The following is a 55,507-nucleotide window of genomic DNA, read 5'->3' on the forward strand; positions in this document are numbered from 1 at the left end:
GCGGCAGGATAGGAGACCAACGAGGCACCTGGGCTGATGAGTTGAGACTTCGAACACCTCCCTCAACGGCGCGGGTGCCTCGTGCGTTGTGCCCTCGCCGCTGTCACCCCATCGGTGGCCACTCTGAAAACGCTCAGTGGAGAAGGCCAGGGCCTCGCTGGGGCGCTGGCCGGTACCCGATTGAAGGTAGACCGCGAGCCGGTACTGCGGGGCGATGTGCTCCGCGATCAGATCGACCTCGCCCAGCGTGGGAATCTCGTCCTCGTCCACCACGCACGGGGCCGCCCGGGATATCCGGACGCCGCGCGCGGGATTGTCCGGGATGCGTCTGTCAACGACGGCCGCCTCCAGCATGGCGGCCACCATCACCATCCGGTCATTGACCGTGGAGGCCGCCAACCCCGCACCGGAGGCATGCACGTCCTTGGCGAACTCCTCGAAGTCGCGCCGCGCCAACCCGGCCAGCGTCTTCCGCCCCAGGCGCGGCACGAGGTGGTTGCGGATGAACCCTTCGTAGTTGCGGCGCGTCGACTCACCGATGACCCGTCGCTCCAGCCACTCCTGGGCCCAGGCCCGCAACGGCACAAGCCCTCGCGCAGGATCGAAGCGAACGTCGGCCTTCTTGTCGTTCTCGACCTTGTCGGCGAAAGCGTCCGCACCACCCGAGCCCACCCGACGGGGAAACGACCTCTCCCGCTGACGCCCGCGCCTACCACCCGGTTCCCGGTACCGCACCGTCCACCCATGCCGACACCGTGGACGATCACAGGGAAAATCCCGGTTCCGGACATCCCTCTTGCACCTCTGAAAAACGCTCGCCACCCAAGCCCCGATCCGTCGCCTGGCCCGTGCTCGAAACCGTGCACCGTCACCCCACAGCCGAGCAAGATATTCATCACCAATCCGCCCTTTCCAGCGAATGTGGACCAGTCCCACCCGCAGCCCCGCGGGCCATCGAGTCGGCGAGGCCCTCCTCGCCGGATGCGCTCGCACCTTCCTCGCCGGATGCGCTCGCACCTTCCGCGCTCGTCAGCACGTGATCCGTGCATCAGCACCGAAGGCCATACCGCGCTATGGTTGATATATGGCTACCAAGAAGGTGACTATCACTCTCGACGAAGCCCTGGTCGAAGCCCTGGCCGGAGCCGCCGAGGAAGAAGGCATCCCACTCTCCCGCCTCGTCGCCGGAGCAGCCGAACGCGAGCTGCGCTTGCGGGCTGGCCGGGCCGTCATCCAGGAGTGGCAGGCGGAACACGGCGCCTTCACCCCGGAAGAGCTCGCCGCCGCCCGCGCGGACCTGGCCGCCGCCGACGCCGAGTACCTCAGCAGCTCGGGAGCCTCGGCCGCGTGAACATCCCCTACCTGTACGACGCCGGGGTACTCATCGCCATCGATAACGACGACCGACGCATGTGGGCCCGCCACAGTCTGGCCCTGGACGACGGCCGGGACATCCACGTCCCGTCCGTCGTCGTCAGCCAGGCATGGCGGGACTCCCGCCGCCAGGTCAGACTCGGCAAGTTCCTCGCCGGGTGCCACGTCGTACCCGTCGGCCTCGAAGCCGCCAAGACCGCAGGCATTCTCTGTGGCAAGGCCGGCACCTCCGACATCGTCGACGCCACCGTCGTGACCATGGCAGCCAGCCTCGGGGCCATCATCTGGACTTCGGACCCGGACGACATCCGCACCCTCATCGACGCCCAGGACATCAAACCCGCCCCCGTCATCCGCATCGTCTAGCCACCCCGTGATCTGACGGCGCCGTCCAACCTTCCGGGACTGGAGCGACATCTCAGGAGACATCGAGTTCTCTCGTTCCTCGGTACGGTACGCACAGCGAAGTATCACGGCCATCCTGGAGGAGTTTGCCGCGAAGGGGCTTGCTCTCTACTCCGCGACGAGGGACGACTATCCCCCTACCGGCGGCCCGTCGCCGTTCTTGGGGACTGTGGCCCTCTTCAAGATCGCTCGGGTAGATCCCGCCGCACCTACGAGCAGCTGACGGGCGACCGGCCTCCCAGAGTTTGAACGGCACGATCAACGCTGCGCTGGCCAAAGGTCGTGGAGCTTCGAGACCTTCGGTGCCTGCGGCCTCGACCGAGAACAGGGCGATCCAACGGTATGTCGGCGCAGGCTTCTGCCCCGGCAGACCAAAGCGCTCTGCCGCCCCATTGAGCGGCAGAGCGCCTCAGGATCGAGGAAGCCGCTACTCGCCCAGTGCCAGGTCCTCGCCGTGCTGGTGCCGAAGCTGGGTAAGAATCAGGCTTCCGACGCCGAGGACCCCGAACGCGTAGCGCTTGGCATCCGCGCGCTTCTGGATGTTGTGGCGATCAACGTTCCCGAGCGCTTGCGTGAAGCCCATCCCGATGCCTCGCCAGCCCTCCCACTCCCCGGCTTCCTTCCCAAGGCGGAACTTCCCGTCGTTGGCAAGGACCTTCGCAAACAGCCCCTTACCAACGAGCGTCTTGCCGTCTCGGTCCTTCGGGTCACCGCACCACTGACGAACTCGGTCCTCGACAAAGATTGCGGTCTGGCTCGCGACAGCTTGCCAGTCCTCGTTCTGTACGTGGGTCTGGACATGCGCCCACAGGTCCGGGTCAAAGGCGGTTTCGTCCACGGCGTCGTCACTCGTGCCTGCCAGCTCCAACTCAAATAGCGCAGCATCGATGATTCCGGTGGCACGCTTCACGCCGTTGAGAAATGCTTCGTTCCAGGCACTATCAGGCGTGCTAGACGTGAAGATCGAGAGACCATATTCATTCTCAGTGAACGACCGCGTCAGATGATGATCTACCCCGAGAGCCCGAGTAAGGACGGACTGTACACGCCCCTTCCAGGAAGAAAACTTGTCGTCCGCCTGGAGGTGCAGCCCCTCTTCCTGGGCCTCATCCTTCAGTTGCTTCAGGCTCTGGATAGCTTGTCGCGTCTGCATCGCCGGATCATACCAAGATAGCCACGAGGCCAACACTGATTTCCGTAGCGACGAGTAGATCTTCGACTGTGCGGCGACACTTGGCTGTTGGGCGTACATCCCTAGCCCTGTGACTACGCCAACTCGCTATCGTGGCTGCTTCTGCGGACCCCACAGAAGTTGGGGCAGGATTAGTTTTCTTGCTTTTCGAGCCATGGCAATCTTTCCCCTTTACCCCTCACTTCTATTATAAAATATCCACCCCCTGTTCTCCTATGTTTCGACCCCCTGTTAGCGCCGCACTATCGACAACGCCCAAGAGAAATATAAACTCGGATATGAGTTCACAATCAAGAAGACCCGCATCATCTGAAAGAACTCATCCGTACTAGCCTCAAACCGACCGCCAATATCTCGTCACATTCTCGCGGATACGGGCGGATTGTTCCGTGCCCAGGTCGATCTCTAGGTAAGCTGCTCTGCTGCTGCGGATACTCGGCGGCCGCGAACAAGTCCGCTCGCACGCACGGCGGAACAGATAGTTTCACTGACCATTATTTGAGGTTGCGCACCCCCAGTTTTCCGCCCGCAGCGATTCAAGGTGCGGGTCCACAGCTCTGTCAGGTGGTTGAAGCGAGCTGGGAGAAGGTGTGGGCGAGCGCGAGTACGTCGTAGTCGCGTCAGAGCAACTTTCCGTACTGGGGTAGACCTACGGCTGGCCTACCCCTGGCCTACGGGGTTACCTACGCCGGGTACTTCATCATGAACGCCTGCACACCATCGATGAACTGCCGTACCTCGTCCTTGTCGTAGTCGCCATAGTTCCCGTGTGCCGCCTTGTTCCGCAGGTCCATCCAGGCGGTGATCTGCTTCTGTCGGAGTCCGTCGTACACGCCGGCCTTCTTTAGGTCGGCGTTCATGGTGTCGGCCTTCTTCGGCTTGCCCGCCACCGCGATGGTCACGCCGTTCTTCACGCAGAGGGCCCGCACGTGGACTTCGAGGGATGTGCCCGTGATGACCGCCGCCGCATCCTTGTACCCCTTGGACAGAAGAGCGTCTGCCATCTCCAGGAAGTCGCTATAGGTATCGGCATGCACCAGCTCGACAACAGTTTCCGTCCACCCGCTGTTGAGGTCGTCCCGCAAGGAGATAGCGACCTGCATGTTGTGTCGCAGCCGAGATTCAATGTTGTGTCCCCTGGCACGCTGAACCAGCTGGACATACACAGATCCCTTCATCGTGAGGCGTGTCACCGCAGCCTCAAGGCGGTTGGCCACAATTTCCGCCTCAGCTTCCTCCCCCACGCGGTAGAGCGAACTCAGTGAAAGAGGTTCCGCCTTTGCGATCAGCTCATCGAGCTGCTTCACCATGTCCTCGATTGCCAACGTCACTCCTCCGTAGGCCAGATGTCGATTGATTCACTACGCCGGGTACTTCAAGGCGAAGTCCCGCACCCCAACGATGAAGAGTCGAACCTGAGAGGCATCGTAGTCGGTGTAGTTCCCGTGGGCTGCCTTGTTCCACAGGTCCATCCAGGCCGTGATCTGTTTCTGCTGCAACCCGCCGTATACACCGGCCTTCTTGAGGTCGGCGTTCATGGTATCGGCCTTCTTAGGCACCCCTGATACTTCGATGTCAACCGAGTACTTCACGCAAAGCGCGCGCACATGAATTTCGAGAGTTGTTCCCGTGATGACGGCTGCGGGGTCCTTATACCCCTTATTCAGCAACTCTTCGGCCATGTCCAAGTAGTCGCCATGCGTGTCGGCATGCACCAGCTCGACGACAGATTCAGTCCAACCCGCCTTGAGGTCATCTCGCAGAGCGGCCGCTATACCGACGAACTCCGCAATTTTGAAGCTATTGCCGAGGTCAGCGTGAACCTCAAGCTGCCGCCTATGAACACTGCCCGGTACCGTGATGCGCTCGATCGCGGACTCCAGACGATTCATGAGAACCCGAATCTCGGCGGGGAAATCAGAGGCGTCGTCGTACTTGCTCTTCTGTACGAGGGCGGCGTACTCCTCGACTAGCCCATCCAGCTGCTCCACCATCTTGTCGATACTCGTCAACAATCCGTCCTCGTCCATGAGTTGACCACAACAGAACAGATCAGGATACAACCCTGGTCCGTCACGGGCTACTTGGTTCCCTCCGCACACCAAACCGCCCCGCCGGCCCCTCGGTGGGGGTGCTGGCTGACCAGAGTCAGCAGGTCCAACCCGTCCGTTCCGGCGCCGACGAATCTCCGCTTCGACCTCGGCGGCCGGTCGCCCTCGAAAGCCGCCGTGTACCTCATCTGCGGGCCCGGTCGGATCACCAGGGGGTAGCGTCACGTCAGTATCCGGCGAACTCACCCCGTCCTCGGTGGCCAGCCGCGTGAGAATCTCGTAGCAGCTCAGGTGGAGGAAGTCATCCGCACTCAGGCTGGGGCCCAGCTGCCGAGCAGGACGCCGCCGCCACCGCAAGGTACACCTCGTTGTCGACCGGGACGCGGCCCACCGCCCGAAGACCGTCAGGACCTGGCTTGCCGAGCACGAGGACCAGATCCAGCTTCACTCCCTGTCGTCGTACTCACCCGAACTCAACCGCGACGAAATGACCAACGCCGGCCTCAAACGCAGGACCGCCCAACAAACACAAAAACCAGGCCGAACTCGCCACCGAAACCCGCCGGTTCTTCCACCGCCGACAACGCAAACCACACATAGTGCGCGGATACCTCGGCGGCTCACACGTCCGCTACATCCTCAACGAGTGAACCCAATGAGTTTCTGATCAATACAGCTACAGCAGTAGGGGTTGTCGGTGCTGCGGCGGAAAGGGATCGCCGACCCCAAACAGCTCCTCAATGACTCGCTCGCACAGGAAGGCAGGCACAAAAGGCACCGCCTCACCCCATTCCAGGAGCGTTTTACGAAGCACCGGCTTCGTATGCTCGAACTCCTGGATCCCGAGGGGCCAGTGACCCGCCTACCAACATGACAAGATTTCATCAAGGGCCTCGACGAGGCATTCGAAATTCTCAGTTATGGTGATTTGCCGCCAGCGTGCAATGCAGTCCTGGAGATCCAGCACGGTACGGAACTCCAGAGGTGACAAGAGGTGCCAATGGGCGGCCACCAAGCACACTTCCAAGTCAACGCTCAAAGCTTCATTTCACCTAAGCACCTTCCGGCCATCAGAAAAGGGGTCCACCCTAAAGGCGAACCCCTTCTGAACTGCAGTTTCCGAAACCTAAGAAAGTGGTTTAACTTTCAATTAAACATTGAAGCGGAACTCCACCACGTCCCCGTCCTGCATGACGTAGTCCTTGCCCTCCACACGGGCCTTGCCCTTCGCGCGGGCCTCGGCGACCGAGCCGGCCTCGACGAGGTCGGCGAAGGAGATGACCTCGGCCTTGATGAAGCCCTTCTGGAAGTCGGTGTGGATGACGCCGGCGGCCTCGGGGGCGGTGGCGCCGCGCCTGATGGTCCAGGCGCGGGACTCCTTGGGGCCGGCGGTGAGGTAGGTCTGCAGGCCGAGGGTGTTGAAGCCGACGCGGGCGAGGGTGGCGAGGCCGGGCTCATGGGCACCGACGGACTCGAGGAGTTCCATGGCGTCCTCCTCGTCCAGCTCGGCGAGGTCGGCCTCCAGCTTGGCGTTGAGGAAGATCGCCTCGGCCGGGGCGACCAGGGCGCGCTGCTCGTTCTTGAAGTCCTCGTCGGTCAGCTCGTCCTCATCGACGTTGAAGACGTAGAGGAAGGGCTTGGTGGTGAGCAGGTGCAGGTCGTGGAGGAGCTCGGCGCGCTCGCTGCCCTGGACGATGCCGTGGGCGAAGAGGGTGTCGCCCTTCTCCAGGATCTCCTTGGCCTCCTCGACGGCCTTGACCTTGGGCGCGATGTCCTTCTTGATCCGCGACTCCTTCTGGAGGCGGGGCAGGACCTTCTCGATGGTCTGGAGGTCGGCGAGGATCAGCTCGGTGTTGATCGTCTCGATGTCGTCCTTGGGCGAGACCTTGCCGTCGACGTGGACGACGTTCTCGTCCTTGAAGGCGCGGATGACCTGGCAGATCGCGTCGGACTCGCGGATGTTCGCGAGGAACTTGTTGCCCAGGCCCTCGCCTTCGGAAGCGCCGCGCACGATGCCGGCGATGTCGACGAAGTCGACGGTGGCGGGGAGGATCTTCTGGGAGCCGAAGATCTCCGCCAGCTTGGCCAGGCGCGCGTCGGGGACGCCGACGACTCCGACGTTGGGCTCGATCGTGGCGAACGGGTAGTTGGCCGCCAGCACGTCGTTCTTGGTCAGGGCGTTGAACAGGGTCGACTTGCCGACATTCGGCAGACCGACGATTCCGATCGTGAGCGACACGTTGCGACTTCCCGTTACGTGAGGATGAGGGTGGCGAGGACCCGGCGGCGGCTGGGCTGCGTGGGCCGATCCACCAGTCTACGGCGTGCCCACCCGGCGCCCGGCGGTACGTCGAACGCCTGGACAGTGACGGCTTCCGGCGTGTCGAACGGGCTATTCGGCACATAAACCGACCAAAGTTGGTCCGGTGGAGCAACACAGGACGCGATCCCCGCAGCCCGCACCGCGACGCGACAAGCCGCCCCGGCCACCGGTCCCCCCGCAGGCGGGGCGGGCGGCGGCGGGCGGCGTGGTGCGTTCTGCGAGGCCCGAGCGCATCCCGCAGCGCCGGAAGGGGCCGCAGGCCCGCCCGCATCCGCAGGGCCGGCCGGGTCCGCAGGGGCGGAGCAGGCCGGTGCCGGAGCGGCGGCCGGGACCGGGGCGGTCCGCCGCGCAGGTGGTCCGGCGCATGCCCAATCCGCGGCTGACCGGGCTCGGCGGCGGACTGTTCTGCGCCCTGGTGATGCTCACCCTGGGCCTTCTCGACGCGGCGCTGTTCGACTCGCAGACCGCCTACGGGGTGCTGTTCCTGCCGGTGGCCGCGCTGACCGCGGTGTGGGTGCGCCGGGTGGACCTGCTGACCGCGCCGGTGGTGGTGCCGATCGCGTTCGCCGTGGGCCTGGTCCCGCTCGTGGACGGCGACGGCACCGGCGGGCAGCTCATGGGCATGGTGACGGGGCTGGCCACCCAGGCCGGGTGGCTGTACGGGGGGACCCTGATCGCCGGGGTGATCGTGCTCGTCCGCCGGGTCCGGATGATCCGGCGGCGGAACGCGCGCAACCGCTCCCAGGGCTGAACAGCCCCCGCGCCGGAACGGGGGGCGGGCCGCACACCGGCGCGGAGGCAGGGCCGCACGCCGGCGCGGAGACAGGGCCGCACGCCGGCGCGGAGACAGGTCCGCACACCGGCGCGGAGGCAGGGCCGCACGCCGGCACGGAGACAGGGCCGCACACCGGCGCGGAGGCAGGGCCGCCGGGCTCAGGTGCCCGTGGCCGCACGCAGGGCCGCGCCCACGATGCCGGCGTTGTTCTGCAGGGCCGCCGGGACGACATCGGCCTTGATCCCCTTGATGTGGTGCAGGAACTTGTCCGCCTTGCGGCTGACGCCGCCGCCGATGACGAACAGCTCCGGGGAGAACAGCATCTCCACGTGGGCCAGGTACTTCTGCACCCGGTGCGCCCACTTCTCCCACGACAGGTCGTGGTCCTCCTTGGCCTTGCTGGAGGCCCGCTTCTCGGCCTCGTGGCCGTGCAGCTCCAGGTGGCCCAGCTCGGTGTTGGGGACCAGGACGCCGTCCACGAAGACGGCGCTGCCGATGCCGGTGCCGAGGGTCAGCAGGATGACGGTGCCCCGGCGGTGGCGGCCGGCGCCGAAGTGCATCTCGGCGAGCCCGGCCGCGTCCGCGTCGTTGACCAGGGTCACCGGCAGGCCGCCGAGGCGGTTGCCGAGCAGCACCCGGGCGTCGGTGTCGACCCAGCCCTTGTCGACGTTGGCCGCCGAGCGCACCGTGGTGCCGCCCTCCACCACGCCGGGGAAGGTGATCCCGACCGGCCCGGTCCAGCCGAAGTGGTCGACGACCTGTTTGACGCCGTCGGCCACCGCGTCCGGGGTGGCCGGGTGCGGGGTCAGGACCTTGTGGCGCTCCTGCGCGAGGTCCCCCTTGTCGAGGTCGACCGGGGCGCCCTTGATCCCGGATCCGCCGATGTCCACGCCGAAGATCTCCATGGCACCACGGTACTCATCGTGGCCCGTGGTGCCCTGTCACGCGTCGCGGCCGGCGGCGGACCCGTCACCCGCCCGCGCCGGCGGCGGACCCGTCACTCGGCCGCTTCGGAGGCGGCGCCGGTGCCGCGCCGTTCGGCCACCAGCGCGGCGGCCTCCTCACGCAGGTCGCGGCGGAGTTCCTTGGGCAGGGAGAAGACGATGGACTCCTCGGCGGCCCGGACGATCTCGACGTCCTCGAAGCCGCGCTGCGCCAGCCACTCCAGGACCTCCTCGACCAGCACCTCCGGGACGGAGGCGCCCGAGGTGAGGCCGACCGTGGTGACGCCCTCCAGCCAGCTCTCGTCGATCTCGGCGGCGAAGTCCACCAGGTGGGCGTCGCGGGCGCCCGCCTGCAGGGCGACCTCGACGAGACGCTTGGAGTTGGAGGAGTTGCGGGAGCCGACGACGATCACCAGGTCGGCGTCCGCACCCATCTGCTTGACGGCGAGCTGGCGGTTCTGGGTGGCGTAGCAGATGTCGTCGCTGGGCGGGGAGATGAGCTGCGGGAACTTGTCCTTGAGGGCGTCGACGGTCTCCATCGTCTCGTCGACGGACAGCGTGGTCTGGGAGAGCCAGACGACCTTGGAGGGGTCGCGGACCTCGACCTTGGCGACGTCCTCGGGGCCGTCGACCAGCTGGATGTGGTCGGGGGCCTCGCCGGAGGTGCCGATGACCTCCTCGTGGCCCTCGTGCCCGATCAGGAGGATGTCGTAGTCCTCCTGGGCGAAGCGGACCGCTTCCTTGTGGACCTTGGTGACCAGCGGGCAGGTGGCGTCGATGGTGGCGAGGCGGCCGCGCTCGGCCTCCTCGTGGACGACGGGCGCCACACCGTGGGCGGAGAACATCACGATGTTGCCCGGCGGGACCTCCTCCGTCTGTTCGACGAAGACGGCGCCCTTCTTCTCCAGGGTCTGCACGACGTACTTGTTGTGCACGATCTCGTGCCGGACGTAGACGGGGGCCCCGTACTGCTCCAGGGCCTTCTCGACGGCGATCACGGCGCGGTCCACTCCCGCGCAGTAGCCACGGGGGGCGGCGAGCAGGACACGGCGGCCAGGCGAAGCGGTCATGTGTCCCATCGTAAGGGCCCGGCTCAAGGCCCCACGGTCACGGTGTGTTGTCGGTGGCGCGCACTACTCTCGCGGGCATGGCTGTCAACACGTCTGCGGAAGCTCCCATCCCGGTCGGGGAGGTGTCGCGGCTCATCGGGGGGTGGATCGACCGGCTGGGCGCGGTGTGGGTGGAGGGGCAGATCACCCAGCTGTCGCGGCGGCCCGGCGCGGGGGTGGTGTTCCTGACGCTGCGGGATCCGTCGTACGACATCTCGGTGGGGGTGACCTGCTACCGGCAGGTGTTCGACGCGGTCGCCGACGTGGTGAGCGAGGGCGCGCGGGTGGTGGTGCACTGCAAGCCGGAGTGGTACGCCCCGCGCGGCCAGCTGTCGCTGCGCGCCGCCGAGATCCGGCCGGTGGGGGTCGGGGAGCTGCTGGCGCGGCTGGAGCAGCTGAAGAAGTCGCTGGCGCGCGAGGGGCTGTTCGCGCCGGAGCGGAAGAAGCCGTTGCCGTTCCTGCCGCAGCTGATCGGGCTGGTGTGCGGGCGGGCGTCGGCGGCCGAGCGGGACGTGCTGGAGAACGCCCGGCACCGCTGGCCGGCCGTGCGCTTCGAGGTGCGCAATGTGCCCGTGCAGGGGGTGCACGCGGTGCCGCAGGTCGTGCAGGCGGTGAAGGAGCTCGACGCGGCCGAGGACGTCGACGTGATCATCGTGGCGCGGGGCGGGGGCAGTGTGGAGGACCTGCTGCCGTTCTCCGACGAGCAGCTGGTGCGCGCGGTGGCGGCCTGCCGTACGCCGGTGGTGTCGGCGATCGGCCACGAGCCGGACAACCCGCTCCTGGACCATGTCGCGGACCTGCGGGCCTCCACGCCGACCGACGCGGCGAAGAAGGTCGTGCCGGACGTGGGTGAGGAGTACGAGCGGGTGCGGCAGCTGCGGGACCGGGCGCGGCGGTGCGTGCACGCGCTGCTGGAGCGGGAGGAGCGGGGGCTGGCGCACGCGCTGGCCCGGCCGTCGATACAGGATCCGCACCGCATGGTGGACGCGCGGGAGGACGAGGTGTCGGCGCTGCTGGACCGGGCCCGGCGCTCGCTGCGGCACCAGCTGGACCGGGCGGACTCCGAGCTGACGCACACGCACGCGCGGGTGGTGGCCCTGTCCCCGGCCGCGACCTTGCGGCGGGGTTACGCGGTGCTCCAGCGCTCGGACGGGCACGCGGTGCGCGCTCCGGACGAGGTGGCGCCGGGCGACGAGCTGCGGGCGCGGGTGTCGGAGGGCGAGTTCACGGTTCGAGTCGATACGTAGGGTGGGCGGATGACCGGCAAGACGGAGCAGACGGCGGCGGTGGCCGAGGCACTCGGGTACGAGCAGGCCCGGGACGAGCTGATCGAGGTCGTGCGGCGGCTGGAGACGGGCGGCACGACGCTGGAGGAGTCCCTCGCGCTGTGGGAGCGGGGCGAGGAGCTGGCCAGGGTGTGCCGGCGCTGGCTGGAGGGGGCGCGCGCCCGGCTGGACGCGGCCCTGGCGGAGGAGGAGAAGGCGGCGGGCGCGGAGGAGGCCGGGGAGGGCGCGTGAGCCGGGGAGGACGGATGAGCCGGAGAGGCCGGTGGCCCTGTGAAGTGGATCACCGGACTCCGACATTGGTTGAACTTTGAACTTCTCGGGCGTACCGTCGTATGCGTCGGCATGTCCGTGTAGTACACACGGACCCGGCGCACCCCCTGCACGTACTCCCGCAAAGGTTCACGCATGTCTCTCGTTCTCGACCCGGCCGCCCAGGACCTGCTGTTCCGCGAGGCCCGCACCGCGAACACGTTCACCGACGAGCCGGTGACCGACGAGCAGGTCCGGGCGGTCTACGACCTGGTCAAGTACGGCCCGACCTCCATGAACCAGTCGCCGCTGCGCGTGGTCCTGGTCCGCTCCCCCGAGGCCCGTGAGCGCCTGGCGCCCCACCTGGCCGAGGGCAACCGGGCCAAGACCGTCACGGCCCCGCTGGTCGCGATCCTGGCCGCGGACAACGAGTTCCACGAGGAGCTCCCCCAGCTCTTCCCGCACTTCCCGCAGGCCAAGGACCTCTTCGCCGAGCGTCCGGTGCGGGAGGGCTCCGCCGCCCTCAACGCCGCGCTGCAGGCCGCGTACTTCATCATCGGCGTGCGCGCCGCCGGACTGGCCGCCGGCCCGATGACCGGTGCCGACTTCGAGGGCATCCGCAAGGAGTTCCTGGACGGCGACCACACCCCGCTGATGGTCGTCAACATCGGCCGCCCCGGCCCCGACGCCTGGTTCCCGCGCAGCCCGCGCCTGTCCTACGAGCAGGTCGTCACGACGGTCTGAGCCACCGGGCCCCGGGCACCCCGGCCGGGCACCGCACACGACGACAGGGCCCCGGCGCGATCCGATCCGCGCCGGGGCCCTGTCGTGTGCCGGTCGTCCGCCGGCCCGCGCTCACTCGGTGCGCAGGGCCTTCGCCATCGTCGTGAGCTGCTTGAACGTCCCCGACCCGGTGACCACCGTGGTCGAGCCGTCGCCGTCCTCCCGGACCAGGGCGTCGTAGTGACCGCCCTCGTAGCGGATCCAGGTCTCGCCGTTGATCTCCTGCGTGACGTCGGTCCGCTCGGCCTTCTGCGTCTTGTCCTCGACGAACAGCGTGCGCTTCTGGGTGGACTGCTCGACCGCCACGTACTGGCCGTCGGGAGCGCGGTAGCCCAGGTGCCAGGCGTCGCCCTGGTCGCCGCGGAACCGCACCGAGGTGGCCTTCCAGGTGTCCGGCAGCCCCACGGGCGCGGCCACCGGGTAGGCGGCGGCACGGCGGGCCGTGAGCAGGTCGACCCGGTAGTCCACGCGCTTGAAGTCGGGCGCGCTGTCGTCGTGCGGGATGAACAGCCAGACGAACCCGGCCACCAGCCCGATGAGGCCCAGGGACAGGATCATGTCCCGGGCCGACTTCTGCATGCTGCTCTTTCCTCCAGACACGCCCCCATCGTCGCAGGTCCCGGTCGCGCTCATCCGTGGGGGCCCCTGCTCATTCTGTCCGCCCGGCGATAGAGTGCCCCGGAACCCTCATCCGGCCGTCGTCGTACAGAAAGGTGCGCTCCGATGACCGAGCATCATCACTTGCCGTCCGAGCTCGATGTGCCCTCCGAGGCACCCGACCGCAACCTCGCCCTGGAGCTCGTACGGGTCACCGAAGCCGCGGCGATGGCCGCCGGCCGCTGGGTCGGGCGCGGTGACAAGAACGGGGCCGACGGCGCCGCCGTGCGCGCCATGCGGACCCTCGTCTCCACCGTGTCGATGAACGGCGTCGTCGTCATCGGCGAGGGCGAGAAGGACGAAGCGCCGATGCTGTTCAACGGGGAGCGCGTGGGCGACGGGACCGGTCCCGAGTGCGACATCGCCGTCGACCCGATCGACGGCACCACGCTCACCGCCAAGGGCATGACCAACGCCATCGCGGTGCTGGCGGCCGCCGAGCGCGGCACCATGTTCGACCCGTCGGCCGTGTTCTACATGGACAAGCTGGTCACCGGACCGGAGGCGGCCGACTTCGTCGACATCAACGCACCGGTGAACGTGAACATCCGGCGTGTGGCCAAGGCGAAGCGGGTCACCCCCGAGGACGTCACCGTCGTCATCCTGGACCGGCCGCGGCACGAAGGCATCATCAAGGAGATCCGGGAGACCGGGGCGCGCATCAAGCTGATCTCCGACGGCGACGTCGCCGGCTCCATCCTCGCGCTGCGCGAGGGCACCGGCATCGACCTGCTGCTGGGCATCGGCGGCACCCCCGAGGGCATCATCTCCGCCTGCGCGGTCAAGTGCCTCGGCGGCACCCTGCAGGGCAAGCTGTGGCCCAAGGACGACGAGGAGCGGCAGCGTGCCGTCGACGCCGGGCACGACCTGGACCGGGTGCTGACCACGGACGACCTGGTCTCCGGGGAGAACGTCTTCTTCGTGGCGACCGGCATCACCGACGGGGAGCTGCTGCGGGGGGTTCGCTACCGGTCGGAGACGGCGACCACCGACTCGATCGTGATGCGGTCCAAGTCGGGGACGGTGCGGAGGATCGACTCCGAGCATCGCTTGAGCAAGCTGCGGGCCTACAGTGCGGTGGATTTCGACCGGGCGAAGTGAGGGGCTGACTCCGTCGGCCGGTCGGGGGCGGGGTCTGTTTCGGTGCGGGGGCGTCGTGGTGAGTGTGGGCGGTTCCTCGCGCCCCCATGAGGTCGGCTTCGTGAGCCGTGGGGGCGGGGGTGCGGGTTCGTACGGGATCTGTGCGCGGTTCCCCGCGCCCCTGAGGGGTCGGCCTCAGAGCTGACGTGTGCGAGGGGTCCGCCCGCCTGGGGTGGGCGGGCCCTTGCGTGCGTGCGGGCCTGCGGGTCCGTGGGGGTTTGTGCGCGGTTCCCCGCGCCCCTGAGGGGTCGGCTCTGTGAGCCCTGTGCGCAGGGCTACGGGTTCACTGAGGTGCTGTGCGCGGTTCCCCGCGCCCCTGAGGGGTCGGCTGGGTGAGCCGCGTGTGGACAGGGGGCCGGGGGTCAGCCGGCTATGCGGCCGGACTGGTGGGTGGTCTGGAGTTCCATGTCGCGGCGTCGGCGGCGGGCCAGGACGACGCGGCGTTCGGCGGCGGTGAGGCCGCCCCAGACGCCGTAGGGCTCGGGCTGCAGCAGGGCGTGTTCGCGGCACTCGACCATGACCGGGCAGCGGGCGCAGACGCGCTTGGCCGCGTCTTCGCGGGAGAGCCGGGCGGCCGTGGGTTCTTTGGAGGGGGCGAAGAACAGCCCCGCCTCGTCGCGGCGGCACACCGCCTCGGTGTGCCAGGGCGCGTCCTGGTCCCTGTCTCGCGCGGTCCCCCGCTGGGCCGGAACGGCGGCTACCTGCAGGGACGAATGCGGCGGTTGCAGCACGGTCTACTCCTGACGACGGCTTCGCGAGCGAGACACGATGCAGCAAGGCTTACCCGATGTACGCGCGCCTATGCACTGAGTTCCGAACCGCCGTCAGGGGGAAGGGAATTCACCGGTCGGCACCCCCGCTTCCGCCGGACCGGACGGGTCCGCTTGCCGCGGGTTCGCGGCCGTCAACGGTCCGTGCGCCCCCGCAGCCCCCTGTCCACCGAGCGCTGCACGCGGTCCATGATGTCCGCCACCAGCTTGCCGCGCTTGGGCCGCGCCTCGATGTTGCCCAGCACCGCCCAGCCGTCCACGTAGACCGCCGGGGCCTGCGGGTCCTCCGCGTCCAGCGAGGCCACCTCGAAGTTGCCGAGGACGCCGCCGCCGGTGCCGCGCAGCGAGACGTTCTCCGGGACGCGGACCTCCACGTTGCCGAAGACCGAGTACGCCTTGATCACGACCTGCTGGTGGTTGAACAGGGCTTCGCTGAGGTCGATCTCGACGTTGCCGAAGACCGCGTACACGTGGATGCGGCGGCCGACGCGCCAGCGGCCCTTGCGGACGGCGGCGCTGAACACCGCGACGACGTTGTCATCGGGGTCGGGCGGGAGCGGGACCGGCATCATGGGCCGGTTCGGCGCGGGTGCGTGCGGGCGCGGCTGCCGGCCGGCGGGGAGGTCGCGGACGAACACCTCCAGCTCCCCGACGGTCTTCGCGGCCAGCACGCCCTCGACGCGCTCGGCGTGCTCGTCGGGGGTCAGCCGGCCCTCCGCGAGGGCCTCGCGCAGGAGGTCGGCGATGCGGTCGCGGTCGGCGTCCGACGCGCGCAGCTCGGCGGCCTGCGGGGTGCGGTCCTGCTGCTGGGGGTGCTTGTGAAGGTCCACCATGGCAGCGTACCCAAACGCGATAGATCGCGACTAGTCCCCGAGGGGAAACTCCCCGCCCGGCGCCCGTCCCCCGCGGGGGCGGCAGGGCCGCCCGGCCATGCGGGGACAAGTGAGGACAACCTCACAGGCACGACCGCCGACGGCACGTCCTACGCTGGTGGCGCCCGCCAAAGGAGGCGGGCGGCCGTCTGTCGAGTGAGGAATGGGCGAGATGCCTGAGTTCGAGTACGCCGATCTGCTCCCCACGGGAGAGGACACCACCCCCTACCGGCTGGTGACCTCCGAGGGTGTCTCCACCTTCGAGGCCGACGGGCGGACCTTCCTCAAGGTGGAGCCGGGGGCGCTGCGCAGGCTGGCCGAGGAGGCCGTCCAGGACATCCAGCACTTCCTGCGGCCCGACCACCTCTCCCAGCTGCGCCGCATCATCGACGACCCGGAGGCCAGCGCCAACGACAAGTTCGTGGCGCTGGACCTGCTGAAGAACGCCAACATCGCGGCGGCCGGGGTGCTGCCCATGTGCCAGGACACCGGCACGGCGATCGTCATGGGCAAGCGCGGCCAGAACGTGCTGACCGCGGGCCGCGACGAGGAGGCCCTGTCCCGGGGCATCTACGACGCCTACCGCAACCTGAACCTGCGCTACTCCCAGATGGCCCCGCTGACCATGTGGGAGGAGAAGAACACCGGCTCCAACCTGCCGGCCCAGATCGAGCTGTACGCGACGGACGGCGACGCCTACAAGTTCCTGTTCATGGCCAAGGGCGGCGGCTCGGCCAACAAGAGCTTCCTCTACCAGGAGACCAAGGCGGTCCTGAACGAGACCTCCATGATGAAGTTCCTGGAGGAGAAGATCCGTTCGCTCGGCACGGCCGCCTGCCCGCCGTACCACCTGGCGATCGTCGTCGGCGGCACCTCGGCCGAGTACGCGCTGAAGACCGCCAAGTACGCCTCCGCGCACTACCTGGACAACATGCCCACCGAGGGTTCCCCGCTGGGCAGCGGCTTCCGGGACAAGGAGCTGGAGGAGAAGGTCTTCGAGCTGACGCAGAAGATCGGCATCGGCGCGCAGTTCGGCGGCAAGTACTTCTGCCACGACGTGCGCGTGATCCGCCTGCCGCGGCACGGCGCGTCCCTGCCCGTCGCGCTGGCCGTCTCCTGCTCCGCGGACCGTCAGGCCGTCGCGAAGATCACCGCCGAGGGCGTGTTCCTGGAGCAGCTGGAGAAGGACCCGGCGCGCTTCCTGCCGGAGACGACGGACGAGCAGCTGGCCGAGGAGGGCGCCCGCGACGGTGTCGCCGACGGACAGAGTGTGCGGATCGACCTCAACCAGCCGATGGACGCCATCCTCGCCGAGCTCACCAAGCACCCGGTCAAGACCCGGCTGTCCCTCACCGGCCCGCTGGTCGTGGCGCGCGACATCGCCCACGCCAAGATCAAGGAGCGGCTGGACGCGGGCGAGGAGATGCCGCAGTACCTCAAGGACCACCCGGTGTACTACGCCGGTCCGGCGAAGACGCCCGAGGGGTACGCGTCGGGTTCCTTCGGTCCGACCACGGCCGGCCGGATGGACTCCTACGTGGAGCAGTTCCAGGCGGCGGGCGGCTCCAAGGTGATGCTGGCCAAGGGCAACCGCAGCAAGCAGGTCACCGACGCGTGCGGCACGCACGGCGGTTTCTACCTCGGCTCGATCGGCGGCCCGGCGGCGCGGCTGGCCCAGGACTGCATCAAGAAGGTCGAGGTCCTGGAGTACGCGGAGCTGGGCATGGAGGCCGTCTGGAAGATCGAGGTGGAGGACTTCCCGGCGTTCATCGTGGTCGACGACAAGGGCAACGACTTCTTCCAGGACCCGGCGCCCGCCCCGACGTTCACGACGATCCCGGTGCGCGGCCCCGGGCTGGCGTAACCGGCCGGAAGCGGCGGTGCGGTGCGGGCCGGGACGTACCGCGCCGCACACCCCGCGGAGCAAACGGAGCAATGCGCCCGCGCCCCGGAACAAGGGCGCCTCCCCGCGCGCTGTACCGGGTATGAGCGACGACTTCCGCATCGAGCACGATTCCATGGGCGAGGTACGCGTCCCCTCCTGGGCGAAGTGGCGGGCGCAGACGCAGCGCGCCGTCGAGAACTTCCCGGTCTCCGGGCAGCGGCTCGAACGCGCCCACATCGAGGCCCTGGCCCGGATCAAGGGCGCCGCGGCCAAGGTGAACGCGGGGCTGAAGGTGCTCGACCAGGACATCGCCGACGCCATCCAGGAGGCGGCCCTGGAGGTCGCCGAGGGCAGGTGGGACGAGCACTTCCCGGTCGACGTGTTCCAGACCGGCTCGGGGACCTCGTCCAACATGAACACCAACGAGGTCATCGCCACCCTCGCCACCGAGCGGCTGGGCCGCCCGGTGCATCCCAACGACCACGTGAACGCCTCGCAGTCGTCCAACGACGTCTTCCCGTCGTCGCTGCACATCGCCGCCACGGCCGCCGTCACCCGCGACCTGATCCCGGCCCTGGAGCACCTCGCGGCCTCGCTGGAGCGCAAGGCCGCCGAGTTCGCGGACGTGGTGAAGGCCGGGCGGACGCACCTGATGGACGCCACGCCCGTGACCCTGGGCCAGGAGTTCGGCGGCTACGCGGCCCAGGTGCGGTACGGCATCGAGCGGCTGAACGCCTCCCTGCCCCGGCTCGCCGAACTGCCCCTGGGCGGCACGGCCGTGGGCACCGGCATCAACACCCCGCCCGGGTTCTCCGCCGCCGTCATCGAGGAGGTCGCCCGGGCCACCGGACTGCCGCTGACCGAGGCGCGCGACCACTTCGAGGCGCAGGGCGCGCGGGACGGCGTCGTGGAGACCAGCGGGCAGCTGCGCACCGTCGCGGTCGGCCTGACGAAGATCACCAACGATCTGCGGTGGATGGCCTCCGGCCCGCGCACCGGTCTCGCCGAGATCACCCTGCCCGATCTCCAGCCGGGTTCCTCGATCATGCCGGGCAAGGTCAACCCGGTGGTCCCGGAGGCCGTGCTGATGGTGTGCGCCCAGGTCATCGGCAACGACGTGACAGTGACCACCGCCGGCGCCTCCGGGAATTTCGAGCTCAACGTGATGCTGCCGCTCCTGGCCAAGAACGTGCTCGAATCCGTCCGGCTGCTGACGAACGCCTCCCGGCTGCTCGCCGACCGCACGGTCGACGGGATCGTCGCCGACCGGGAACGGGCCCGGGAGTACGCCGAGTCCTCGCCGTCCGTCGTCACCCCGCTGAACAAGTACATCGGCTACGAGGAGGCCGCCAAGGTCGCCAAGAAGGCGCTGGCCGAGCGGCGGACCATCCGCGAGGTGGTCCTGGAGAGCGGGTACGTCGAGCGGGGCGACCTCACCCTGGAGCAGCTGGACGAGGCGCTGGACGTGCTGCGCATGACCCGCCCGTGAGCCGCCGCGACGCGCTCTCGGGGTGTGCCGCGCCGGAGTGAACCGTGCGGGGGGACCCGCACACCACGTGGCCCGGGCACCTAATATCTGCCCATGACAGAGGGCGGAACGACGGAACACACGGAAGCGGGCGGCTCGACCGGTTTCTGGCGGCCGGGGACGCACATCCTGTGGCGCTACCGGGAGAACGGCGGCGCGCGTTTCCACATCGCGCGCCCCGTCACGGTCGTACGCGACGACTCGGAGCTCCTCGCCGTGTGGATGGCGCCCGGCACGGAGTGCGTGAAACCGGTGCTCGCCGACGGTACGCCCGTGCACCAGGAGCCGCTGGGCACCCGCTACACCAGGCCCCGCACCGTGTGCCGGGCCCGCTGGTCGGGCACCGGGGTGCTGAAGCTGGCGCGCCCCGGGGACCCGTGGTCGGTGTGGCTGTTCTGGGACCCGGGCTGGCGGTTCAAGAACTGGTACGTGAACCTGGAGGAGCCGCTCGCCCGGTGGTCGGGCGGAGTGGATTCCGAGGATCACTTCCTGGACATCTCCGTGCACCCGGACCGCAGCTGGCACTGGCGCGACGAGGACGAGTTCGCGCAGGCCCGGCGGGACGGACTGGTGGACGACGCGCTGGCCGGGCGGGTGCGGGCGGCCGGGCGTGACGCGGTGTCGGTGATCACCGCCTGGGGGCCGCCGTTCTCGGACGGCTGGCCGAACTGGCGCCCGGATCCGTCCTGGACTGTACCGTCACTGCCACAGAACTGGGACCGTACGCCCGCGCAGGTGTCCCCGTGAGACCCTTGATGGGCCCCCGGGCAGGAAACGTAGGATCGTCCTCCGCACGGGCCCGGGCCGCAATCGCCGGAACATGCGCTGGGCTTGACCGATCGTCACCGAGGGGCGGCAGGACGTGAGCGAGGGGTACGGCAACACCCGTGGGCGCCGGGGACGGCCGGCCGGCGGCACGACGGCGGCCGCCGACCGCACGGGGATCCCGTTCCCGGGAGAGGCATTCCGGGTATCGGCATCTCGGCAGGACGAACTGCACGCATGGCGCCCAGCGCCGGACGGATGGACTCGACACGCGTGACGGAGCAGCCGACCTCCTTCGAGCGCCTGCAGCCGGGCGTCGCCCCCGCGGACGGCCGCGGGGCGCCGGCGCGCGCCCCCGAACCGGCCCGGGTGCCGGACACGGCGGCCGCCTTACCGGCACAGGGGCGCTCCGGCGGTGAACCCACGGGCCCCGGCCCGGCGACCCCCGCGTCCGACCCGGCCCCGGCCGCCCCCGCGGCGGCCTCCGGGGCCGAGGGCGTGCCGGGCGCCACCGCACCGGGCGCCACCGCACCGGGCACCACGGCAGCGGGCGCCCCTTCATCGGGCACGGCCGCCGCCGACCCGGTCTCCGAGCACTCCCAGCCGGGCGCCGAGGCGAGTGCCGGGCCCGACGCGCCCCGGCCGCGACCCGTGCCCGAGGGCATCCCCGTACAGCCGGCCGGCTCCCCCGGCCGGACGGCGGTACAGGGACCCGACGGCCTGGAGCGGCGCACCGGTCAGGTCACCGCGCCCGGAAAGCCCACGCCGATGCGGCGCGACGGCGACCGGCTGCGGTTCGTCGGCGCGGCGACCCGGCGGATCGCCCGCGGCATCGACCTGGACGAGATCGTGATGGGGCTGTGCCGGGCCACCGTGCCGACCTTCTCCGACGCGATCCTGGTCTACCTGCGGGACCCGCTGCCGGTCGGTGACGAGCGGCCCACCGGCCCGCTGGTGCTGCGGCTGCGCCGCAGCGACCGGATCCCGGCCGAACGGGACACCGAGGGCGCCGGGTTCGCGCCCCTGGCGCAGCCGGAGCCGTCCGAACTGGACTCGGTCGGCGAGGAGCTGTGCACGGTACGGCCCGGCAGCGCGCTCGCCGAGGTGCTGCGCGGGGTCCGCCCGGTGTTCACGGACGCGCCCGCGGCGCGCGCCGCACTCCCCGAACTCCTCGGCCCGGACGGCGAGTCGGCCGTGCCCGACGGGCAGCGCGCGATCCTCGCGCCGCTGCGCGGGCGCCGGCGCGTGATCGGCGCCGCGCTGTTCCTGCGGGGCCCGGAGCGCATCCCGTTCGAGCCGGACGACCTGCTGGTCGCCGCCCAGCTCGCCACGCACAGCGCCCTCGGCATCGACAAAGCGGTGCTGTACGGCCGCGAGGCGTACATCGCGGACGAGTTGCAGCGGACCATGCTGCCGGAGCACCTGCCCCGCTGCACCGGGGTGCGGCTGGCCTCGCGCTATCTGCCGGCCGCGGAGACCGCGCGGGTCGGCGGCGACTGGTACGACGCGATCCCGCTGCCCGGCAGCCGGGTCGCGCTGGTCGTCGGTGACGTGATGGGCCACTCCATGACGTCCGCCGCGATCATGGGCCAGCTGCGGACCACCGCGCAGACCCTGGCGGGCCTCGACCTGCCGCCGCAGGAGGTCCTGCACCACCTCGACGAGCAGGCGCAGCGGCTCGGCGTGGACCGCATGGCGACCTGCCTGTACGCGGTCTACGACCCGGTCTCGCACCGGATCACCATCGCCAACGCCGGCCACCCGCCGCCCGTCCTGCTGCATCTGGGCGGCCGGGCGGAGGTGCTGCGGGTGCCCGCGGGCGCCCCGATCGGCGTCGGCGGGGTGGACTTCGAGGCGGTGGAGCTGGACGCCCCGGCGGGGGCGACGCTGCTGCTGTACACCGACGGTCTGGTGGAGTCCCGGCTGCGGGACGTGTGGACCGGCATCGACCAGCTGCGCGACAAGCTGGCCGCGACCGCGCAGCTGACCGGGCCGGACCATCCGCCGCCCCTGGAGGCGCTGTGCGACGAGGTGCTGGACATGCTCGGTCCCGGCGACCGGGACGACGACATCGCGCTGCTCGCCGCCCGCTTCGACGGGATCGCGCCGAGCGACGTGGCGTACTGGTTCCTGGAGCCGGAGGACGCGGCGCCCGGCCGGGCCCGTCGGCTGGCGCGGCGCGCGCTGTCCCGGTGGGGCATGGAGGAGCTCAGCGATTCGGTGGAGCTGCTGGTCAGCGAGGTCGTGACGAACGCGGTGCGGTACGCCACGCGGCCGGTGACGCTGCGCCTGCTGCGGACCGACGTGCTGCGCTGCGAGGTCGGTGACGACGTGCCGCAGCTGCCGCGGCTGCGGCAGGCGCGCGCCACCGACGAGGGCGGGCGCGGCCTGTACCTGGTCAACCGGATGGCGCGGCGCTGGGGCGCGACCCGGCTGAGCACCGGCAAGGTGGTGTGGTTCGAGCTGAACCACACCGGCTGACCGGCCGCGACGGTACGCCACGAGGGGCGCCCCGGTGTTCGCACACCGGGGCGCCCCCTCGTCGTCTCCCGTGCCGGTTACTGCTCCCGGTCCCGCTCCCGGTCGCCGTCGCCCGGGTCGTCGGGGAGCCCGATCGTCGGCGGGGGCGTGGACGTGCCGTCCGGCAGCTTCGTCGTCGGGTTCTGCGTCGGCGGCTCGGTCGTCGGGTCCTGGGTCGGCGGCTCGGTGGTGGGTGCCTCGCTGGTGGGTTCGCGGCTCGGCGGTTCGGAGCTCGGCGACTGCGACGGCGACTCGCTGACCGACGGCGACCGGGTCGGCTTCACGGCCGCGCCCTGCCGGGTCTGCAGGTCGAACTTGCTGGTCTCCTTCATGACGCCGAAGGTGTACGCGGCCCAGATCCGGGCCGGGTACCCGCCGCCGTTGACGCGGTCGTTGCCGCCCGCCCCGTACATCTCGACCTGCTTGTGCGGGGGCTTGTCGTCCTCGCCGAACAGGCCGACCGTGGTGACCAGGTCAGGCGTGAAGCCAGCGAACCAGGCCGACTTGTTGTTGTCGGAGGTACCGGTCTTGCCTGCGACCTGCTGCCCGTTGCGCAGCGGGTTGTCGCGCACCGCGCGCCGTGCGGTGCCGTCGTCGACCACGCCGGTCAGGACCGAGGTGACCGTGTCGGCGGCCTCGCGGCTGATGACCTGCTCGCCGATGGCGTCGGGCATCGTGACGGTGCGGCTGCGGTGCTCCGCCGACTTCACGATCGTCGGGGTGGTCTTCTTGCCGTGGTTGTCGAGGGTGGCGTAGACAGCGGCCATCCGCAGCGGGCTCGCGCCCATGGAGCCCAGGGTCTGGGCGGGCACGGCCTCCAGGTCCTCGACGGCCATGCCCAGCTTGCCGGCGGTCTCCATCACCTTCGGCATGCCGACGTCGACACCCATCTGCGCGAACACGGAGTTGACGGACTTGTTCATCGCCGTCTGGACGGTGATGTCGCCGTAGTTGCCGTCGTCCTCGTTCTCCGGGGCGAAGCCGACCTTGCGGCCGCCGTCGACGACCTGCCGCTCGCTGGTGCCGTCGTAGACCGTGTTCGCGCCGATCGGCTCGCCGTCCTGCGTCTCGGCCTCCTCCTCCAGGGCGGCGGCCAGGATGACCGGCTTGAAGGTGGACGCGGGCTGGTAGTCGGCGCGGGTGGCGTTGTTGACGTAGTGCTTGAGGTAGTCCTGGCCGCCGTACATCGCGACGACCGCGCCGGTCTTCGGGTCCACGGAGACGGCCCCGGCCTGGATGTCGGCGTCGACCTTGCGCTTCTTCGGGTCCAGCTCGTCGGTGAGCTGGGTCCTGACGGCCTTCTCCAGCGCCCTCTGCTTCTTCTTGTCGATGTTGAGGGTAATGGTCCAGCCGCCCGCGTCGACCAGGGCGTCGGCGTGCTTGGCGTCCTCCGCGGTGCCCTCGGCGACCAGCTGCTGCTTCAGCGCGGAGCTGGCGGCGTGCACCAGGTAGCCGGTCTGCCCGGCCATGCCGGGGTCGCCCTGCGGCTCCTTGGGCACCGGGAACTTCATGCCGGAGCGTTCACCCGCGTCGAGCCAGCCCTGCTCGACCATGTTGTCCAGGACGTAGTTCCAGCGGTTGGTGACCAGCTTGCGGCCGGTCTCCGAGGCGACCGCCCAGTCGTACTGGCTGGGCGCCTGGAGCAGGGCGGCGAGGTAGGCGCCCTGCTCGACGGTGAGGTCCTCGGCGTCGACCCGGTAGTAGGCACGGGCGGCGGCCTGGATGCCGTAGGCGTTGCGGCCGTAGTAGCTGGTGTTGATGTAGCCGGCGAGGATGTAGTCCTTGGACTTCTCCCGGTCCAGCTTCAGCGAGATGACCAGTTCCTTCAGCTTGCGCGAGACGGTCTGATCCTGGGTGAGGTAGTAGTTCTTGACGTACTGCTGGGTGATCGTCGAGCCGCCCTGGGCGCCCTTGCCGGACAGGGTGTTGACCAGGCCGCGGGTGGTGCCCCTGATGTCGACGCCGGCGTCCTGGTAGAAGGTCTTGTTCTCGGCGGCGACGAAGGTCCGCTGCACGGCCTTGGGGATGCGGGCGAGGTCGACGACCTCGCGGTTGACCTCGCCGTCGCGGGCCATCATCGAGCCGTCGCTGTACTTGTAGACGTTGCTCTGCCGCTTGGCGTCGGCGTTGCCCTCGGGGATGTCGATCATCATGTACAGCACGATGAAGGCGCCCATGCCGAGCAGGCAGAGGGTGAAGAAGGTGCCGAGCAGCTTCTTCCAGGTGAAGAGGCGGCGTATGCCGGTGCGCCCGGTCCCGCGCGGCGCGCGGCGGCCCCTGGGTGCCGCCCGGCGCCCACCGCGCTGTCGTGCGCGTCGCTCATCCGCTCGTCCCATGGGTGTCCCTCTGCTCGCCTTCGCTCATGTGTGTCATGCAGCCACACGGGTACGGCCGCTCGGGTCAGCTCAGAAAGCTAACACCGGGTGCTGTGACAAAGGGCTGCCGATGCGGTCGTTACGGACGTGACAATCAGCACCCGTCCCACCGGAACCGACGTGCGGCGGAGGCGCAAGGTTGCCGCGATGGGTTAAAGTGATATCACTTGGATAGGAAGACGCTAGCCGCACCGTCGTGCGCGCGGCGTCCGAGGAAACGGGGGACCCCCTTGCCCACACACGACGCGCAGCTCACCGCGGACACACCCGAGATGCCCGCGCCCCGGGTCCGCGAGACACCGGCGCACAGCATCGGCGGCGGACTCGCCCTGACCCTCGGGCTGGCCGGACTGCTGCTCGGTACCGGCCTGATCATCTCCGCCACGGCGGTCACCGCGACCGGCGGCAAGGCGGTGCTGATCACCGGCGGCATCCTGATCGTCATCGCCTCGTTCCTCGCGATGTGCGGGCTGAACATGGTGGCGCCGGGCCAGGCGCGGGTCGTCCAGCTCTTCGGCCGGTACCGGGGCACGATCCGCGAGGACGGCCTGCGCTGGGTGAACCCCTTCACCTCGCGCACCAAGATCTCCACCCGGGTGCGCAACCACGAGACCGCCGTACTGAAGGTCAACGACGCCTACGGCAACCCGATCGAGCTGGCCGCCGTCGTGGTGTGGCGGGTGGAGGACACCGCCCAGGCCACCTTCGAGGTGGACGACTACATAGAGTTCGTCTCCACCCAGACCGAGGCGGCCGTCCGGCACATCGCCATCGAGTACCCCTACGACGCCCACGAGGAGGGCGGCCTGTCGCTGCGGGGCAACGCCGAGGAGATCACCGAGAAGCTGGCCGTCGAACTGCACGCGCGCGTGGAGGCGGCCGGGGTGCAGATCATCGAGTCCCGCTTCACCCACCTCGCCTACGCCCCCGAGATCGCCTCGGCGATGCTCCAGCGCCAGCAGGCGGGCGCGGTCGTGGCGGCCCGGCAGCTGATCGTCGAGGGTGCCGTGGGCATGGTCGAGACGGCGCTGGCCCGGATCGCCGAGCAGGACATCGTCGAACTCGACCCGGAGCGCAAGGCGGCCATGGTGTCCAACCTGATGGTCGTGCTCTGCGGCGACCGCTCCGCGCAGCCGGTCCTCAACACCGGGACGCTCTACCAGTGACCACCCCGCCGGACTCCCCCGGGGGAGCGTCCCCGCGGCGCAGGCCGCAGCAGCGCAAGCAGGTGCTGCTGCGGCTGGATCCGCTGGTGTACGAGGCGCTGGCGCGGTGGGCGAACGACGAGTTCCGCTCGGCCAACGCCCAGATCGAGTTCCTCCTGCGGCGCGCCCTCGCGGAGGCGGGCCGGCTGCCGGGCGAGGTCCGGCCGATCCCGCGCCGGGGCCGTCCGCCCCGGGGCGCGGAGCCGGGTCCGCAGGAGCAGGGTCCGCAGGAGAAGGGTCCGCACGAGCCGGGTCCGCAGGAGAAGGGTCCGCAGGAGCCGGGACCGGCGCCGGACTGAGCGCGCCCGCCACCCCCTGCGGACGCCGGGTCACGGCCGCCGCGCCTCCGGCCGGGGCCATCGGCGGACGCCGCGTCACACGCCGCCGCCACGGTGACAGAACCGTGACAACCGGCTCCCACCAGGGCGGCGACACCCTTCGAAGGGGACTGCACACTCGACGTATACACACGGCGTATACACGGTGTGTAGAGTGCTCGTCATGTCCATCGGTCACACCCTCCTGGGGCTCCTGGAGTCCGGCCCGCGCCACGGTTACGACCTCAAGCGGGCCTTCGACGAGAAGTTCGGTCACGACCGGCCGCTGCACTACGGCCAGGTCTACTCGACGATGTCCCGCCTGCTGAAGAACGGGCTCGTCGAAGTCGACGGCATCGAGGCCGGCGGCGGCCCCGAGCGGAAGCGGTACGCGATCACCGAAGCCGGCATCACCGATGTCGAACGGTGGCTCGCCACACCCGAGAAGCCCGAGCCCTACCTGCAGTCGACCCTGTACACCAAGGTCGTCCTCGCGCTGCTCACGAGCCGCGACGCCGCCGACGTCCTCGACACCCAGCGCTCGGAACACCTGCGCAGCATGCGTATCCTCACCGACCGCAAGCGCAAGGGCGACCTCGCCGACCAGCTCATCTGCGACCACGCCCTCTTCCACCTCGAGGCCGACCTGCGCTGGCTGGAGCTGACCGCGGCCCGCCTCGACAAGCTCCGCGAGGCGGTGGCCCGATGACCACACCACCCCCCGGTTCCCTGCTCGTCGCCCGGGACCTGCGCAAGGAGTACGGTCCGACGACCGCGCTCGACGGCGCCCACTTCTCCATCCATCCCGGCGAGGTCGTCGCCGTGATGGGCCCCTCCGGCTCGGGCAAGTCCACGCTGCTGCACTGCCTCGCCGGGATCGTCACACCCGACTCCGGGTCGATCACCTACGACGGGCGTGAACTGACCGCCATGAGCGACGCCCAGCGCAGCGCGCTGCGGCGCTCCGCCTTCGGCTTCGTCTTCCAGTTCGGGCAGCTGGTGCCCGAACTGACCTGCGTGGAGAACGTCGCCCTGCCGCTGCGGCTGAACGGCACGCCCCGCAAGGACGCCGAGCGGGCCGCCCTGACCTGGATGGAACGCCTGGAGGTCGACGACGTCCGCGGGAAGCGGCCCGGCGAGGTGTCCGGCGGCCAGGGGCAGCGGGTCGCCGTGGCACGGGCACTGGTCACCGACCCGCGGCTGGTGTTCGCCGACGAGCCGACCGGCGCGCTGGACTCCCTCAACGGCGAGCGCGTGATGGAGCTGCTCACCGACGCCGCCCGGACCGCAAACGCCGCCGTCGTCCTCGTCACGCACGAGGCGCGGGTGGCCGCGTACTCCGACCGCGAGATCGTCGTGCGCGACGGCAGGTCCAGGGACATGGAGCGCGTCGTATGAGTGACGGACGGGGGAGCCCCGCCGCGGGAGCGGCATCGAGGGCCCGGGCTGCCGCGCGGGACCTCGGCATGGGACTGCGGTTCGCCTTCGCCGGCGGGCGGGAGGGCTGGATCCGGGCCCTGCTGACCGCGGTCGGCGTCGGGCTGGGCGTGGCGCTGCTGCTGCTCACCACCGCCCTGCCCGGTGCGCTGGCGGAGCGGGACCGGCGGGAGGAGGCCCGCCTCAACTACACGTACGGCGAGCAGATCCCGCGCGCCGACGACACCCTGATGACCGCGGACACCAACACGGAGTTCGACGGCCGGGACGTCCGCGGCCGGCTGCTGGAACCCGAGGGCGACAAGGCCCCGCTGCCGCCCGGCCTGCGGGAGTTCCCCGCGCCGGGCGAGATGGTGGTCTCCCCCGCGCTGCGGGAACTCCTCGACTCCGACGGCGGTGCACTGCTGCGCGAGCGGCTGCCCCACGAGATCGTGGGCACCATCGGCGAACAGGGGCTGATCGGCTCGCAGGAGCTGGCCTACTACGCGGGCGCCGAGGGCCTCGCGGACCGGGCCGGCGACGGGATCGTCGGCCGCATCGACTCCTTCGGGAACCCGGACCCGACGCCGGAGGAGATGGACCCGGTCCTCATGCTGCTGGTCCTGGTCGTGTTCGTGGTGCTGCTGATGCCGGTCGCCGTGTTCATCGCCGCGGCCGTCCGGTTCGGCGGCGAACGGCGCGACCGCCGGCTGGCGGCGCTGCGGCTGGTCGGCTCCGACGGCGGCATGACCCGGCGGATCGCCGCGGGCGAGGCCCTCGGCGGGGCGCTGCTGGGACTGCTCTTCGGCACCGCCTTCTTCCTCGCCGGGCGTGAACTCGCCGCGTCCTTCGAGGTGTTCCGGATCAGTGTCTTCCCCAGCTATCTGAACCCCTCGCCCCTGCTCGCGCTGGTCGTCGCCGTGGCCGTACCGGCCGCCGCGGTGCTGGTCACCCTGCTGGCGCTGCGCGGCGTGGTCATCGAGCCGCTGGGCGTGGTCCGCACGGCGCGGCCGGCCCGCCGCCGCCTGTGGTGGCGGCTGCTGCTCCCGCTGGCCGGCCTCGGCATGCTGGCGCCCATGCTCGGCCAGGGCCGGGAGAACGGGGACTTCAACGGGTACCTGGTCACCGGCGGCGTCATCTGCCTGCTCGTCGGGATCACGGCGCTGCTGCCGTGGATCGTCGAATCGGTCGTCGCCCGGCTCGGCGCCGGCGGCGTGGCCTGGCAACTCGCGGTCCGGCGCCTTCAGTTGAGCAGCGGGGCGGCGGCCCGCATGGTCAACGGCATCGCCGTGGCCGTGGCCGGCGCGATCGCGCTGCAGATGCTGTTCGCCGGGGTCGAGAGCGACTACACCAAGGAGACGGGGTACGACGTGACCCGGGCGCAGATGTCGGTCCGCGTGCCGGACGGCATCGACCTCGCCGCGGCGGCCGCGAAACTGGAGGAGACCAAGGGTGTCCGCACGGTGTACGCGATGTCCAACGGTTACTTCGGCGACCGGCCCTGGAGCCAGGAGCCGGAACGCGGTGCCGAACTGACCGTCGCCGACTGCGCGACCCTGCGCCAGGTGGCCGAGCTGCCCTCGTGCGCCGACGGCGACGTGTTCGCGCTGCGGGGCGGCGAGTACGACACCGACACCCCGTCGCTGACCCGGCCGGGACAGAAGCTGTACCTGGAGCACGACACCGGCGACGCCGGGTCGGCGGACCTCGTCTTCACCCTCCCCGAGGGGCTGAAGGAGGCCGACTCCGTCGAGGACCCGACCGGGACCAAGCGCGGCGGCTTCCTGATCACCCCGGGCGCCCTGCCCGCCGAGCTGGCCGAGGCGGTCAGCGGCCAGCTGTACCTGGCCGTCGACGACTCGGTGCCGTACGCCCGTGAGCACGTGCGCAACGCGGCGGCCGCGATCGATCCGCTGGCCGATCCGATGACGTGGGCGGCGACCGAGCGGTCCGACCGCTTCGAGACCATCCGCACGGGCCTGTTCGTGGGCGCGACCGCCGTCCTGGCACTGATCGGGGCGAGCCTGCTGGTCTCCCAGCTGGAGCAGCTGCGGGAACGCCGCAAGCTGCTGTCGGCCCTGGTCGCCTTCGGCACCCGGCGGCGCACGCTGAGCCTGTCGGTGCTGTGGCAGACGGCGATCCCCATCGGTCTGGGGCTGCTGGTGGCGTCGGTCGTCGGCATGACGCTGGGCGCGGTGCTGCTGCGGATGACGGCGACACCGATCAGCGTGGACTGGTCGAGCGTCCTGCGGATGACCGGCATCGGGGCGGGCGTGGTCGTGGTGGTGACCCTGCTGAGCCTGCCGCCGCTGCTGCGCATGATGCGCCCGGACGGGCTGCGCACGGAGTAGCCCCCGGCAGGGCCCGGCCGGCACCAGGCGGCAGGGCCCGGCCGGTGCCGGGGGGTGCCGGGGGTGCCGGCGGGTGCCGGGGGGTGCCGGGGGGTGCCGGACATCCCTAGGCGGCCACCGTCCGCACCGGCAGGGCCCGCATCGCCTCCCGCAGGGCCGCCGCCAGTTCCTCGTACTCCGCGGAGCGGGCGGCGCCGGTGCGCATGACGAGGGCGATGCGGCGGGTGGGGGCCGGGTCGGCGAAGCAGCCGGTGAGCAGGCGGCCGGCGCGGGTGGTCTCGACGTCGACGGCCGTGCGGGGCAGCAGGGTGACGCCGAGCCCACCGGCCACCAGCTGCACCAGGGTGGACAGCCCGGCCGCCGTGGTGGTGGCCGGGACGCCCCCGCGTCCGGCCTCGCGGCAGATGTCGAGGGCCTGGTCGCGCAGGCAGTGCCCCTCGTCGAGGAGCAGCAGCTTCAGCTCGCGCAGCGCCTCGCGCGGGATGCCCTCCCGGCCGCCCAGCCAGTGGTCCAGCGGGGTGACGAGCACGAAGTCCTCGTCGAACAGGGGCAGTTCGGTCACGCCCGGAACGCCGAGCGGGACGGCGAGCAGCAGGAGGTCCAGCCGTCCGGCGGCGAGGCCGTCCAGCAGGCGCGAGGTCTGCTCCTCGTGCACCTGGAGGTCGAGGTCGGGGTAGCGGTCGTGGACCAGGCGCAGGACCGTGGGGAGCAGATAGGGGGCGACGGTCGGGATCACCCCGAGCCGCAGGACCCCGGTGAAGGGCGCCCGCAGGGCCTCGGCCTCCTCGATGAGCGCGCCGACGTCCTCGAGCACCGCCTTGGCGCGGGCGGCGAGGCGTTCCCCCGCCGGCGAGAGCAGGACCTTGCGCGTCGTACGCTCGACGAGGGTGACACCCAGTGTCTCCTCCAGCGCCGACACGGCACCGGACAGGGCGGGTTGGCTCATGCCGATCGCGGCGGCGGCGTCCCGGAAGTGCAGGTGCTCGGCGACCGCGGCGAACGCCCGGAGCTGCGCGAGACTCGGCTGTCTGCGCCTCTTGCCGACCGTCACTGATAGCTCCCTCCGATCAACACGACCGAGTGTAGCTATTTCACTAATCAATGCACCCTGTGCCAACATCAACATCGTCCAACCCATGGGAAACACCGCATTACGGGTGTTTCTTCGCTGCAAGGAGAGCGCGTGCTCACTGTCGGTGACAAGTTCCCCGAGTTCGAACTGACCGCCTGCGTCTCGCTGGAGAAGGGCAAGGAGTTCGAGACGATCGACCACAAGACCTACGAGGGCAAGTGGAAGGTCGTTTTCGCGTGGCCCAAGGACTTCACCTTCGTGTGCCCGACCGAGATCGCCGCCTTCGGCAAGCTGAACGACGAGTTCGCCGACCGCGACGCCCAGATCCTCGGCTTCTCCGGTGACTCGGAGTTCGTCCACCACGCCTGGCGCAAGGACCACGAGGACCTGCGCGACCTGCCGTTCCCGATGATGGCGGACCCCAAGCACGAGCTGATGCGCGACCTCGGCATCGAGGGCGAGGACGGCTACGCCAAGCGCGCCGTGTTCATCGTGGACCAGAACAACGAGATCCAGTTCACCATGGTGACCGCCGGCTCCGTCGGCCGTAACCCCAAGGAGGTCCTGCGGGTCCTCGACGCCCTCCAGACGGACGAGCTCTGCCCGTGCAACTGGACCAAGGGCGAGGACACCCTGGACCCGGTCGCGCTGCTGGCCGGGGAGTGACCTGACATGTCGCTCGACTCCCTGAAGTCCCGCATACCGGACTACGCCAAGGACCTGAAGCTCAACCTCGGTTCGGTCATCGGCAACTCCGACCTGCCGGCCCAGCAGCTGTGGGGCACGGTGCTGTCGACGGCGATCGCCTCGCGTTCGGCCATCGTGCTGCGCGAGCTGGAGCCGGAGGCGAAGGCGAACCTGTCGCCGGAGGCGTACACGGCCGCCAAGGCCGCCGCCGCGGTGATGGCGATGAACAACGTCTTCTACCGCACCCGTCACCTGCTGTCGGACCACGAGTACGGCAACCTGCGCGCCGGCCTGCGGATGAACGTCATCGGCAACCCGGGCGTCGACAAGGTCGACTTCGAGTTCTGGTCCTTCGCGGTCTCCGCGATCAACGGCTGCGGCATGTGCCTCGACTCGCACGAGCAGGTGCTGCGCAAGGCCGGCGTGGAGCGCGACGCCGTCCAGGAGGCGTTCAAGATCGCCGCGGTGATCCAGGCGGTCGCCGCCACGCTCGACGCCGAGGCCGTTCTCGCCGAATGACCTCCGCGCCGCACGGCGTGTGAAGCAGTGGGCTCGTCCACCCCGGGGGTGGACGGGCCCACTGTCGTATGCACTGCCCTCAACTGCCCGGCGTGGCCGGCCCGTCCGGCCGGTCCGGCCCGCCGGCCGGGCCTTCGTCGCCGCCGTTCCCGGCCGGTGGCGGCGGGGGCGGCGGTCCGCCCGCGGACGCCTCCGCGGCGGTCGCGGTGACGGCCGTGGCGCCCCGGGGCCGCGGGGCCAGCCGGGTCGACGCCTCCTGGGAGTAGGCGCGCAGATAGGTGGCGACGGTGTTGGTGACCGCGACCAGCGGCACGGCGACCACCGCACCGCCGATGCCGGCCACCATGCCGCCGGTGGCCACGGCCAGCACCACGGCGAGCGGGTGCACCCGGACCGCGCGGCCGAGGATGAACGGCTGCAGGATGTGCCCCTCGATCTGCTGCACCGCCAGCACCACGACGAGGGTCATGACGGCCGTGAACACGCCCTGGGTGACGAGTGCGACGACCACCGCCAGCGCGCCCGACACGACCGCACCGACCAGCGGGATGAAGGCGAACAGGAAGATGAAGACGGCCAGCGGCACCGCCATCGGCACGTCGAGGAAGTAGATGCCGAGGCCGATGAAGATGGCGTCGATCAGCGCCACTATCACCGTGCCGCGCACGTACGCCGTCAGCGTCCGCCAGGCGGCCGGTCCGGCACCCGCGACGCCCGGGCGGGCGACGGCCGGGACCAGCTTCAGCGACCACTCCCAGATGCGCCGGCCGTCGTAGAGCAGGAACAGCGTGGAGAACACCGCGAGCAGGATGCCGGTGAGCGCCTCGACGACGACGGTGACGCCCTCCAGGCCCGCCGAGGTGATCTGCTCGCTGTTGGCTCCGACGGCCTCACGGAGATTCTTGGCGATCTCGTTGATCTGCTTGTCGGTGACGTGGAACGGGCTGTTCAGCAGCCAGTTGCGCAGTTCGTCGATGCCGCCCTGGATCTGGCTGGTCAGGTTGTCGATGTTCTCCATGACCTGCCAGGTCACGAACCAGCCGATGAGGCCCATGACGACGAAACCGAACAGCGCGGTCAGTGAGGTGGCCGGTCCCCGCGGCACGCCGAGACGGCGCAGCCGCGCCACCGTGGGCTGCAGCAGGGCGGTGATGAGCAGGGCGGCCACGAAGGCCAGCACCACCAGCTGGACGGCGCTGATGACCCGCATGAGGACCCAGAGGGTGCCCGCGAGGACCAGCAGCCGCCAGCCCGCCTCGGCCGCCACGCGCACGCCCCAGGGCACGGCCTGCGCCGGGTCGGGGCGGGCCGGGACGGCGGGCGCGTAATCGGGCGGCGGGGGAACGTGGCCCTCTGCCGGGGCGGCGTCGGACGCGGACGGGTCGCCGTCCTCCCGTTCGACCTCGGCACGGCGTTCGTCCAGCCGTTTGCCGACCGCGGTCAGTCCGGCTCCGACTCGGCCGAGCCATCCTGGCACTCGCGACATGATCCGTCCTCTTCCCCCGTTTCTCCGCACCACTCCGCCTGGAGTCGTCGGTCAGACGCTACAGGGCGACAGCCCCGCACCGTAGGACGGTGCGGGGCTGCGCCGGGGCTGAGCGGGGTGGAGGCCGGCGGCCTTCCGGTACGTCTAGTACCAGTGGTTGGCCTGCCAGAACGACCAGGCGCCGCAGGGGCTGCCGTAGCGCTCGTTCATGTAGTTCAGGCCCCACTTGATCTGGGTGGCCGGGTTGGTCTGCCAGTCGGCGCCGGCGGAGGCCATCTTGGAGCCCGGGAGCGCCTGGACGAGACCGTAGGCGCCCGAGGAGGGGTTGACGGCCTTGTAGTTCCAGGTGGACTCGCGGGTCACGATGTTGCTGAAGCACTGGAACTGGTCGCCGGGAATCATCTGGCGGGCCATGGCCTGGACTTCGGCGACGGTGTAGCTCGACTTGGCGGCGAAGCTGGACGCGTCACGGGTCGCGGAGCGGCTCGCGGCGGCCTTGGTCTCGGCCTCGCGCTCCTTGGCCTCCTTCGCGGCCTGGGCAGCCTTCTCGGCCTGCTCCTTCTTGGCCACGGCGGTCTTGGCGGCGGCCTTGCGGGCTGCCTCCTCCGCGTCCTTCTTGGCGGTCGTGTCCGCGGCGATGGCCATCGTCTCGGCCTGCTGCGTCACGGAGGCGGTCTGTACCTGGGCCTGCTGGCCCGCGGGGATGTCCGCGAGCAGCGTGGTGCCGGCTGCCGTCGCCTCGACGTCGTTGTTCTGCGCGGTGCTGCCCGAGGCAACGCCGACGACGCTTCCGACAGCGGTGACCGCGGTGGCCGAAGCCACTGCGAATCCCCGGACCGAGATCCGGCTCACACGGTTTCCTTCCAGCATCGCCCGCTTCGGTGACCCTCGCGGACGCAATCGTGCCCCTGGCACTGGCCTCCCCAACTGCGGGCCACGGGAGGCGCGGGCCCGGTGGGCAACCCCCCGTGCGGGGAGCGCCGCGTGGTGCTCGGGCGGCATACGACGACGCTATGCAGTTGGAAGCCGGTGCTTCGGTTGTGGTCCCGTGCCGCTGGCGGTACGGATGTGTCGTATGCGGGGCCTGACAGGAAGGAGACTCTGCCGTAATCCGGCGGCGGGAGGCAATTCTCTGCCGCGTGTGAAAGCTCACACCCCGTTTGCCCCAGGCGTTTTCCGGAAAGGCCACGCACGCCGACGCCGCCCGGCTAGGCTCTGTGCCTTTCCGGACGGCGCCAACTCGTGCGTAACCGCTCCTTTTTGGAGGACTCCGGTCAGACCTGACCGTCTTCGAGCATTTCGGTCACCAGGGCGGCGATCCTGGACCTTTCGGACCGGGTCAGGGTGACGTGCGCGAACAGCGGATGCCCCTTCAGTTTCTCCACGACGGCGACCACACCGTCGTACCGGCCCACCCTCAGGTTGTCGCGCTGGGCCACGTCATGGGTCAGGACGACCCGCGAATTGGCCCCGATCCGGGACAGAACGGTCAGCAGGACGTTCCGTTCCAGCGACTGGGCCTCGTCGACGATGACGAACGCGTCGTGCAGCGAGCGGCCCCGGATGTGGGTGAGCGGCAGGACCTCCAGCATGCCGCGCGCGGTGACCTCCTCGATGACCTCCCGCGAGGTGACGGCGGACAGCGTGTCGAAGACCGCCTGCGCCCAGGGGCCCATCTTCTCGGCCTCGGTGCCGGGCAGGTAGCCGAGTTCCTGCCCGCCCACCGCGTACAGCGGCCGGAAGACCATCACCTTCTGGTGCTGACGGCGCTCCAGCACCGCCTCCAGGCCCGCGCACAGCGCCAGCGCCGACTTGCCGGTGCCGGCCCGGCCGCCCATCGACACGATGCCGACGTCCGGATCGAGGAGCAGGTCCAGGGCGATGCGCTGCTCGGCGCTGCGGCCCTTGATGCCGAACACCTCCCGGTCGCCGCGCACCAGCCGGACATTGCCGTCGGCGGTGACCCGGCCGAGCGCCTTGCCGCGCTCGGACTGGAGGGTCAGGCCGGTGTGCACGGGCAGGTGGGACGCCTCGGGCACATAGACGTGCCCCTCCTCGAAGAGGATGTCCACCTGCTCACCCGGCAGGGTGAGTTCGGACATTCCGGTCCAGCCGGAGGCGTCGGTGATGGCGAGCTCGGCGCGGTACTCCTCGGCGAGGAGTCCGACGGAGGACGCCTTGATCCTCAGCGGCAGGTCCTTCGACACGACGGTGACGTCGAACCCCTCGGCCTGCAGATTGCGGGCGACCGCGAGGATGCGGGAGTCGTTGTCCCCCAGGCGGTAGCCGGTCGGCAGCACGCTGGGGTCCGAGTGGTTGAGCTCGACCCGGACGGTGCCGCCGAGGTCCCCGATGGGGATGGGGGCGTCGAGGCGACCGTGCCGTACCCGGAACTCGTCGAGCAGGCGCAGGGCCTGCCGGGCGAAGTAGCCCAGTTCGGGATGGTGCCGCTTGGCCTCCAGTTCCGTCACCACGACGACGGGGAGCACCACCTCGTGCTCGTCGAAGCGGCTCAGGGCGCCTGGGTCGGCCAGCAGGACGCTGGTGTCGAGGACATAGGTGCGCCGGTCGGGCTTGTGGCGCTTTGTGCTGGTCACCACGGAAGGACGTACCCCCTCGGAAGAGGTCGGGGAGCGACGGAGCGAAGCCGGGCCGGGTGGGCGAGGACGATCGCGGCCGGCGTGGCGGACGCCGCGGCCGGCCGACGACCCCTTTGCGCAGCGGGCCGAGAACCGGCCCTCCGCTGCTCTTTCCGTGCCGTGACCGCACGGTGGGGCTGATGCAAAGGGCCTCCCGGGCGGACGACCCCGGGCCGTCCGCTGAGATCCGACACCCGTGGTTCGGGTGTCGACCTGTCTGGCTTATGCCCTCGAACGTACGCCGCCATGCAACGGTGCACGACGGCGCACGCGTGAACTCTCCGTGACACCGTGTGACCCGCACGGGGGAACGGACCGCTGGCGGGCCGGCGCCCGGCCCGGCCCCGCGGGTGGTTCAGCCGCCGTAACGCCGGTGGCGGGCGGCGTAGTCGCGCAGCGCGCGCAGGAAGTCGACCTTGCGGAAGGCCGGCCAGAAGACCTCGCAGAAGTAGTACTCCGAGTGAGCGGTCTGCCAGAGCATGAAGCCGGACAGCCGCTGCTCGCCGCTGGTGCGGATGACCAGATCCGGGTCGGGCTGGGCGCGGGTGTAGAGGTGACGTCCGATCATGTCGACGTCGACGGACTCGGCGAGCTCCTCCATGGAGGTGCCCTGCTCGTGCGCCTGGAGCAGCATGGACCGTACGGCGTCGGCGATCTCCTGGCGGCCGCCGTAGCCGATGGCGACGTTGACCACTATGCCGTCGACGTGCGCCGTGCTCTGCTGGGCCTCTTTGAGGGTGGTCTGCATCCCGGCGGGCAGCAGGTCGGGGGTGCCGACGTGGTGCACGCGCCAGCGTCCGTCGGCGGCGAGGCTGCGGACCACGTCCTCGATGATGCCGAGCAGGGGGACGAGCTCCTCCTCGGGGCGGTCGAAGTTGTCCGTCGACAGCAGCCACAGGGTGACGACCTCGACGTCCGTCTCCGAGCACCAGCCGAGGAACTCCTCGATCTTGTCGGCGCCCGCGCGGTGGCCGTGGACGGTGCTGGATCCCGCGGCTTTGGCCCACCGGCGGTTCCCGTCCATGATGACGCCGATGTGCTTGGGCACCTGAGCGGTGTCCAGGTGGCCTTCCACCCGGCGTGCGTACAGCCTGACCAGCAGGCCACGCAGCTTGTCGCGCAGGTTCACGTGATCGTCAGCCCCTCCGTGCGGATCGGACAGACGCGGCACCCCGCCGCGGTCCGCGGCATGGCGACCCGGTCGTGGTCGCGGGCGGCCCCTGTCCGGATGGCGGTCCCCGGGGGCGAAGCCTACCCCCGTGCGGGCGGGCGTCCCCAAAGCCCGGGGTGGGGCGGTGGTTGAGGGTCCCGCGGGGTTCGGGAGGCGCCGCGGGTCGGCCTCACCGCGTGCGGGGCCGCCGGAACCAGTCGCCCGCCGAGCCCTGGCCGAGCAGCACGACGACGGCGACGGCGCCCGCCAGCGGCAGGATGCCGAACGGCGTGCCCTGCGCCGCCCCGCCGAGCGCCAGCACGATCTGGACTGAGCCGAGCACCAGCGCGGCGGCCCGGACACCGGGACCCGCCGACGGGAAGAGGAAGGCCAGGACGAGCAGCACCCAGGCCATCAGGTACGGCGCGAAGGCCTGTCCGGCCGCCTCCGCGCCGGAGAAGGCGCCCACGAGGGCGCTGTGCACCACTCCGAGTCCGGCGAGCGCGAAGATCACCACCTGCGCGGCCCGCACAGCGGCGGGCATGCCGGCCGGCACCTGCGGGTGGGGGTACTGCGGCTGCATGTACTGGGACTGGGGGTACTGGGAGTGGGGGTACTGGGCGTGGGGGTGCTGCGGGTGGGGGTGCTGCGAGGGGATGTGCGGCCGGTGAGCGGCCTCGCCGTTGCGGCCGGGCTGCTGCGGGGGCAGGGCCGGATACTCGTTCGACATGCGAGGGACTCTAACCACGGACACAAAAAAACGGGCCGGTCCGTGGGGGGGAGACGGACCGGCCCGAGGGGGGGTTTCCACCATAACCCTTCGTAAGTGATGCTGCGTCCACCGGCGTGCCACAACTACTCTCCGGATTCGCCCGGCGACGCCGAGGTGGTCGCGGAACGAGCGATTCAGGCCGCATGGGTGGCTGATTTCCTGCCGGAATGGTGCCTTCACCTGGGAAGTTGCTGGCAATGTGAGGTCGCTGTGACGGATGTGGCGTCTTCGGTACGTTCCGCGACCATTCTTCCGGCCGTCCCCCGGACGGGTGACCGGGCCCGACACGCCTCCTTGACCCGGCGGGACGCGGGAGGCGGGAGAGGGTGACGCGGAGAGATCGGGAGACCGGGAGGCGCGGGACGCGGGGCCGCGGACGGGCGCCGAACGGCCGGGCATCGCGCAGCCCCCTCCACTGCGCGGTACCACTCCCGCGCAGCTTTGCTCACGCGAATTACCTTGGTCCGAACTTACGTGATGGCGGGACGGGAAGGCGAGCCCGGATCCATAACGATGCGGACACCCGGCGGCTACCGGCCGGCCTCCGGCCTGCGGGCCTCGACGAGCCGCCGCGTGCTGTGGGCTACGAACGCCCCTCGTCCCGAGGAAGTGCTCCACGAGCTTCCGGGCACTGACCGGGGCGTCGTGCTGGGCGAGTACGCGCCCCCGGGTTTCAGCACCCGCGCGCTCTCCGCCCACGCCGGCTCGACGGGGTGGCGGCTGACGACGAGGCCGAAGGCGCCGTCGGCGAAGGGCAGCGGCGCCTCCCCGGCCGCGGCGACGACCGTGACGCGCGGGGGCTGGAGCAGGGCGGCGGCGCGGGGGGCGTTGGGCGGCCGGCCCTCGGTGGCGGCTACCAGCGGGGGCCGCTCCCGGTGCGGCCGGGACACCCCCGGTCCGGTGGAGGGGTACGCGTTGGCGAGCGCGAAGTCGAGCACCTCGCCGCCGGTCTGGACGTCGCGCACGGCGTCCGCCCGGCCGATCCGCTCGCCACGAAACCCTCCCCCACTGTCCATCAGATCGTCACCCTCGCGGTCGCGTCGGGGGCGGGACTCGTTGCCGACGCGGCGTCAGGACCGGTCGCCGCCGCCCCGACCGCCGGTGCCCCTCCCGGGCACCTCGGGCGCCACCTCCCGCGCCACGAACCGCACGAACCCCTCCGGGTCCGGTTCGTCCGCCGTGGGCTGCAGGATCACCGCGTCCGCGCCGGCCTCGGCCAGCCGCCGCACCTGCCGCGCCACGGCACCGGCGTCCCCGGCGGCTCCGAGGTCCGCGTCGGGCGCCGCCCCCTCGGCGTCCAGTTCGGCGCGCACCCGCTCGGCGGCACCGGGACCGGTGGCGGCGAGCAGGTAGACGACCAGCCGGTGCGGCTCCGCCCGGCGCCCGGCCTCCGCGCGCCCCTCGTCGACGAGCGCGCGGGCCCGGCGCACCCCCTCGGCGGAGGTGTTCGCGGTGAGGATGGTGCCGTCGGCGGCCTCCCCGGTGAGCCGGACGGTACGGGGTCCGGTGCCGCCGGCGAGGACAGCGGCGTCCTCGGGCGCCGGCGGCCAGTCCAGGGCCACGTCGTCGAGCCGGACGTACCGCCCGCGGGTCGTCACCCGCTCGCCGCGCAGCAGGGCGCGCAGGGCGAGGAGATGCTCGCGCAGCAGCGTCAGCGGCGACTCGGGTCGCGCCCCGACCTGCCCCATCCAGTCCTGCACCCCGTGTCCGACGCCGAGGGTCACCCGCCCGGGGAACATCCGGTGCAGGGTGGCCGCCTCCATCGCGGTGAGCGCCACGTTCCGCAGCGGCACCGGGAGCAGCCCGACACCGACCCGCACCCGCTCCGTCCACGCGAGGACGGCGGCGGCGCTGGTGAGGCCGCCCTCCCGGAAGCAGTCCTCCCACAGCCACAGTTCGCCGAGCCCGGCGTCGTCGGCCGCCCGGGCGACGGACCGGAGGCGTTCGGGGGCCAGCTGGGGGCGGAGCACCGCGCCGAGTGTCGTCATGGGCCGTTCCTACCCGGACCGGGAGACACCGGCAAACGGGTTTCCGCGGCCCGCCCCCGCGGGCCGTGCCGTTTCGGCAGAGTGGCAGGGCCCGGACGGTGACCGCCGGGACGGGCGAGCGCGGAGAGGGGCGGCAGGGTGGGGCGTTGGAGGGACGGGCGGGGCGAGCTGGAGGTCCGGCGGCGGGACGAGGACGGCGGCGGGACGGTGCGGGTGCCGCTGGAGCTGGCGTGCTCCTACCGGGCGCGCACGCGGGGCCTGCTGGGGCGGGACTCGGTGGACGGCGCGATGCTGCTGTCCCCCGCCGGGAGCGTGCACACCTTCCGGATGCGCATGCCCATCGACGTCGCCTATCTCGACCGGAGGCTGCGCGTCGTCGCCGTGCGCACCATGCCGCCCGGCCGGCTGGGGCGGCCCCGGCTGCGGGCCCGGCACGTACTGGAGGCGGAGGCCGGGGCCATGGAGCGGTGGGGGCTGCGGGTGGGGGCGCGTGTGGCCGTGGTGCTGCCGCCGCCCGGGCCCTGAAGGAAGGACGCGGGAGGTGGGGCGGGAGGTGGGGGTGGGGGGTCAGTCCCGCTCCTCCGGCTCCGTCACCGGACGGTCGCTGACCACGCCGACCAGGATCATCGGGGCGTCCGCGTCCGACTGGTTGAGGGAGACCGCGACCCAGCGGGGGCCGGCCGGCGGCGGCACCGGGACCGGGCCCCAGACCGTCAGATCGCCGTAGCAGTCCAGGGCGGCCAGGGCTCGCAGCAGCTCCGGGAGGGGCGCGTCCGGCCGGAGCAGCGGGACGCGCATGCTCACGGTCCGGTGCGCTCCCCAGCGGGCGTCCAGGCGCGCCACCAGGGACCGCAGGCGGGCCTCGGCCGCCTCCTCGGCGGCGTTCCACTCCGGCCCGTACACACCCGTGAGGGAGTCGCCCTCCCAGAGCGGGACGACGAGGAAGCCCTCGCCGCGGGTCGCCGTCCACTCCCCCGTGACCGGCTCGCCCTCCGCGACCGCAGGTCCGGACGCCGGGAGCGGTCCGGTCAGCCGGGCCTCCAGCTCGGACCGGGCCCGGTCGGGGTCGAACGGCTCGCCCCGGCGCGACGTCACAGCGCGGGCCTGTCCATCGGACGGGGCAGCGGTTCCAGGGCGCCGGCGTCCTTCAACGCCCGGTAGGCACGCACCACTTCGGCGGTGTCCCCGGGGTCCGCCGGCTCCAGCAGCAGCCCGCCGCCGGGAAGCCGCCTGCCCCGCGCCGCCCACTCCTTGGGCACCAGGGCCGCGCGCCCCGGGGAGAGGTAGCCCACCGGGCCCACGGACGGCGTGCCGGTCTTGAAGCCCGCCTCCTTCTTCAGGGCGGCCGTCACGGCCCTGTCGCCCACGTCCCCGTAGTCCGGGTCCCACGCCTCGGCCACCGCGGCGAGGAGCCCGGCGCCGGGCAGCGGCTCGTCGTCCGGCACCACGAAGGTGGCCACCAGCGACTGGAGCAGGAACTCGGGCGTGCCGCCCGCCAGCCCGGCAAGCTCGACCCGCCACCCGTCGGACGTATCCGCCAGCAGACGGAGCGAGGTGCCGTCGGCCGCCGACCACCCGTCGTCCGCCTGCGCGGAGCGCACCGCACGGAGCAGGGACTCCCGGAACTCCTCGCCGGGAGCCGCCCGGTCCGGGTGCGGCAGGCGGAGGACGTCGGCGGGGCGGCCGGACGCGGGCACGGTCCGCCAGGTCGTCAACGGGCCACGTCCCGCCGGATCTCCGGCCGCTGCGTCTCTTCCGGGCGCCGCTGCTCCGGCGGTGGGGAGGAGCCGGGCGAGGTGCTCCAGGGTCGTGCTCCACCGTGCGGCGAGCGCCTCCGCGGACTCCTGCCGTGGGCCCCAGAAGCCCCGCACCACACGTCGCATACCCTGCCGTCCCCTTCTCCTCCGGACCGGACCGTCCCACCTTAGGTCGCGCGCCGCCCCCGCCCGGGTCGGTCGAACGCCCGGTCAGTCGAACGCCCCGGGTCGCCGCCCGCCGGCCACCGGCTCCGGCGCGCTGTGGACGACCTCGATGTCCAGCCCCGCCTCCTCGAAGGCGTCCCGGGCCGCGTCGGCCACCTCCTCGTTCGAGAAGTGCCACTCGACGTCGTGACCGCGCGCCGCCTCGGTCTGCCGGCGCGCCTCGGCCAGCAGGCGCTCCCTGCCGGACGGGGTGAGCTCGGTGCGGTCCGCGGTCAGGAAGCTGTCGTAGCCGTTCTTGGCCTCCAGGAACGTCCCGCGCGAGGAGTCCCAGCCGTCGAACTCCACGTCCGGCACGTCGGGATCGGTGTGCGGGACCACGTACTCGTAGCCGCGCTCGGTGCCGGTGACCTGCTCCTGGTAGCGCAGCCAGGACTCGTTCCTCCAGTTGGGTGCCGGATTGCGGTCCCGGCTCGCCCAGAAGCCGTCGCCGCCGTCGGCGTCGCCGTAGGTGCGCGCCCTCAGGTCCGCCGCCCAGTCCGGCGGGTTGTAGTTGCGCGGGTCGGCGGTGTCGCCGTGCCGGGGGCCGGGCCACTCCTTCTTCTGCGCCAGGGCCTGCTCGGCACGGCCCGGTTCCTCGGCACGCTTGCGCTCCAGGTACGCCGCCCGCGCGTGCTCGCGGGCCCGGCGCGCCTCTTCCTTCGCCTCCTCGTCGCAACCGCCCCCGGTGGCCAGGACGACGTGCGGCCCGTCGGCCAGGACGGTGGTGCCCGTACCGGACCCGCCGAGGAGACCGGGCCCGGACCGCGGGACGCCCCCGTTCCCGCCCCCATAAGGGACGCTGCGCGGCGGTGCGGAGATCGCGCAGCCGGTCCGGCGGGCGGCGTCCTCTGCCTCGTCCGCCGCCTCGTCGGCGCGCCGTGCCGCGTCCTCCAGGGAGTCCAGGTCACCCGCGTCGGCTGCGCGCCGCGCGTCCTGGGCTGCCTCGGCCGCGTTGTCGGTGAGGCGGCTCAGCCTGCCGAGGGTCCCCACCTTCTCGACGATCTTGGCTTCGCCGTAGCCGGGGATGAACAAGGACCCGACGTTCCACAGCACCGTGGTGACGGCGCGGGTGCCGTTGCCGCTGTTCCACTGGTCGGCCACGTCGTCGCCGATGAACGCGTCGTAGAGGACCGTCCCGCCCGTGCTCAGCGAGGCGCCGCCCCAGCCGAGGAGCGCGCCGAGATGATCGCCGTCGTCCCACTGGTCCCGGGCGCCGGCGGAGTCGCTCCACCAGTCGCTGCCGAGGGAACTGCCGTAGTCCATCAGGCCGTTCCAGGTCTCGACCGGGCTGGTGACGACGTCCCACATCCCGGTGAGGTCGCCCCACACGCCGTCGACGAACAGGCCCCCGCCGAACTGCCCGAGCTGGTCCCCGGCGCACCCGAAGAACGCCCCGACGCCGGAGAAACAGCCTTCGCCGTCCCCGTCGGTGTCGGTGCCTTCGGTGGCTTCGGTGTCTTCGGCTGCGGTGGTCGGGTCCTCGTACGGGGGTTCGTCGATCTCGTCCCGGGCGGCGACGGGGTCGGCCGGGTCCAGGGGGGCGGTGGGGTCGGTGGGATCGGCTGGTTGGGCCGGTTGGGCCGGGTCGGTGCGGGTGGGGGGTTCGTCGGCGGGGCCGCCGGGGTTGCCTCCTGTGTCCCGGCCCGCGCCGCCGGTGTCGTCGGCGCCACCCCCCGCGGACACGTCGCCCGCCCCGGTGCCGGGTGCCGGGCAGGCCGTGCCGGTGACGCGGCAGACCTCCGCCTGGATGCCGGACAGGATCTGTGCGCCCAGACCGCTGACGACCAGTGCGAGGACGATCGCGGCGACGACCGTGATCAGCCCCGCGTACTCCACCGCCGTCTGGCCCTCGTCCCGCCGGCCCCAGCGGATCATGCGGCGCAGGGAGAACGGGCGACGGACCGCGCGCTCGGAGCCGGCCGACCGGTACCAGTCCCGGCTCTCGCGCCGGGCCAGGAGGCACAGGACCAGGACCGGCAGGAGGAGCTGCACCACGCCCTTGAGCGACCCGCCCGCGAGGTTCGCGACCGCTCCCAGGACGAGCCACACCTGCACCGCCGCCAACGCCGCCAGGACGCGTGGCCCGCCGTCGTGGCGGGTGCGCTGGGCCAGCCACCAGCCGAGGACGCCCGGGGCGGCGGCGTAGGCGGTCAGGGCGAGGACGCCCCCGTCGAGGGCGTCGTACGCGCTCGCGGTGAGCAGCAGCCCGAGGCCGCCCACCACGGTGACGGCGAACAGCGCGTGGACGAGGAACAGGGCCGCGGCGAGCGGCCTGGGCAGTCCCCGGCGCCCCGCGTCCACCGCCGGTCCCGCCGCTCCCCCCGCCGCCGCCATGCCCACTCCCCCTCACCTCCCGCCGGGAGGACGCGTTCATGTCAGGGGAGCGTAGGGAGGGGACGGCGGGGCGGCATGGGCCCGAGGGCCCAAAGGGGAGCCCAAAGCGGCGCTGTGGCTACGACCCGTTCTCCGAGCGCGGGAAGGACACCTCGACCCTCCGGTTCTTCTTGCGGCCGGCCTCCGTCGAGTTGTCGGCGATGGGGTACTGCTCGCCGTAACCACGCACCTCGTAGGTGACGTCGGAGTCGTTCAGCTCCTGCCCCAGGACGCTCTGCACGGCGTTCGCCCGCTTGCGGGACAGCACATCGCCGTGCGCGGACGAACCGAGGTTGTCCGTGAAGCCGAAGACACGGATCTTCGTCGCGTTCTGCGCCTTGATCTCCTGCGCGATCGTGGAGATGCGGGACTTGGCCTGTGCGCTGAGCTTCGCGCTGTCCTTGGGGAACAGGACCTCGGCCTGGAGCGCGAACTTCACGTCGGAGTTGGTGTCCTCGCGACGCTCGTCACCGCTCTGGTCTTCGACGACCTGCTTGATGTCGAGGACCTTGGGCTCCGCCAGGGTGGCGCCGTCGGGGAGCTTCAGGTCGGGGTCGTTGGGGTCCAGCTCCACGGGCGCGGAGGCGGTGGCTTCGGTGCCCGGGGGGACGCTGGGGGCGTCGTCGGCCAGGGCGGGAGGACCGCCCAGCACGCTGGCCACAACCAGCGTCGCAGCGGCCGTGACCGCAGCGGAGAACCGCGCGCGCGTCACGGTAGGAGTCGTCGTCATGCCGACCTCACCCGGCGATCTCGATGACACCAGCCGAGAACATGGGCAGCTGGAACGTCAACTCGGTCGTCTCTGCGGGGGGCGCCGGGAACTGCATGAAGACGGGCAAGGTCTCACCCGCCTTCAGATTCGGAAAGTTGGTAGTGGTCAGAGGCCGTCCATCCGTGTCCCGCAGCACGTAGTAGCGCTTCTTGCCCTTGGAATCCACCAGAGTGGCACCGCCGAGCGACCTGCCGTTCCGAATGATTTCCGTCTCGTTTCCGCTCAGCTGAGCGGGCACCACGGCGACCTTGCTGCCATCATTCTTCAACTCGCCACTGACGGTGAGAAAGCCGCCCGAGTCAGTCTCCGTACCAGTGATCCGCAGCATGAGCCCGGAAGGGCCCTTCAACTCAGCGAGGGGCTCCGACGACTGCCCCTCTTGCGGGCTCGGGGCGGATCCACCCCCCTTGGAAGCAGAGGCCGAGGATTCCCGCTTACCGTCATCCCCCCCGCCACTGCACGCAGCTGCCCCCAAGGACAGTCCAGCCGCAAGGGCCAGCGCGACCATCCCCCTGCAGGCCCGCCTCGTCAACTGATTGCTCATACCTCTGCTTCCTCTTCGCTCGTCGCTCGTCTGTCAGTCGGCCAGGTGGACATCGAAGAGGTCCTCGGGCTGCGGAAGCAGCTCCCTGGGGTCCTTCGGATCCAATGTCCATGTCGTGCCTTCGCACTTGAGTGACGGCAGAGCGTCCTCCTCAGCGCCCTCAGGCAGGGGATCGAATGTGCAGCGGGAGTCGATCACGGCAGTAGCTGACTCACGGGATCGGTAGTCCTCGGTGCCCGGCACGATGGACTCACCCACGGTCTGGTTCGTCTCTACCTCGACCATGTAGTCCAGAAGCCCTTCCGATGTGCAACTCAAGACTGTCGCGTCGTTCTGCGCCGCGAGTTGCTCCGCGCGGGCACACGACAGCCCGAATCCTTCGGCTTCACCGTTGAAGATGCCCATCCATGCTGCCGGGTCCTCGAGATGGGTCACCCACGCATCCGTGAGCGCGTCCCGTCGGTCCTGCGCTGCCGCTAATGCTGCAGCGTCTGCCGCGGTCTGCGCATCGTTCCGGTTCGCCGCGGCCTGGCCGACCGCAAAGTACGCGAACGCGAGGAAGAGCAGGCCCCCCACTACAACGATGTAGATGGGGAAAGCCTGCCCTGCGTCGCCGAAACTACGGGGCCTCATCAGCCTCCGGTGACCTCCGCGATTTGCTCGGTGATCGCGGTGTAGATCGACTGTCCGATGTCCGTCCCCGTGATGGCCAGCACGATCGCCACGACCACCGCGATGATGCCCAGGTACTCCACCGCCGTCTGGCCCTTGTCGTTGCGGGCCGTGCGGGACTGGAGGTACCTGACCGTGGTGTTGATCCAGTTGCTCATGGTGTTCCCCTCCGGCTGACGCGATGGCGGCCCCCGGTGCGGGGCCGCGTTCGACATGAGCAACGTACGGCGGATTTCCGGATGCGCCAGAGGGCCCCTGGGCCCAAATGCGGGCCCAATCACGGATGCTGCGCCTCTTCTCCCCTGTCCTCACCGCAGGTCACCCCACCCCTCGGTCCGTGCCGGGTGCCGTGCCGAGCCACTTCGCGGCGGCCTCGGAGCGGCTGGTGCTGTGGAGCTTGGCGAAGATGCGGTTGATGTGGTTCTTGACCGTCTTCTCGCTGATGAAGCAGGCGGCGGCGATCTGCTGGTTGTTCATGCCGGACGCGATGAGGTCCATGATCTCCGCCTCCCTTGCGCTCAGTCGGTACCTCGACCTGTCGGGAGCGGCCGGGCGGCCGCTTGTCCACCCAGACGACGACTGTGCCACATCCGGTTGCAGTTGCGAAAGGTTTTCCGCAGAAGTAGGTGGGGGTGGAGCCGGCGGAAGGCCGAACGGCCGCCACCAACGCTCCCCTTGAGGGTGACCGGCCGATTCTCCCGATGTTCCCTCCCCATGTGCGATCGCACTCGTCGCCCCCAGCCCGTCCGGCAGGGCAACGTTCGCCGTCGCCGTCTCCCGCAGCTGCGCCAGCAGTGCCCCCGCCGCCGTCGGCGTGAAGTGCGGGCGGCCGGCCCTGATGTCCCGGACGGCGGTGACCAGTTGGTCGGCGGTGAACTCGCCGTGGACGAGGTAGCCGCCCGCTCCCCGGCGCAGTGCCTCCTGGACGATCTCCGACTCCCTGCTGTAGGTGAGCATCACGACCGGGGCGATGCCGACCAGGTACGGGAGGGCGGAGATGCCGTCGACTCCGGGCATGCGGACGTCGAGGAGGACCACGTCGGGGCGGTGGGCGTGGGCGGCTTCGCAGGCTTCGTGGCCGTCGGCGGCCTGTGCCACGACGCTGATGTCGTCGCGGCCGGAGAGCAGGGCGGTCAGTCCGGCCCGGACCACGGGGTTGTCGTCGGCGACGACGATCCGGAGGGTGGCGGGCGGGGGAGGGACGGTCCGGAAGGGGCTGGGCGGCGGTTGCACGGTGCGGCCTCCTCTGCGGGGGTGGGGGGTCCGGGGCGGCGCGGGCGCGGTCATCGGGTCGTCGCCTCCCGGGGGCCGGCCGTCAGGGCGGCCAGGGGGAGCTCGACGCGGACTTCCGTGCCGTGGGTGCGGGTGCCGCGGCCGATGCGGATGCGGGCGCCGACGGAGGCGGCGCGTTCGACCATGCCGATGAGGCCGAAGTGGCCGGTACGGCGGAGCTGTTCGAGGTCGGTGCCGGGCGGGAGGCCGCGGCCGTCGTCGTGGACGCTGATGCGGAGCAGGCCGCCCTGGACGCCCGCGAGGACCTCGACCCGGGTGGCGCCGGCGTGGCGGTGGGCGTTCTCCAGGGCCTCCGCGACGATGGTGAGGAGCTGTCGGGCGACGGCCGGGGGGACGGGCGGGGCGGCGGGGCCGCCCGTGGGCCGGCAGGTGGCGGTCAGTCCGGTCCGGGCGTGGAAGTCGTGGGTGCGGGCGGCGAGTTCGGCCAGGACGTCGGTGCCGTGGCCGGGGTCGGACTCGCGGCGCAGGTCGGCGAGGAGTTCGCGGGATTCGGCGGCGGCGCGGCGGGCGGACCGGGCGACGAGTGCGGACTGCTGCCGGACGCGGGCGGCGTCGATGTCCGGGGCGGCGGCCGAGCGGGTGAGGCCGTCGGCGGCGAGGGCCACGCCGTGCAGGGTCTTGGCGACGGAGTCGTGCATCTCCCTGGCGAGGCGGGCCCGTTCGGCGCTGACCGCTTCGGTGACGGCGAGGCGGGCCCGCATCTCGGTGAGGGCGCGGGTGGCCTGGGTGAAGCGGAGCATGAGCTGGCGCAGGGAGGATCCGGCGGCGCCCGCGACGACGCACAGGCCGGGCAGGAGCAGGGCTTCCGCGGGGCCGGTGTGGGGGTTGTCCAGGGTGGCGTGGACGAGGAGGAGGACGAGGCCCTGGAGGGAGGCGAAGACGGCGGCGGCGCGCCAGCCGTAGATCAGGCCGGCCAGGAACGGGGTGCAGACGCTGACGTAGGCGAGGGTGGAGCCGGGGCCGGCGGAGACCAGGAGCAGGGCGCCGAAGAGGGTGTCCAGGGCGAGCAGGGTGGGGTGGCGCAGCAGGAGGGGGCCGAAGCGTTCCCAGTCGCGGAAGAGGGCGTAGGACGCCATGAAGGTGACGACGACGGCGCCGGCGACCAGGCGGGTGCCCCAGCCGGGGGCGGCGTTGAGGAGGGCGGCGGGGGCGGCGAGGGCGATCATGGCCAGGCGGAAGCCGAAGACCTGGCGGCACAGGGCCTGGAGGGCGTTGATCTGGAGGTCGACGGTCGGGGCGGGCCCGGCGTCGGACGGAGACCGGCGTGCGGGGGGCGGCTGCTGGGCGGGGGCGGGTCCGGGGGCGGGCCGGGGCAGTCGCGGGGTCGCCGAGGTGACCGGGACGTCGGGGGCGCCGGTGCGGGCGTGGTCGGGGAGGACCGTGCCCGCGGGCGGGGTGGTGATCTCGGCGGAGCGGGGGCGGCGGCGCAGGCAGGCCGCTCGTTCCCTGGTCGTCGTCATGGCACCGGCCCCTTTCCTACTCGCCCGTGAGGGAGCCGAAGTCGGTGCCGGAGCCGAGGAGCAGGCCGGCGCCGAGGAGGATCATGGTGGCCGGGACCATGAACGTGGTGATCATCATGGTGGCCTTGGGCACCGCGCGGGCGGCCTTGCGGCGGGCGTTCTGCGCGTCGGTGCGGCGCATGTCCTTGGCGAGGGACACCAGCGTGTCGACGATGGGCGCGCCGAGTTCCTCGCCCTGCTGGAGAGCGGTGACGAACATCGCGACCTGTTCGGAGTCGTTGCGGCGGCGCAGTTCGGCGAAGGCCTGGCGGCGGCTCATGCCGAGGTCCATCTGGCGCAGGGTGATGCGCAGTTCGTCGGCCCAGGGTCCCTCGTAGCGGGAGGAGACGCGGTCGAGGGCCTGGCGGAAGCCGAGTCCGGCGCTCACCACGACCGCCAGCACGTCGAGGAAGTCGGGCAGGGTGCGTTCGATGACGTCCTTGCGGATGCGGATCGCCGACCAGATGCCGACCTCGGTCCAGAACGCGCCGAAGGCGAGCAGCAGCAGCGCCACGAAGGGCTGGCCGCGCAGCAGGAAGACCAGGAAGCCGGTGAGGCCGAGGGCGCCGTAGACGGCGCGGCGGGCGGCGTAGCGGTCGATGGTGAGGCCGCCGGGGTTGCCGGCGAGGTCGATCTTCCGGCGGTACCTGGCGACCTGCTTGGGCCCCATGAGGCGCAGCACGGCGGGGGCGTAGCGCATGCCCATGCGGTCGACGAGGGAGTCGACGGCGCCGGTGCGGGTGGCGCCGACCTCCAGGGCGAGGACGAGGTCGCCGGGCAGTTTGGCCTCGGCGCGGTACATGCGGACGCCGGCGAAGACGCCCCAGACGCCGAGGCCCATGAGGAGGGCGAGCAGCAGTGCCATGTCGGTCAGCCTCCTTCGGCGCTCAGACGTCGATGCGGGACAGGCGGCGGATGAGGACGAAGCCGACGGCGTACAGCCCGAAGGCGACGATCACCGCCGTCTGGCCCACCGGGGAGCCGGTCATGCGTTCCAGGGCGCCGTCCTTCACGCCGTTCATCAGGAACAACGAGCCGATGCCCAGGGCGGGAACGGCGTAGGAGGTCATGCTCACCTGGGACAGCTGGGTGCGGACCTCGCGCCGGGTCTCCTTGCGTTCCTCCAGGGTCTCGGTGAGGTTGCGCAGGGCGCTCACCACCTGGCCGCCCGCGCGGTGGGACAGGACGAGGGTGGTGACGAGGACGACGAGTTCGCGGGAGGGGAGCCGGTCGGCGAGTTCGCCGAGGGCGTCGTCCATGGAGGCGCCCATGGCGAGCTGGTCGGCGACCTTGGCGAGTTCCTCGCCGGCCGGGGCCTCCAGTTCCTCGGCGGCCATGCCGATGGCGGTGCGCAGGGCGAGGCCGGCCTGGGTGGCGTTGGCGAGGATGCGGGCGAGTTCGGGAAGCTGGTTGATGAACTTCTCGATGCGTTTCTGGCGTTGCCAGGTGAGGAACTGCAGGGCCGCCCAGACGCCGACGAGTCCGGCGAGCGGGCCGAAGAAGGGCGCGAGGGTGGCCTGGCCGACGAGCCAGAGTCCGGCGACGGTGGCGAGCATGGCGGCGGTGAACTCGCCGGGGGTGATGTCCAGGCCGGTGGCGAGCAGGCGCAGTTCCAGCCTGCGGCCGAGCCGGGTGCGGCGCAGGCGCCGGTCGAGGGTGGGGAAGTGGCGCCGGCGGCCGGGCAGGGGGATCTGTCCGGTGGCCGAGAGCCGGTCCACCAGGGCCTGCCGCTGTGCCCTGCCGGTGGCGTAGGAGTGCACGCCGACGACCGCGAGGACGCAGGTCAGCAGGGCGACGCCGGTGGTCAGCGTGATCAGGTTCTGCAGATCCATGGGGGCGGTTCCTACCTGGCTTCTCGGGTGGCGAGCTGGTCGGCGTGCTGGGCCACGCCGAAGGCCTGTGGGAGGGGCTGGCCGGCCATGTAGAGGCGTTCGGCGGTGCGGCGCGGGAGCGGGTAGTGGCCGTAGGTGCCGTGGATGCGGCCGTCGTTCGTCATCGGCTGCGCGTTGAAGCGGGCCACGGTGGCCAGCCGGTACGGTTCGCCGCCGTGGCTCTCCAGGAGGGCGATCTCGGTGATGCGGCGGGCGCCGTCGGCGAAGCGGGTGAGCTGGACGAGGACGTCGACGGCGCTGTTGATCTGGTCGTGCAGGGCCACGAAGGGGATCTCGACGTCGGACATGGAGGCGAGGGTCTGCAGGCGGGTGAGGGCGTCCTCGGCGCTGTTGGCGTGGACGGTGGCGAGGGAGCCGTCGTGGCCGGTGGACATCGCCTGGAGCATGTCGAGGGACTCGCCGCCGCGGACCTCGCCGACGACGATGCGGTCGGGGCGCATGCGCAGCGAGTTGCGCACCAGGTCGCGGATGGTGACCCGGCCCTTGCCCTCGACGTTGGGCGGGCGGGACTCCAGGCGGATGACGTGGGGCTGCTGGAGCTGGAGTTCGGCGGAGTCCTCGATGGTGATGATGCGTTCGCCCTCCGGGATGAGGCCGGACAGGGCGTTGAGGAGGGTCGTCTTGCCGGTGCCGGTGGCGCCGGACACGATGATGTTGAACCGTGCCTGCACCAGCCCGGCGAGCAGGTACAGCATGTGCTCGTCGAGCGAGCCGAGGCCGATGAGTTCGTGCAGGGTGAAGGAGCGCGGGAAGCGGCGGATGGTGAGGACGGCGCCGGTCAGCGACAGGGGCGGGATGATGACGTTGACGCGTTCGCCGGACGGCAGGCGGGCGTCGACCATCGGGTTGGACTCGTCCACGCGGCGGTTGACGGTGGACACGATGCGTTCGATCGTCTGCATGAGCTGGTCGTGGGAGGCGAAGCGCAGGGGCAGCTGCTCGACCCGGCCGGCCCGCTCGACGAAGACCGCGTCGGGCCCGTTGACCATGATCTCGGTGATGGAGGCGTCCTCCAGGAGGGGTTCCAGGATGCCGAGTCCGAGGGCCTCGTCGACGACCCGGCGGATCAGCTGGGAGCGCTCCACCGTCGACAGTACGGGGCCCTCGCGGCTGATGATGTGCCCGAGGACCCGCTCCAGCCGCGCCCGGCGGTCGGGGGTGGCCAGCGAGCTCATCTCCGCGAGGTCGATCTCCTCCAGGAGCTTGGCCCGGTAGGAGGCGACCAGGTGGCCGTCCTCGCCCCGGTTGCCGGTCTCCTCGGGGGAGTTGATGCGTGCCCGCAGACTCATGGGGCCGGTGCTCCGTCCTGTTCGTGGGGGTCGGTGGCGCGTTCCCGCTCGTCAGCGGTCCCTCGGCATGGTGGCGGTGCGGCGGGCGGGGTCGAAGTTCCAGCCGGGGACGATCGACGGGATCTCGACCGTGGCGGTGATGGTGACCTCGTCACCGCCGCCGCCCCCTGGCCCGCAGTCCGTGCCGTCCGCCAGCCAGGAGCTGACCGCGGCCGTGCAGGCCGTCTGGGCGTCCCGGTCGAGGGAGGCGCTGCGCGCCCCGGCGCGGGCGGCGGTGCCGGCCTGCTGGGCGGTGTAGGCGACCAGTCCGAGCTGGACGGCGGCCATGGCGACGATGATCAGTACGGGCAGGAAGCCGAGGTATTCGAGGGCCACCTGGCCCCGGTCGCGGCGCGTGCGCCGGGCGTACGGTGTGTCAGTCACCGGTGTCCTCCTCGACCGCGCCCGCGTGTCCCGTCACCTCGAAGGGGAAGGAGGCCGTGCCCGGGAAGAGGATGGGCACGTTCAGCTTCACTTCGGCGGTGACGATGCCGCCGCCCCCGCCGCAGGTCACCGACGCTCCGCCGCGCCACGCGCCGGGCAGTTTGTCCAGTCCGGCCTCCTCGCAGGGGCCGCCGCGGGCGCCCGGGGCGGTGGCGGTCGCCGCGCGGACCGCCTCGTCGGCCGCGTTCCCGGCGAGCGTGAAGGTGTAGCCGACCAGGACGAGCTGCCAGAGCACCACCAGCGTGACCAGGATGGCCGGGAGCATGCCGAGGAACTCGATGGTGACCTGGCCCCGGTCCGCCGTGCGGCGGCCGGTTTGGTGACGTGCCCGCGGTGACGCCCGCATCCTCATCCCCCTTGTCCCGCCTGCTTCCCCGGTGTGCCGTGCTCCTTGCGTCGGCGGAAGCCGACCGCGCCGCGGTCGCCGCGCAGCCGGCCCGCCCGGTGGGCGCCCTCGGTGGGCCTGACCAGGCCGAGTTCGCCGGCCAGCCCCCACAGAGCCTGTTTGACGGCGCTCCTGGCCTCCAGTTCGTGCACGCGTCCGGCGTCCACGACGCCCTGCAGTTCCTTGAAGTGGGCGGGTACCGCGGTGGCGGCGACGGCGGTGCCGGTGATCCGCTGGATGAGCGCGGGCTGGATCTCCGTGCTGCGGGTGTGCCGGTTGACGACGACCGTGGTCTCCTCCGCCTTGCGGATCTGCAGCCGGTCCCACATGCGGACGGCCCGTTTGGCGCCGCGGACGGCGATCACGTCCGGGGTGGTGACGAGCAGCGCGGTGTCGGCCATCTCGACGGCGGCGGCGCCCGCGCCGCCGAGCTGGGCGCCGCAGTCGATGACGACGATCTCGTAGCGGGAGCGCAGGGCGCTGACGATCTGGCGGGTGGCCCGGTCGGTGACGTCCTCGCCGCGTTCGCCCTCGGCGGGGGCGAGCAGCAGGGCGACGCCGGTGTCGTGGCGGAAGACGGCGTCGGCGAGGACGCGGGGCGAGATGTCGGTGATGCCGGCGAGGTCGACGACGGAGCGGCGGAACTGGACGTCCAGGTAGGAGGCGATGTCGCCGGTCTGGAGGTCCATGTCGACCAGAGCGGTGCTGCGGCCCGACGCCTGGGCGGCGAGGGCGAGCTGGACCGCGGTCAGGGTGGTGCCGACGCCTCCTTTCGCGCCGCTGACGGTGACGACCCGCCCGCCGACGCCGGTGAACACGTCGACGCCCGCGCCGAGGTGACGGCGGACACCGGTGGACCACTGGGCGACGGCCTGGACCCGGCTGGCGAGTTCCTCGTAGCCGAGCGGGAGGGCGACCAGGCCGCGGGCGCCGTAGTCCATGGCGGCCTGGAAGAGGCCGGGGCTCGCGTCGGAGGTGACCAGGATGACGCCCACCGCGGGGAAGCGCAGGGCGACTTCGCGGATCAGCTCCAGCGCGGGGACGGGGCCGATCCGCTCGTGCACGACCACGACCTCGGGCAGTTCGTCGACGGATTCGGCGGCCAGGCGCGCGAGGGTGTCGACGAGCTGGGTGGAGTCGGCCACCGGGGCCACCGGTTCGGCGTCCGGGAGCTGGCTGAGCAGTGTGGTGAGGGAACGGACCGCGTCCGCGTCGCCGACTGCCGGGAGGATCCTCGTGGGCATGCGGCTCTCACTTGTCCTTCGCGAGTTCGTACGTCCGGTCCTTCTCGGGCACGGTGGTGTCGCCGCCGGGGGCGACCAGCGCGAGACGGACCCGCTGGGCGAACGACTCGGCGTAGGTGATGCGCTGGGCGTCGATGGCGGACAGGGCGAAGGTGATCGGGACGGCGTCGGTGGGACGGCGGCGCCGGTCGTCCCCGTCGGGTTCGAGGGCGGTGATCCGGCCCACGTCGAGGACCTTGGCGTTGGTGACGATGATCTTCGACTGGGCGGGGTCGCCCTCGCGTTCGCCGTCGAAGGTGGCGTAGACGTTCACCGCGGAGCCGGGGGTGATCTTGCCGGCCACGCCGGTCGCCGCGTCGATCATGATGGCGACCTCCTGCTGCCCGGGCTGGAGGGCGGGCTGGTCCACGATCATGTCGGTCTGCAGCAGGGAGCCCTTGCGCAGGGTGGTCACGGCGATCTTGCCGCGGATGTCGCCGAGATCGGTGACGGCGT

Annotated in this window: 54 protein-coding genes and 1 pseudogene (1 of these 55 cut by a window edge); 20 read left to right on the forward strand and 35 right to left on the reverse strand. The window is 71.2% G+C overall.

The annotated features are described in order from the left end of the window. Positions 1–672: pseudogene (locus ACIRPP_RS03285) on the reverse strand (hypothetical protein); the annotation flags it as partial. A gap of 412 nt (positions 673–1,084) precedes the next feature. On the opposite strand from ACIRPP_RS03285, the gene ACIRPP_RS03290 reads away from it, so the two are divergent. Both ACIRPP_RS03290 and ACIRPP_RS03295 read left to right on the forward strand, forming a co-directional pair. Continuing rightward, on the forward strand, positions 1,085–1,351 hold the full coding sequence (locus tag ACIRPP_RS03290) for a hypothetical protein (protein ID WP_385117384.1): 267 nt from the start codon (positions 1,085–1,087) through the stop codon (positions 1,349–1,351). Further along, positions 1,348–1,740 (forward strand): type II toxin-antitoxin system VapC family toxin, encoded by a 393-nt coding sequence (locus tag ACIRPP_RS03295; RefSeq protein WP_403637594.1) that lies wholly within the window; start codon positions 1,348–1,350, stop codon positions 1,738–1,740. The genes ACIRPP_RS03290 and ACIRPP_RS03295 overlap by 4 nt, the downstream gene beginning before the upstream one ends. A gap of 466 nt (positions 1,741–2,206) precedes the next feature. On the opposite strand, the gene ACIRPP_RS03300 is transcribed toward ACIRPP_RS03295, so the two are convergent. From ACIRPP_RS03300 to ACIRPP_RS03310, 3 genes are all read right to left on the reverse strand, one after another. After that, positions 2,207–2,932, reverse strand: a complete 726-nt coding sequence (locus ACIRPP_RS03300) for a TIGR02391 family protein (protein ID WP_403637596.1) — start codon at positions 2,930–2,932, stop codon at positions 2,207–2,209. A 722-nt stretch (positions 2,933–3,654) separates the two neighbouring features. Continuing rightward, positions 3,655–4,296 carry a hypothetical protein gene (locus ACIRPP_RS03305; RefSeq protein ID WP_403637598.1) on the reverse strand — a complete coding sequence of 214 codons (642 nt, stop codon included), beginning with the start codon at positions 4,294–4,296 and terminating at the stop codon, positions 3,655–3,657. Between the two features lie 36 nt (positions 4,297–4,332). Next, a complete protein-coding gene (locus ACIRPP_RS03310; RefSeq protein ID WP_403637599.1) occupies positions 4,333–5,001 on the reverse strand; it encodes a hypothetical protein in 669 nt (222 codons plus the stop codon). Between the two features lie 337 nt (positions 5,002–5,338). Here ACIRPP_RS03310 and ACIRPP_RS03315 point away from each other — a divergent pair, with 337 nt between their 5' ends. Next, complete coding sequence (locus ACIRPP_RS03315; RefSeq protein WP_403638301.1) at positions 5,339–5,689, forward strand: transposase; 351 nt, start codon at positions 5,339–5,341, stop codon at positions 5,687–5,689. A gap of 483 nt (positions 5,690–6,172) precedes the next feature. Here ACIRPP_RS03315 and ychF read toward each other — a convergent pair whose 3' ends face one another. Then, positions 6,173–7,261 carry a redox-regulated ATPase YchF gene (gene ychF, locus ACIRPP_RS03320; RefSeq protein ID WP_403637601.1) on the reverse strand — a complete coding sequence of 363 codons (1,089 nt, stop codon included), beginning with the start codon at positions 7,259–7,261 and terminating at the stop codon, positions 6,173–6,175. Positions 7,262–7,448: 187 nt separating this feature from the next. Between ychF and ACIRPP_RS03325 the strand changes: the two genes are divergently transcribed. Then, complete coding sequence (locus ACIRPP_RS03325; protein WP_403637603.1) at positions 7,449–8,096, forward strand: DUF6542 domain-containing protein; 648 nt, start codon at positions 7,449–7,451, stop codon at positions 8,094–8,096. Positions 8,097–8,278: 182 nt separating this feature from the next. On the opposite strand, the gene ppgK is transcribed toward ACIRPP_RS03325, so the two are convergent. Together ppgK and ACIRPP_RS03335 are read right to left on the reverse strand one after the other, a co-directional pair. Continuing rightward, entirely contained in the window at positions 8,279–9,025 is a 747-nt protein-coding gene (gene ppgK, locus ACIRPP_RS03330; protein WP_403637604.1) for a polyphosphate--glucose phosphotransferase, read from the reverse strand. Positions 9,026–9,117: 92 nt separating this feature from the next. After that, positions 9,118–10,143 (reverse strand): 4-hydroxy-3-methylbut-2-enyl diphosphate reductase, encoded by a 1,026-nt coding sequence (locus ACIRPP_RS03335; protein ID WP_403638303.1) that lies wholly within the window; start codon positions 10,141–10,143, stop codon positions 9,118–9,120. A gap of 68 nt (positions 10,144–10,211) precedes the next feature. Between ACIRPP_RS03335 and xseA the strand changes: the two genes are divergently transcribed. The 3 genes from xseA to ACIRPP_RS03350 all read left to right on the forward strand — a co-directional run bounded on the left by xseA (position 10,212) and on the right by ACIRPP_RS03350 (position 12,452). Then, a complete protein-coding gene (gene xseA, locus ACIRPP_RS03340) occupies positions 10,212–11,420 on the forward strand; it encodes an exodeoxyribonuclease VII large subunit (RefSeq protein WP_164344085.1) in 1,209 nt (402 codons plus the stop codon). Between the two features lie 9 nt (positions 11,421–11,429). Continuing rightward, entirely contained in the window at positions 11,430–11,690 is a 261-nt protein-coding gene (locus tag ACIRPP_RS03345) for an exodeoxyribonuclease VII small subunit (protein WP_403637607.1), read from the forward strand. Between the two features lie 174 nt (positions 11,691–11,864). Beyond that, positions 11,865–12,452, forward strand: a complete 588-nt coding sequence (locus ACIRPP_RS03350) for a malonic semialdehyde reductase (protein ID WP_403637609.1) — start codon at positions 11,865–11,867, stop codon at positions 12,450–12,452. Between the two features lie 111 nt (positions 12,453–12,563). On the opposite strand, the gene ACIRPP_RS03355 is transcribed toward ACIRPP_RS03350, so the two are convergent. Beyond that, entirely contained in the window at positions 12,564–13,070 is a 507-nt protein-coding gene (locus tag ACIRPP_RS03355; protein ID WP_403638305.1) for a DUF4245 domain-containing protein, read from the reverse strand. A gap of 144 nt (positions 13,071–13,214) precedes the next feature. Here ACIRPP_RS03355 and glpX point away from each other — a divergent pair, with 144 nt between their 5' ends. Further along, on the forward strand, positions 13,215–14,249 hold the full coding sequence (gene glpX / locus ACIRPP_RS03360) for a class II fructose-bisphosphatase (RefSeq protein ID WP_164333181.1): 1,035 nt from the start codon (positions 13,215–13,217) through the stop codon (positions 14,247–14,249). Positions 14,250–14,650: 401 nt separating this feature from the next. On the opposite strand, the gene ACIRPP_RS03365 is transcribed toward glpX, so the two are convergent. Together ACIRPP_RS03365 and ACIRPP_RS03370 are read right to left on the reverse strand one after the other, a co-directional pair. Continuing rightward, positions 14,651–15,019 carry a WhiB family transcriptional regulator gene (locus ACIRPP_RS03365; protein WP_403637611.1) on the reverse strand — a complete coding sequence of 123 codons (369 nt, stop codon included), beginning with the start codon at positions 15,017–15,019 and terminating at the stop codon, positions 14,651–14,653. Between the two features lie 173 nt (positions 15,020–15,192). After that, a complete protein-coding gene (locus ACIRPP_RS03370; RefSeq protein WP_403638307.1) occupies positions 15,193–15,888 on the reverse strand; it encodes a DUF1707 domain-containing protein in 696 nt (231 codons plus the stop codon). A 205-nt stretch (positions 15,889–16,093) separates the two neighbouring features. Here ACIRPP_RS03370 and ACIRPP_RS03375 point away from each other — a divergent pair, with 205 nt between their 5' ends. The 4 genes from ACIRPP_RS03375 to ACIRPP_RS03390 all read left to right on the forward strand — a co-directional run bounded on the left by ACIRPP_RS03375 (position 16,094) and on the right by ACIRPP_RS03390 (position 22,589). Continuing rightward, positions 16,094–17,794 carry a fumarate hydratase gene (locus tag ACIRPP_RS03375; protein WP_403637613.1) on the forward strand — a complete coding sequence of 567 codons (1,701 nt, stop codon included), beginning with the start codon at positions 16,094–16,096 and terminating at the stop codon, positions 17,792–17,794. Positions 17,795–17,915: 121 nt separating this feature from the next. Continuing rightward, the gene (locus ACIRPP_RS03380) at positions 17,916–19,304 is read left to right on the forward strand and encodes a class II fumarate hydratase (protein WP_403637615.1); all 1,389 of its coding nucleotides are present in this window, start codon (positions 17,916–17,918) and stop codon (positions 19,302–19,304) included. Between the two features lie 93 nt (positions 19,305–19,397). Next, on the forward strand, positions 19,398–20,090 hold the full coding sequence (locus ACIRPP_RS03385; protein WP_403637617.1) for a DUF402 domain-containing protein: 693 nt from the start codon (positions 19,398–19,400) through the stop codon (positions 20,088–20,090). Positions 20,091–20,366: 276 nt separating this feature from the next. Next, complete coding sequence (locus ACIRPP_RS03390; protein ID WP_403637619.1) at positions 20,367–22,589, forward strand: SpoIIE family protein phosphatase; 2,223 nt, start codon at positions 20,367–20,369, stop codon at positions 22,587–22,589. 77 nt (positions 22,590–22,666) lie between these two features. Here ACIRPP_RS03390 and ACIRPP_RS03395 read toward each other — a convergent pair whose 3' ends face one another. Next, positions 22,667–24,964 (reverse strand): transglycosylase domain-containing protein, encoded by a 2,298-nt coding sequence (locus ACIRPP_RS03395; RefSeq protein ID WP_403637621.1) that lies wholly within the window; start codon positions 24,962–24,964, stop codon positions 22,667–22,669. A gap of 269 nt (positions 24,965–25,233) precedes the next feature. Here ACIRPP_RS03395 and ACIRPP_RS03400 point away from each other — a divergent pair, with 269 nt between their 5' ends. The 5 genes from ACIRPP_RS03400 (at position 25,234) to ACIRPP_RS03420 (ending at position 30,292) form a co-directional block, all read left to right on the forward strand. Continuing rightward, entirely contained in the window at positions 25,234–26,169 is a 936-nt protein-coding gene (locus tag ACIRPP_RS03400; protein WP_403637623.1) for an SPFH domain-containing protein, read from the forward strand. After that, positions 26,166–26,507 (forward strand): hypothetical protein, encoded by a 342-nt coding sequence (locus ACIRPP_RS03405; protein WP_403637625.1) that lies wholly within the window; start codon positions 26,166–26,168, stop codon positions 26,505–26,507. The genes ACIRPP_RS03400 and ACIRPP_RS03405 overlap by 4 nt, the downstream gene beginning before the upstream one ends. Positions 26,508–26,709: 202 nt before the next feature. Continuing rightward, positions 26,710–27,234, forward strand: coding sequence for a PadR family transcriptional regulator (locus ACIRPP_RS03410; protein ID WP_164338092.1), 525 nt, complete (start codon positions 26,710–26,712; stop codon positions 27,232–27,234). Continuing rightward, positions 27,231–27,923, forward strand: coding sequence for an ABC transporter ATP-binding protein (locus ACIRPP_RS03415; protein WP_192231288.1), 693 nt, complete (start codon positions 27,231–27,233; stop codon positions 27,921–27,923). Before ACIRPP_RS03410 ends, ACIRPP_RS03415 begins: the two co-directional genes overlap by 4 nt. Beyond that, positions 27,920–30,292, forward strand: coding sequence for an ABC transporter permease (locus ACIRPP_RS03420; RefSeq protein WP_403637627.1), 2,373 nt, complete (start codon positions 27,920–27,922; stop codon positions 30,290–30,292). The genes ACIRPP_RS03415 and ACIRPP_RS03420 overlap by 4 nt, the downstream gene beginning before the upstream one ends. Positions 30,293–30,398: 106 nt before the next feature. Here ACIRPP_RS03420 and ACIRPP_RS03425 read toward each other — a convergent pair whose 3' ends face one another. Next, positions 30,399–31,343, reverse strand: a complete 945-nt coding sequence (locus tag ACIRPP_RS03425) for a LysR substrate-binding domain-containing protein (RefSeq protein WP_403637629.1) — start codon at positions 31,341–31,343, stop codon at positions 30,399–30,401. Between the two features lie 132 nt (positions 31,344–31,475). On the opposite strand from ACIRPP_RS03425, the gene ACIRPP_RS03430 reads away from it, so the two are divergent. Together ACIRPP_RS03430 and ACIRPP_RS03435 are read left to right on the forward strand one after the other, a co-directional pair. Beyond that, on the forward strand, positions 31,476–32,030 hold the full coding sequence (locus ACIRPP_RS03430) for a peroxiredoxin (protein WP_192231286.1): 555 nt from the start codon (positions 31,476–31,478) through the stop codon (positions 32,028–32,030). A 6-nt stretch (positions 32,031–32,036) separates the two neighbouring features. Continuing rightward, entirely contained in the window at positions 32,037–32,570 is a 534-nt protein-coding gene (locus ACIRPP_RS03435) for an alkyl hydroperoxide reductase (protein WP_403637631.1), read from the forward strand. A 79-nt stretch (positions 32,571–32,649) separates the two neighbouring features. Here ACIRPP_RS03435 and ACIRPP_RS03440 read toward each other — a convergent pair whose 3' ends face one another. The 7 genes from ACIRPP_RS03440 to ACIRPP_RS03470 form a co-directional block, all read right to left on the reverse strand. Further along, positions 32,650–34,056: an AI-2E family transporter gene (locus tag ACIRPP_RS03440; protein ID WP_403637633.1), complete on the reverse strand. Its 1,407-nt coding sequence runs from the start codon at positions 34,054–34,056 to the stop codon at positions 32,650–32,652. A gap of 144 nt (positions 34,057–34,200) precedes the next feature. Beyond that, positions 34,201–34,926: a transglycosylase SLT domain-containing protein gene (locus ACIRPP_RS03445; protein WP_403637635.1), complete on the reverse strand. Its 726-nt coding sequence runs from the start codon at positions 34,924–34,926 to the stop codon at positions 34,201–34,203. Positions 34,927–35,330: 404 nt separating this feature from the next. Beyond that, positions 35,331–36,656, reverse strand: coding sequence for a PhoH family protein (locus ACIRPP_RS03450; RefSeq protein ID WP_164339007.1), 1,326 nt, complete (start codon positions 36,654–36,656; stop codon positions 35,331–35,333). 394 nt (positions 36,657–37,050) lie between these two features. After that, a complete protein-coding gene (locus ACIRPP_RS03455) occupies positions 37,051–37,824 on the reverse strand; it encodes an isoprenyl transferase (RefSeq protein WP_164344122.1) in 774 nt (257 codons plus the stop codon). Positions 37,825–38,035: 211 nt separating this feature from the next. Then, positions 38,036–38,575 (reverse strand): hypothetical protein, encoded by a 540-nt coding sequence (locus tag ACIRPP_RS03460; protein ID WP_403637637.1) that lies wholly within the window; start codon positions 38,573–38,575, stop codon positions 38,036–38,038. Between the two features lie 572 nt (positions 38,576–39,147). Beyond that, positions 39,148–39,633 (reverse strand): methyltransferase domain-containing protein, encoded by a 486-nt coding sequence (locus ACIRPP_RS03465; RefSeq protein ID WP_403637639.1) that lies wholly within the window; start codon positions 39,631–39,633, stop codon positions 39,148–39,150. 54 nt (positions 39,634–39,687) lie between these two features. Further along, positions 39,688–40,605 (reverse strand): LLM class flavin-dependent oxidoreductase, encoded by a 918-nt coding sequence (locus ACIRPP_RS03470; protein WP_403637641.1) that lies wholly within the window; start codon positions 40,603–40,605, stop codon positions 39,688–39,690. A gap of 138 nt (positions 40,606–40,743) precedes the next feature. Here ACIRPP_RS03470 and ACIRPP_RS03475 point away from each other — a divergent pair, with 138 nt between their 5' ends. Then, on the forward strand, positions 40,744–41,130 hold the full coding sequence (locus ACIRPP_RS03475) for a DUF192 domain-containing protein (RefSeq protein ID WP_403637643.1): 387 nt from the start codon (positions 40,744–40,746) through the stop codon (positions 41,128–41,130). A 42-nt stretch (positions 41,131–41,172) separates the two neighbouring features. Here the strand turns inward: ACIRPP_RS03475 and ACIRPP_RS03480 are convergent, their stop codons facing one another. The 16 genes from ACIRPP_RS03480 to cpaB form a co-directional block, all read right to left on the reverse strand. After that, complete coding sequence (locus ACIRPP_RS03480; RefSeq protein ID WP_403637645.1) at positions 41,173–41,700, reverse strand: hypothetical protein; 528 nt, start codon at positions 41,698–41,700, stop codon at positions 41,173–41,175. Then, the gene (locus tag ACIRPP_RS03485) at positions 41,697–42,488 is read right to left on the reverse strand and encodes a hypothetical protein (RefSeq protein ID WP_403637647.1); all 792 of its coding nucleotides are present in this window, start codon (positions 42,486–42,488) and stop codon (positions 41,697–41,699) included. The genes ACIRPP_RS03480 and ACIRPP_RS03485 overlap by 4 nt, the downstream gene beginning before the upstream one ends. 84 nt (positions 42,489–42,572) lie before the next feature. Beyond that, a complete protein-coding gene (locus ACIRPP_RS03490; RefSeq protein ID WP_403637649.1) occupies positions 42,573–44,900 on the reverse strand; it encodes a Tox-REase-5 domain-containing protein in 2,328 nt (775 codons plus the stop codon). A 118-nt stretch (positions 44,901–45,018) separates the two neighbouring features. Continuing rightward, the gene (locus tag ACIRPP_RS03495; RefSeq protein WP_403637651.1) at positions 45,019–45,669 is read right to left on the reverse strand and encodes an OmpA family protein; all 651 of its coding nucleotides are present in this window, start codon (positions 45,667–45,669) and stop codon (positions 45,019–45,021) included. Positions 45,670–45,676: 7 nt separating this feature from the next. Further along, positions 45,677–46,255 carry a hypothetical protein gene (locus ACIRPP_RS03500; protein ID WP_164332863.1) on the reverse strand — a complete coding sequence of 193 codons (579 nt, stop codon included), beginning with the start codon at positions 46,253–46,255 and terminating at the stop codon, positions 45,677–45,679. 33 nt (positions 46,256–46,288) lie between these two features. After that, positions 46,289–46,888 (reverse strand): pilus assembly protein TadG-related protein, encoded by a 600-nt coding sequence (locus ACIRPP_RS03505; RefSeq protein WP_403637653.1) that lies wholly within the window; start codon positions 46,886–46,888, stop codon positions 46,289–46,291. After that, on the reverse strand, positions 46,888–47,085 hold the full coding sequence (locus ACIRPP_RS03510) for a Flp family type IVb pilin (RefSeq protein ID WP_164332861.1): 198 nt from the start codon (positions 47,083–47,085) through the stop codon (positions 46,888–46,890). The genes ACIRPP_RS03505 and ACIRPP_RS03510 overlap by 1 nt, the downstream gene beginning before the upstream one ends. A 160-nt stretch (positions 47,086–47,245) precedes the next feature. Continuing rightward, the gene (locus ACIRPP_RS03515) at positions 47,246–48,214 is read right to left on the reverse strand and encodes a response regulator (protein ID WP_403637655.1); all 969 of its coding nucleotides are present in this window, start codon (positions 48,212–48,214) and stop codon (positions 47,246–47,248) included. After that, complete coding sequence (locus ACIRPP_RS03520) at positions 48,211–49,680, reverse strand: sensor histidine kinase (RefSeq protein WP_403637657.1); 1,470 nt, start codon at positions 49,678–49,680, stop codon at positions 48,211–48,213. Before ACIRPP_RS03520 ends, ACIRPP_RS03515 begins: the two co-directional genes overlap by 4 nt. 16 nt (positions 49,681–49,696) lie before the next feature. Further along, positions 49,697–50,584, reverse strand: coding sequence for a DUF5936 domain-containing protein (locus ACIRPP_RS03525; protein WP_403637659.1), 888 nt, complete (start codon positions 50,582–50,584; stop codon positions 49,697–49,699). 22 nt (positions 50,585–50,606) lie between these two features. Beyond that, positions 50,607–51,551: a type II secretion system F family protein gene (locus ACIRPP_RS03530; protein WP_403637661.1), complete on the reverse strand. Its 945-nt coding sequence runs from the start codon at positions 51,549–51,551 to the stop codon at positions 50,607–50,609. 11 nt (positions 51,552–51,562) lie between these two features. After that, positions 51,563–52,900, reverse strand: coding sequence for a CpaF family protein (locus ACIRPP_RS03535; RefSeq protein WP_403637663.1), 1,338 nt, complete (start codon positions 52,898–52,900; stop codon positions 51,563–51,565). A 51-nt stretch (positions 52,901–52,951) separates the two neighbouring features. Continuing rightward, positions 52,952–53,323 (reverse strand): TadE/TadG family type IV pilus assembly protein, encoded by a 372-nt coding sequence (locus tag ACIRPP_RS03540; RefSeq protein WP_403637665.1) that lies wholly within the window; start codon positions 53,321–53,323, stop codon positions 52,952–52,954. After that, on the reverse strand, positions 53,316–53,735 hold the full coding sequence (locus ACIRPP_RS03545) for a pilus assembly protein (protein WP_403637667.1): 420 nt from the start codon (positions 53,733–53,735) through the stop codon (positions 53,316–53,318). Before ACIRPP_RS03545 ends, ACIRPP_RS03540 begins: the two co-directional genes overlap by 8 nt. Then, entirely contained in the window at positions 53,732–55,012 is a 1,281-nt protein-coding gene (locus ACIRPP_RS03550; protein ID WP_403637669.1) for a CpaE family protein, read from the reverse strand. Before ACIRPP_RS03550 ends, ACIRPP_RS03545 begins: the two co-directional genes overlap by 4 nt. A 7-nt stretch (positions 55,013–55,019) precedes the next feature. Then, positions 55,020–55,507 carry the 3' portion of a Flp pilus assembly protein CpaB gene (gene cpaB, locus ACIRPP_RS03555; RefSeq protein ID WP_164332852.1) on the reverse strand. It continues 220 nt past the right edge of the window, so only the last 488 of its 708 coding nucleotides appear in the window; the start codon falls outside the window, past its right edge; its stop codon occupies positions 55,020–55,022.

The sequence above is a fragment of the Streptomyces sp. NPDC101219 genome (genome assembly GCF_044767675.1).
Classification (GTDB): Bacteria; Actinomycetota; Actinomycetes; order Streptomycetales; family Streptomycetaceae; genus Streptomyces.

What these genes read in the sequence shown, in the direction of transcription:
- ACIRPP_RS03290 (WP_385117384.1), top strand. Translation starts at nt 1,085, where the DNA reads ATGGCTACCAAGAAGGTGACTATCACTCTCGACGAAGCCCTGGTCGAA.
- ACIRPP_RS03300 (WP_403637596.1), bottom strand. Translation starts at nt 2,932, where the DNA reads ATGCAGACGCGACAAGCTATCCAGAGCCTGAAGCAACTGAAGGATGAG.
- ACIRPP_RS03310 (WP_403637599.1), bottom strand. Translation starts at nt 5,001, where the DNA reads ATGGACGAGGACGGATTGTTGACGAGTATCGACAAGATGGTGGAGCAG.
- ppgK (WP_403637604.1), bottom strand. Translation starts at nt 9,025, where the DNA reads ATGGAGATCTTCGGCGTGGACATCGGCGGATCCGGGATCAAGGGCGCC.
- ACIRPP_RS03335 (WP_403638303.1), bottom strand. Translation starts at nt 10,143, where the DNA reads ATGGGACACATGACCGCTTCGCCTGGCCGCCGTGTCCTGCTCGCCGCC.
- xseA (WP_164344085.1), top strand. Translation starts at nt 10,212, where the DNA reads ATGGCTGTCAACACGTCTGCGGAAGCTCCCATCCCGGTCGGGGAGGTG.
- ACIRPP_RS03345 (WP_403637607.1), top strand. Translation starts at nt 11,430, where the DNA reads ATGACCGGCAAGACGGAGCAGACGGCGGCGGTGGCCGAGGCACTCGGG.
- ACIRPP_RS03350 (WP_403637609.1), top strand. Translation starts at nt 11,865, where the DNA reads ATGTCTCTCGTTCTCGACCCGGCCGCCCAGGACCTGCTGTTCCGCGAG.
- ACIRPP_RS03355 (WP_403638305.1), bottom strand. Translation starts at nt 13,070, where the DNA reads ATGCAGAAGTCGGCCCGGGACATGATCCTGTCCCTGGGCCTCATCGGG.
- glpX (WP_164333181.1), top strand. Translation starts at nt 13,215, where the DNA reads ATGACCGAGCATCATCACTTGCCGTCCGAGCTCGATGTGCCCTCCGAG.
- ACIRPP_RS03375 (WP_403637613.1), top strand. Translation starts at nt 16,094, where the DNA reads ATGGGCGAGATGCCTGAGTTCGAGTACGCCGATCTGCTCCCCACGGGA.
- ACIRPP_RS03380 (WP_403637615.1), top strand. Translation starts at nt 17,916, where the DNA reads ATGAGCGACGACTTCCGCATCGAGCACGATTCCATGGGCGAGGTACGC.
- ACIRPP_RS03385 (WP_403637617.1), top strand. Translation starts at nt 19,398, where the DNA reads ATGACAGAGGGCGGAACGACGGAACACACGGAAGCGGGCGGCTCGACC.
- ACIRPP_RS03390 (WP_403637619.1), top strand. Translation starts at nt 20,367, where the DNA reads ATGGACTCGACACGCGTGACGGAGCAGCCGACCTCCTTCGAGCGCCTG.
- ACIRPP_RS03395 (WP_403637621.1), bottom strand. Translation starts at nt 24,964, where the DNA reads ATGGGACGAGCGGATGAGCGACGCGCACGACAGCGCGGTGGGCGCCGG.
- ACIRPP_RS03410 (WP_164338092.1), top strand. Translation starts at nt 26,710, where the DNA reads ATGTCCATCGGTCACACCCTCCTGGGGCTCCTGGAGTCCGGCCCGCGC.
- ACIRPP_RS03415 (WP_192231288.1), top strand. Translation starts at nt 27,231, where the DNA reads ATGACCACACCACCCCCCGGTTCCCTGCTCGTCGCCCGGGACCTGCGC.
- ACIRPP_RS03420 (WP_403637627.1), top strand. Translation starts at nt 27,920, where the DNA reads ATGAGTGACGGACGGGGGAGCCCCGCCGCGGGAGCGGCATCGAGGGCC.
- ACIRPP_RS03435 (WP_403637631.1), top strand. Translation starts at nt 32,037, where the DNA reads ATGTCGCTCGACTCCCTGAAGTCCCGCATACCGGACTACGCCAAGGAC.
- ACIRPP_RS03440 (WP_403637633.1), bottom strand. Translation starts at nt 34,056, where the DNA reads ATGTCGCGAGTGCCAGGATGGCTCGGCCGAGTCGGAGCCGGACTGACC.
- ACIRPP_RS03445 (WP_403637635.1), bottom strand. Translation starts at nt 34,926, where the DNA reads ATGCTGGAAGGAAACCGTGTGAGCCGGATCTCGGTCCGGGGATTCGCA.
- ACIRPP_RS03460 (WP_403637637.1), bottom strand. Translation starts at nt 38,575, where the DNA reads ATGTCGAACGAGTATCCGGCCCTGCCCCCGCAGCAGCCCGGCCGCAAC.
- ACIRPP_RS03465 (WP_403637639.1), bottom strand. Translation starts at nt 39,633, where the DNA reads ATGGACAGTGGGGGAGGGTTTCGTGGCGAGCGGATCGGCCGGGCGGAC.
- ACIRPP_RS03470 (WP_403637641.1), bottom strand. Translation starts at nt 40,605, where the DNA reads ATGACGACACTCGGCGCGGTGCTCCGCCCCCAGCTGGCCCCCGAACGC.
- ACIRPP_RS03485 (WP_403637647.1), bottom strand. Translation starts at nt 42,488, where the DNA reads ATGCGACGTGTGGTGCGGGGCTTCTGGGGCCCACGGCAGGAGTCCGCG.
- ACIRPP_RS03490 (WP_403637649.1), bottom strand. Translation starts at nt 44,900, where the DNA reads ATGGCGGCGGCGGGGGGAGCGGCGGGACCGGCGGTGGACGCGGGGCGC.
- ACIRPP_RS03495 (WP_403637651.1), bottom strand. Translation starts at nt 45,669, where the DNA reads ATGACGACGACTCCTACCGTGACGCGCGCGCGGTTCTCCGCTGCGGTC.
- ACIRPP_RS03500 (WP_164332863.1), bottom strand. Translation starts at nt 46,255, where the DNA reads ATGAGCAATCAGTTGACGAGGCGGGCCTGCAGGGGGATGGTCGCGCTG.
- ACIRPP_RS03505 (WP_403637653.1), bottom strand. Translation starts at nt 46,888, where the DNA reads ATGAGGCCCCGTAGTTTCGGCGACGCAGGGCAGGCTTTCCCCATCTAC.
- ACIRPP_RS03510 (WP_164332861.1), bottom strand. Translation starts at nt 47,085, where the DNA reads ATGAGCAACTGGATCAACACCACGGTCAGGTACCTCCAGTCCCGCACG.
- ACIRPP_RS03515 (WP_403637655.1), bottom strand. Translation starts at nt 48,214, where the DNA reads ATGACCGCGCCCGCGCCGCCCCGGACCCCCCACCCCCGCAGAGGAGGC.
- ACIRPP_RS03520 (WP_403637657.1), bottom strand. Translation starts at nt 49,680, where the DNA reads ATGACGACGACCAGGGAACGAGCGGCCTGCCTGCGCCGCCGCCCCCGC.
- ACIRPP_RS03525 (WP_403637659.1), bottom strand. Translation starts at nt 50,584, where the DNA reads ATGGCACTGCTGCTCGCCCTCCTCATGGGCCTCGGCGTCTGGGGCGTC.
- ACIRPP_RS03530 (WP_403637661.1), bottom strand. Translation starts at nt 51,551, where the DNA reads ATGGATCTGCAGAACCTGATCACGCTGACCACCGGCGTCGCCCTGCTG.
- ACIRPP_RS03535 (WP_403637663.1), bottom strand. Translation starts at nt 52,900, where the DNA reads ATGAGTCTGCGGGCACGCATCAACTCCCCCGAGGAGACCGGCAACCGG.
- ACIRPP_RS03545 (WP_403637667.1), bottom strand. Translation starts at nt 53,735, where the DNA reads ATGAGGATGCGGGCGTCACCGCGGGCACGTCACCAAACCGGCCGCCGC.
- ACIRPP_RS03550 (WP_403637669.1), bottom strand. Translation starts at nt 55,012, where the DNA reads ATGCCCACGAGGATCCTCCCGGCAGTCGGCGACGCGGACGCGGTCCGT.